The organism is Streptomyces roseus (assembly GCF_001044425.1).
Classification (GTDB): domain Bacteria; phylum Actinomycetota; class Actinomycetes; order Streptomycetales; family Streptomycetaceae; genus Streptomyces; species Streptomyces roseus.
This window is the reverse complement of sequence record NZ_LFML01000131.1, coordinates 29,350-84,072: the sequence shown is the minus strand read 5'-3', so window position 1 is coordinate 84,072 and position 54,723 is coordinate 29,350. Positions and strand designations below refer to the sequence as shown.

Annotated in this window: 54 protein-coding genes (1 of these 54 only partly in view); 27 read left to right on the top strand and 27 right to left on the bottom strand. The window is 73.1% G+C overall.

Translation table 11 applies throughout. The features are described from left to right. Positions 1 to 301 carry the 3' portion of an RrF2 family transcriptional regulator gene (locus ACS04_RS29820; RefSeq protein ID WP_048479923.1) on the top strand. Its footprint begins 206 nt before the window's first position, so the window shows 301 of its 507 coding nt (coding positions 207-507); the start codon falls outside the window, past its left edge; its stop codon occupies positions 299 to 301. Positions 302 to 671: 370 nt separating this feature from the next. After that, a complete protein-coding gene (locus tag ACS04_RS36860; RefSeq protein WP_245236604.1) occupies positions 672 to 821 on the top strand; it encodes a hypothetical protein in 150 nt (49 codons plus the stop codon). A 29-nt stretch (positions 822 to 850) separates the two neighbouring features. On the opposite strand, the gene ACS04_RS29815 is transcribed toward ACS04_RS36860, so the two are convergent. The 3 genes from ACS04_RS29815 to ACS04_RS29805 form a co-directional block, all read right to left on the bottom strand. Further along, entirely contained in the window at positions 851 to 1,501 is a 651-nt protein-coding gene (locus tag ACS04_RS29815; protein WP_048479922.1) for a class I SAM-dependent methyltransferase, read from the bottom strand. A gap of 113 nt (positions 1,502 to 1,614) precedes the next feature. Then, a complete protein-coding gene (locus tag ACS04_RS29810; protein ID WP_398022005.1) occupies positions 1,615 to 2,694 on the bottom strand; it encodes an alpha/beta hydrolase in 1,080 nt (359 codons plus the stop codon). An 88-nt stretch (positions 2,695 to 2,782) separates the two neighbouring features. Further along, positions 2,783 to 5,242, bottom strand: a complete 2,460-nt coding sequence (locus ACS04_RS29805) for a penicillin acylase family protein (protein WP_048479920.1) — start codon at positions 5,240 to 5,242, stop codon at positions 2,783 to 2,785. A 206-nt stretch (positions 5,243 to 5,448) separates the two neighbouring features. On the opposite strand from ACS04_RS29805, the gene ACS04_RS29800 reads away from it, so the two are divergent. Further along, a complete protein-coding gene (locus ACS04_RS29800) occupies positions 5,449 to 6,117 on the top strand; it encodes a cutinase family protein (protein WP_048479919.1) in 669 nt (222 codons plus the stop codon). Positions 6,118 to 6,132: 15 nt separating this feature from the next. On the opposite strand, the gene ACS04_RS29795 is transcribed toward ACS04_RS29800, so the two are convergent. The 3 genes from ACS04_RS29795 to ACS04_RS29785 form a co-directional block, all read right to left on the bottom strand. Continuing rightward, the gene (locus ACS04_RS29795) at positions 6,133 to 7,224 is read right to left on the bottom strand and encodes an AfsR/SARP family transcriptional regulator (RefSeq protein WP_048479918.1); all 1,092 of its coding nucleotides are present in this window, start codon (positions 7,222 to 7,224) and stop codon (positions 6,133 to 6,135) included. A 241-nt stretch (positions 7,225 to 7,465) separates the two neighbouring features. Beyond that, on the bottom strand, positions 7,466 to 9,007 hold the full coding sequence (locus tag ACS04_RS29790; RefSeq protein ID WP_245236603.1) for an adenosine deaminase family protein: 1,542 nt from the start codon (positions 9,005 to 9,007) through the stop codon (positions 7,466 to 7,468). Between the two features lie 174 nt (positions 9,008 to 9,181). Beyond that, on the bottom strand, positions 9,182 to 9,985 hold the full coding sequence (locus tag ACS04_RS29785; protein WP_048479916.1) for a class I SAM-dependent methyltransferase: 804 nt from the start codon (positions 9,983 to 9,985) through the stop codon (positions 9,182 to 9,184). A gap of 179 nt (positions 9,986 to 10,164) precedes the next feature. Here ACS04_RS29785 and ACS04_RS29780 point away from each other — a divergent pair, with 179 nt between their 5' ends. The 3 genes from ACS04_RS29780 to ACS04_RS29770 all read left to right on the top strand — a co-directional run bounded on the left by ACS04_RS29780 (position 10,165) and on the right by ACS04_RS29770 (position 13,072). Next, positions 10,165 to 11,055, top strand: coding sequence for an SDR family NAD(P)-dependent oxidoreductase (locus ACS04_RS29780; RefSeq protein WP_048479915.1), 891 nt, complete (start codon positions 10,165 to 10,167; stop codon positions 11,053 to 11,055). A gap of 168 nt (positions 11,056 to 11,223) precedes the next feature. Continuing rightward, positions 11,224 to 11,775: a superoxide dismutase family protein gene (locus ACS04_RS29775; RefSeq protein ID WP_245236602.1), complete on the top strand. Its 552-nt coding sequence runs from the start codon at positions 11,224 to 11,226 to the stop codon at positions 11,773 to 11,775. Between the two features lie 148 nt (positions 11,776 to 11,923). Continuing rightward, complete coding sequence (locus ACS04_RS29770) at positions 11,924 to 13,072, top strand: DUF7847 domain-containing protein (RefSeq protein ID WP_158977652.1); 1,149 nt, start codon at positions 11,924 to 11,926, stop codon at positions 13,070 to 13,072. Between the two features lie 40 nt (positions 13,073 to 13,112). Here the strand turns inward: ACS04_RS29770 and ACS04_RS29765 are convergent, their stop codons facing one another. From ACS04_RS29765 to ACS04_RS29740, 6 genes are all read right to left on the bottom strand, one after another. After that, a complete protein-coding gene (locus ACS04_RS29765) occupies positions 13,113 to 13,664 on the bottom strand; it encodes a GTP-binding protein (protein WP_048479913.1) in 552 nt (183 codons plus the stop codon). A 34-nt stretch (positions 13,665 to 13,698) separates the two neighbouring features. Beyond that, on the bottom strand, positions 13,699 to 14,124 hold the full coding sequence (locus tag ACS04_RS29760) for a DUF742 domain-containing protein (protein ID WP_078865508.1): 426 nt from the start codon (positions 14,122 to 14,124) through the stop codon (positions 13,699 to 13,701). Between the two features lie 14 nt (positions 14,125 to 14,138). Continuing rightward, positions 14,139 to 14,558 carry a roadblock/LC7 domain-containing protein gene (locus ACS04_RS29755; RefSeq protein ID WP_048479912.1) on the bottom strand — a complete coding sequence of 140 codons (420 nt, stop codon included), beginning with the start codon at positions 14,556 to 14,558 and terminating at the stop codon, positions 14,139 to 14,141. Beyond that, entirely contained in the window at positions 14,555 to 16,858 is a 2,304-nt protein-coding gene (locus tag ACS04_RS29750) for a sensor histidine kinase (RefSeq protein ID WP_245236601.1), read from the bottom strand. The genes ACS04_RS29755 and ACS04_RS29750 overlap by 4 nt, the downstream gene beginning before the upstream one ends. Positions 16,859 to 17,075: 217 nt before the next feature. Next, entirely contained in the window at positions 17,076 to 17,807 is a 732-nt protein-coding gene (locus ACS04_RS29745) for a VOC family protein (RefSeq protein ID WP_048479910.1), read from the bottom strand. A 181-nt stretch (positions 17,808 to 17,988) separates the two neighbouring features. After that, positions 17,989 to 18,666: a TetR/AcrR family transcriptional regulator gene (locus ACS04_RS29740; RefSeq protein WP_048479909.1), complete on the bottom strand. Its 678-nt coding sequence runs from the start codon at positions 18,664 to 18,666 to the stop codon at positions 17,989 to 17,991. Positions 18,667 to 18,780: 114 nt separating this feature from the next. Between ACS04_RS29740 and ACS04_RS29735 the strand changes: the two genes are divergently transcribed. Together ACS04_RS29735 and ACS04_RS29730 are read left to right on the top strand one after the other, a co-directional pair. Further along, a complete protein-coding gene (locus tag ACS04_RS29735; RefSeq protein WP_048479908.1) occupies positions 18,781 to 19,917 on the top strand; it encodes an FAD-dependent oxidoreductase in 1,137 nt (378 codons plus the stop codon). Positions 19,918 to 19,971: 54 nt separating this feature from the next. Further along, positions 19,972 to 24,747 carry a hypothetical protein gene (locus tag ACS04_RS29730; protein WP_048479907.1) on the top strand — a complete coding sequence of 1,592 codons (4,776 nt, stop codon included), beginning with the start codon at positions 19,972 to 19,974 and terminating at the stop codon, positions 24,745 to 24,747. A 6-nt stretch (positions 24,748 to 24,753) separates the two neighbouring features. Here the strand turns inward: ACS04_RS29730 and ACS04_RS29725 are convergent, their stop codons facing one another. Next, positions 24,754 to 25,314: a hypothetical protein gene (locus ACS04_RS29725; RefSeq protein WP_048479906.1), complete on the bottom strand. Its 561-nt coding sequence runs from the start codon at positions 25,312 to 25,314 to the stop codon at positions 24,754 to 24,756. Between the two features lie 179 nt (positions 25,315 to 25,493). On the opposite strand from ACS04_RS29725, the gene rpmG reads away from it, so the two are divergent. The 6 genes from rpmG to ACS04_RS29700 all read left to right on the top strand — a co-directional run bounded on the left by rpmG (position 25,494) and on the right by ACS04_RS29700 (position 29,139). Further along, positions 25,494 to 25,658: a 50S ribosomal protein L33 gene (rpmG, locus tag ACS04_RS35540; RefSeq protein ID WP_053081014.1), complete on the top strand. Its 165-nt coding sequence runs from the start codon at positions 25,494 to 25,496 to the stop codon at positions 25,656 to 25,658. A gap of 93 nt (positions 25,659 to 25,751) precedes the next feature. Next, positions 25,752 to 25,994, top strand: a complete 243-nt coding sequence (locus tag ACS04_RS29720; protein ID WP_048479905.1) for a type B 50S ribosomal protein L31 — start codon at positions 25,752 to 25,754, stop codon at positions 25,992 to 25,994. A gap of 199 nt (positions 25,995 to 26,193) precedes the next feature. After that, on the top strand, positions 26,194 to 26,799 hold the full coding sequence (locus ACS04_RS29715; RefSeq protein ID WP_048479904.1) for a GOLPH3/VPS74 family protein: 606 nt from the start codon (positions 26,194 to 26,196) through the stop codon (positions 26,797 to 26,799). 112 nt (positions 26,800 to 26,911) lie between these two features. Continuing rightward, positions 26,912 to 27,952, top strand: a complete 1,041-nt coding sequence (locus tag ACS04_RS29710) for a LysR family transcriptional regulator (protein WP_078865502.1) — start codon at positions 26,912 to 26,914, stop codon at positions 27,950 to 27,952. A gap of 17 nt (positions 27,953 to 27,969) precedes the next feature. Continuing rightward, positions 27,970 to 28,326 carry a hypothetical protein gene (locus ACS04_RS29705; RefSeq protein ID WP_053081013.1) on the top strand — a complete coding sequence of 119 codons (357 nt, stop codon included), beginning with the start codon at positions 27,970 to 27,972 and terminating at the stop codon, positions 28,324 to 28,326. Positions 28,327 to 28,335: 9 nt separating this feature from the next. Next, on the top strand, positions 28,336 to 29,139 hold the full coding sequence (locus ACS04_RS29700) for a crotonase/enoyl-CoA hydratase family protein (RefSeq protein WP_048479903.1): 804 nt from the start codon (positions 28,336 to 28,338) through the stop codon (positions 29,137 to 29,139). Positions 29,140 to 29,256: 117 nt separating this feature from the next. Here the strand turns inward: ACS04_RS29700 and ACS04_RS29695 are convergent, their stop codons facing one another. The 4 genes from ACS04_RS29695 to ACS04_RS29680 form a co-directional block, all read right to left on the bottom strand. After that, positions 29,257 to 30,681 carry an extracellular solute-binding protein gene (locus tag ACS04_RS29695; RefSeq protein WP_048479902.1) on the bottom strand — a complete coding sequence of 475 codons (1,425 nt, stop codon included), beginning with the start codon at positions 30,679 to 30,681 and terminating at the stop codon, positions 29,257 to 29,259. Beyond that, positions 30,678 to 33,344 (bottom strand): caspase family protein, encoded by a 2,667-nt coding sequence (locus ACS04_RS29690; RefSeq protein ID WP_048479901.1) that lies wholly within the window; start codon positions 33,342 to 33,344, stop codon positions 30,678 to 30,680. Before ACS04_RS29690 ends, ACS04_RS29695 begins: the two co-directional genes overlap by 4 nt. 4 nt (positions 33,345 to 33,348) lie before the next feature. Next, a complete protein-coding gene (locus ACS04_RS29685) occupies positions 33,349 to 33,693 on the bottom strand; it encodes a hypothetical protein (protein WP_048479900.1) in 345 nt (114 codons plus the stop codon). Positions 33,694 to 33,756: 63 nt separating this feature from the next. Continuing rightward, a complete protein-coding gene (locus ACS04_RS29680; protein ID WP_048479899.1) occupies positions 33,757 to 35,160 on the bottom strand; it encodes an amidohydrolase family protein in 1,404 nt (467 codons plus the stop codon). Between the two features lie 514 nt (positions 35,161 to 35,674). Here ACS04_RS29680 and ACS04_RS40155 point away from each other — a divergent pair. Both ACS04_RS40155 and ACS04_RS29670 read left to right on the top strand, forming a co-directional pair. Then, complete coding sequence (locus ACS04_RS40155) at positions 35,675 to 35,806, top strand: hypothetical protein (RefSeq protein ID WP_280921036.1); 132 nt, start codon at positions 35,675 to 35,677, stop codon at positions 35,804 to 35,806. A 67-nt stretch (positions 35,807 to 35,873) separates the two neighbouring features. Next, positions 35,874 to 37,055: an MAB_1171c family putative transporter gene (locus ACS04_RS29670; RefSeq protein WP_048479897.1), complete on the top strand. Its 1,182-nt coding sequence runs from the start codon at positions 35,874 to 35,876 to the stop codon at positions 37,053 to 37,055. Positions 37,056 to 37,109: 54 nt separating this feature from the next. On the opposite strand, the gene ACS04_RS29665 is transcribed toward ACS04_RS29670, so the two are convergent. Further along, entirely contained in the window at positions 37,110 to 38,204 is a 1,095-nt protein-coding gene (locus ACS04_RS29665) for a winged helix DNA-binding domain-containing protein (RefSeq protein ID WP_048479896.1), read from the bottom strand. An 86-nt stretch (positions 38,205 to 38,290) separates the two neighbouring features. Here ACS04_RS29665 and ACS04_RS29660 point away from each other — a divergent pair, with 86 nt between their 5' ends. Then, positions 38,291 to 39,373: a helix-turn-helix transcriptional regulator gene (locus tag ACS04_RS29660; RefSeq protein WP_048479958.1), complete on the top strand. Its 1,083-nt coding sequence runs from the start codon at positions 38,291 to 38,293 to the stop codon at positions 39,371 to 39,373. On the opposite strand, the gene ACS04_RS29655 is transcribed toward ACS04_RS29660, so the two are convergent. Continuing rightward, complete coding sequence (locus ACS04_RS29655) at positions 39,327 to 39,749, bottom strand: Fur family transcriptional regulator (protein ID WP_048479895.1); 423 nt, start codon at positions 39,747 to 39,749, stop codon at positions 39,327 to 39,329. The genes ACS04_RS29660 and ACS04_RS29655 overlap by 47 nt on opposite strands. A gap of 216 nt (positions 39,750 to 39,965) precedes the next feature. Here ACS04_RS29655 and katG point away from each other — a divergent pair, with 216 nt between their 5' ends. Continuing rightward, positions 39,966 to 42,197 carry a catalase/peroxidase HPI gene (gene katG / locus ACS04_RS29650; protein WP_048479894.1) on the top strand — a complete coding sequence of 744 codons (2,232 nt, stop codon included), beginning with the start codon at positions 39,966 to 39,968 and terminating at the stop codon, positions 42,195 to 42,197. A gap of 91 nt (positions 42,198 to 42,288) precedes the next feature. Here katG and ACS04_RS29645 read toward each other — a convergent pair whose 3' ends face one another. Continuing rightward, the gene (locus tag ACS04_RS29645; RefSeq protein WP_048479893.1) at positions 42,289 to 42,753 is read right to left on the bottom strand and encodes a DUF6194 family protein; all 465 of its coding nucleotides are present in this window, start codon (positions 42,751 to 42,753) and stop codon (positions 42,289 to 42,291) included. Between the two features lie 74 nt (positions 42,754 to 42,827). Between ACS04_RS29645 and ACS04_RS29640 the strand changes: the two genes are divergently transcribed. From ACS04_RS29640 to ACS04_RS35880, 3 genes are all read left to right on the top strand, one after another. Further along, positions 42,828 to 43,550 carry a MerR family transcriptional regulator gene (locus ACS04_RS29640; protein WP_107438739.1) on the top strand — a complete coding sequence of 241 codons (723 nt, stop codon included), beginning with the start codon at positions 42,828 to 42,830 and terminating at the stop codon, positions 43,548 to 43,550. Positions 43,551 to 43,725: 175 nt separating this feature from the next. Continuing rightward, a complete protein-coding gene (locus ACS04_RS29635) occupies positions 43,726 to 44,661 on the top strand; it encodes a DUF5996 family protein (protein ID WP_048479891.1) in 936 nt (311 codons plus the stop codon). A 246-nt stretch (positions 44,662 to 44,907) separates the two neighbouring features. Beyond that, entirely contained in the window at positions 44,908 to 46,554 is a 1,647-nt protein-coding gene (locus ACS04_RS35880) for a hypothetical protein (RefSeq protein ID WP_158977649.1), read from the top strand. Positions 46,555 to 46,597: 43 nt separating this feature from the next. Here the strand turns inward: ACS04_RS35880 and ACS04_RS38435 are convergent, their stop codons facing one another. Then, positions 46,598 to 46,744 carry a hypothetical protein gene (locus ACS04_RS38435; RefSeq protein ID WP_158977646.1) on the bottom strand — a complete coding sequence of 49 codons (147 nt, stop codon included), beginning with the start codon at positions 46,742 to 46,744 and terminating at the stop codon, positions 46,598 to 46,600. Between the two features lie 62 nt (positions 46,745 to 46,806). Between ACS04_RS38435 and ACS04_RS29625 the strand changes: the two genes are divergently transcribed. Both ACS04_RS29625 and ACS04_RS29620 read left to right on the top strand, forming a co-directional pair. Beyond that, positions 46,807 to 48,327, top strand: coding sequence for an APC family permease (locus ACS04_RS29625; protein ID WP_048479890.1), 1,521 nt, complete (start codon positions 46,807 to 46,809; stop codon positions 48,325 to 48,327). A 35-nt stretch (positions 48,328 to 48,362) separates the two neighbouring features. Continuing rightward, positions 48,363 to 48,791 carry a universal stress protein gene (locus ACS04_RS29620; protein WP_048479889.1) on the top strand — a complete coding sequence of 143 codons (429 nt, stop codon included), beginning with the start codon at positions 48,363 to 48,365 and terminating at the stop codon, positions 48,789 to 48,791. A gap of 9 nt (positions 48,792 to 48,800) precedes the next feature. Here ACS04_RS29620 and ACS04_RS29615 read toward each other — a convergent pair whose 3' ends face one another. The 4 genes from ACS04_RS29615 to ACS04_RS29600 all read right to left on the bottom strand — a co-directional run bounded on the left by ACS04_RS29615 (position 48,801) and on the right by ACS04_RS29600 (position 50,483). After that, a complete protein-coding gene (locus ACS04_RS29615; RefSeq protein ID WP_048479888.1) occupies positions 48,801 to 49,277 on the bottom strand; it encodes an SRPBCC family protein in 477 nt (158 codons plus the stop codon). A gap of 37 nt (positions 49,278 to 49,314) precedes the next feature. Then, entirely contained in the window at positions 49,315 to 49,608 is a 294-nt protein-coding gene (locus ACS04_RS29610) for a YciI family protein (RefSeq protein ID WP_048479887.1), read from the bottom strand. 72 nt (positions 49,609 to 49,680) lie between these two features. Further along, complete coding sequence (locus tag ACS04_RS29605; protein ID WP_048479886.1) at positions 49,681 to 49,947, bottom strand: hypothetical protein; 267 nt, start codon at positions 49,945 to 49,947, stop codon at positions 49,681 to 49,683. 155 nt (positions 49,948 to 50,102) lie between these two features. Continuing rightward, positions 50,103 to 50,483, bottom strand: coding sequence for a VOC family protein (locus tag ACS04_RS29600; protein ID WP_048479885.1), 381 nt, complete (start codon positions 50,481 to 50,483; stop codon positions 50,103 to 50,105). 358 nt (positions 50,484 to 50,841) lie between these two features. Between ACS04_RS29600 and ACS04_RS29595 the strand changes: the two genes are divergently transcribed. From ACS04_RS29595 to ACS04_RS29585, 3 genes are all read left to right on the top strand, one after another. Beyond that, entirely contained in the window at positions 50,842 to 51,408 is a 567-nt protein-coding gene (locus ACS04_RS29595; RefSeq protein WP_209441809.1) for a hypothetical protein, read from the top strand. Between the two features lie 77 nt (positions 51,409 to 51,485). Further along, positions 51,486 to 52,199, top strand: a complete 714-nt coding sequence (locus ACS04_RS29590; protein WP_245236600.1) for a MerR family transcriptional regulator — start codon at positions 51,486 to 51,488, stop codon at positions 52,197 to 52,199. A 79-nt stretch (positions 52,200 to 52,278) separates the two neighbouring features. Beyond that, entirely contained in the window at positions 52,279 to 52,632 is a 354-nt protein-coding gene (locus ACS04_RS29585; RefSeq protein ID WP_063839325.1) for a hypothetical protein, read from the top strand. On the opposite strand, the gene ACS04_RS29580 is transcribed toward ACS04_RS29585, so the two are convergent. Beyond that, complete coding sequence (locus tag ACS04_RS29580) at positions 52,629 to 53,447, bottom strand: hypothetical protein (RefSeq protein WP_158977643.1); 819 nt, start codon at positions 53,445 to 53,447, stop codon at positions 52,629 to 52,631. The genes ACS04_RS29585 and ACS04_RS29580 overlap by 4 nt on opposite strands. Positions 53,448 to 53,507: 60 nt before the next feature. Continuing rightward, entirely contained in the window at positions 53,508 to 53,984 is a 477-nt protein-coding gene (locus ACS04_RS29575; RefSeq protein ID WP_048479883.1) for a Rieske (2Fe-2S) protein, read from the bottom strand. Between the two features lie 150 nt (positions 53,985 to 54,134). Here ACS04_RS29575 and ACS04_RS29570 point away from each other — a divergent pair, with 150 nt between their 5' ends. Continuing rightward, entirely contained in the window at positions 54,135 to 54,674 is a 540-nt protein-coding gene (locus tag ACS04_RS29570) for a DoxX family protein (RefSeq protein WP_078865500.1), read from the top strand. Positions 54,675 to 54,723 lie beyond the last annotated feature (49 nt).

Here is a 54,723-nt window from a genome sequence, read left to right as displayed (position 1 = left end):
TTCCGACATCACCGTCCTGGATGTGGTGCAGGCCGTCGACGGGGCGGACCCGGCCTTCATCTGCACGGAGATCCGGCGCCGCGGCCCGTTCGGAGCACCGCCCGAAGCGTGTACGAAGGCCTGCGGGATCGCCCGCGTCATGCGTGCCGCCGAAGCCTCCTGGCGGGCATCGCTGCGCGGGGTCACCATCGCCGACCTGGTCGACTCGGTGGAGCGCGACGACGGCCCCGAGGCACTGCCGGCCATCGGAGCCTGGCTGAACCCGGCCTCCGGACCGGTGCGGACCGACGGCCGGGCGTAGGGGGCCCGGCGGAGGCGGCCGGGCCCGTACTCGCCGGAGGAACCGGGAGCCGGGCGGCACCGTCCAAGCCGCGAGCGACCACTCTTCGGGTGCCTGGCGCTGACGGTGGGGCGGGTCACCGTCGACGTACGGTGACCCGCCGGTCCGTCCCTTGTCCCCGGGGCGGGGTCGGCTGAGGAGCGGGGTGCAGGTAGAAGCTGAGCGTGGCGTGGCAGCGGACCGGGATGGCCACCGTCGTCTGCGCGAGGGAGTCGGTGTGGGAGGAGCCGCCGTCGACCGTGGTGACGGTCCAGGTGAAGGAGGCGCTTCCGCTCGCGCCAGAAAGGCCCGGCGACAGATCGTCGCGGACGCCTCGCTGGTGCTGTGCGACATGCCCGACCCGGTGGCCGGTACCCGCGCCACGACCGCCCTGTACATCGAGCACCCCACGCCGGCGGGCTGCCTGAGACTGGCCTTCCAGGCGGTGTGGGAGCGGGCCCGGACCGCGCCCGCGGCGGGTGGGGACCGAATCGACGGCTGACCGGGGCGTCCTGCGGTGCCCGGCCCGGCCTACCGGGCGGCCGGGGTGACGGCGACCCGGCGGGCCATCAAGTGGGCGTCGAGGAAGCCGCGCTCGGAGGCGGGGTCGTGGAGCAGCCGGGCGAAGGGGGCCAGCCCGGCCGCGGTCAGCAGCTCGGCGAGCCGGTCCGCCGGCCAGCTGTAGGCGGGCGCCACCTTGTGGTCGAAGCGGACCGGCTCCGATCCGTCGGTACCGAAGAACGAGACCAGGAACAGGCCTCCGGGGGCCAGGACCCTGGCCTGCTCGGCGAGGACCGCGGGCAGTTCCGCGGGCGGCGTGTGGATCATCGAGTAGTGGGCCAGTACGCCGTCGAGCGCGCGGTCCTCCATCGGCATGGACTCCATCCTCGCCTCGTCGAACCGCAGCGCCGGATGGGCCCGCCGGGCGTGGGCCACCATGGCCGGCGAGAGGTCGAGCCCGAAGGCGTCCAGCCCCAGACCGTGCAGCATGGCGGTCAGGTGGCCGGGACCGCATCCGACGTCGGCCGTTCGCCGGTTCCCCGTCTCGCGCACCAGCTCGGCGAAGGTCTCGACCATGGCCCGCGCGAAGGGCCGCGTCTCCAGCCGGTCGGCGAACATCGACGCGTAGAGCTCGACGACCCCGTCGTAGGCGGCCCTGGTCCGCTCCTGGTGTTCCACCACGGAGCAGACGCTAACACCCTTGTCGCCGGACCTCGTTCGGCAGACCGGTGGACCGCGCACCGGGCGCACCGGGCGGCCCGGGGCGCGGTGGCCCGGTGCGCGGTGGCCCCGGATCAGGCGGTGAAGGACCGCTCCAGCCTGGGGATCAGGTCGCGGAGGTCCTGTTCCCAGCAGCCCGCGTTGTGGCCGCCGTTGCACTGGGTGCCCCAGGCGGAGCCGTCGCCGTAGTCCACGAAGTAGTACGACATGCCCAGGGCGTCCATGCTGTCCTTCACGTGCTGGGACGCCGACTCCAGCCAGAACTCCAGGTCGGTGGCCGAGCCGCCCCCGTTGCCCACGTAGAGGGAGACGCCGACCCCGCCGGCCTTCAGTTTGTCCATGTGCTGCGACGGATCGACCTCGTTCCACCGCCAGTCGATGTTGAACACGGGATAGGGCGAGCCGAACAGGGCGTCACTGTCCACGCCGGGCTTGTACGGGGATTCGGCGCCGCCGCAGACACCGGAGAACGAACCGCAGATCGCACCCTGCGCGTCGATGAGGGAGGCGACGACGGCGAGCCGCAGGTCCATGGAGCGGGCCGACAGATCGATGTCCCCCGACAGGGAGGCGGTCTGGCCGAACAGGTCGGGCCGGACCTGGGCGTAGTGGAGCGCCCCGAAACCGCCCATGGAGACGCCCGCGACGGCCCGTGCCTTCTTCGTGGCGATCGTCCGCAGGTTCGCGTCGATGAACGGGATCACCTGCTTGAGGTGGAAGTTCTCCCAGTTCTGGGCACCGGCCTGCGTCTTCTGGTTGAGCCAGTTGGCGTACCAGCCACGGGCGCCGCCGTCCGGGATGACGGTGATCATCTGGTCGGAGGTGGTCAGCGCCGGGTAGTTCTGCTGGATCGGGTCGTCCGGCGAACCGTGCAGGAAGTACAGCACGGGATAGCGCCTGGCCGGCTCGTCGTAGTAGCCGCTCGGTAGGATGATCTTGATGTGGTGCTTGCCCGCGACCTCGGGTGTGGTCACGGTGATGTGGAAGTTGGTCGGACCGCCGGTCGCGGTGTCGACCTGGGTCAACCCGAACCCGTCCGCCAGCGGCGGGGGCGCGGTGCGCCCGGCGGCCTGCGCCGAACCCGCCGGCACGGCCGTGGCCACGATGGCGGCCATCAGGGCCACCACCATGCGCCACCGGCTCGATTTCCTCATCACAGCATCCTCCTTGGGACCTTGGTGTTAGTGGTTGTGCGTGCGTCGCGGCGTACCGACGTCCCGGATTCCCGGCACAGCAGCCGCCTCAGGACAGGACCTTGGTCTCCAGGGCCGGTGAGGCCGCGATCTGCTCCTCGGTGAACCGTTCCGTCACCCACTGACCGGCCGAGAACAGCCGCGTCTGGTCGACGTGGTGCGGCGAGTTCGGGTCGGCCGACTGCGAGTAGGCCAGCACCGAGGAGGTCTGGGGCGGTCCGTCGGCGGTGAACTTCACCTGCTGGACGAAGCTGGATCCGAAGGTGATGTCCAGCTTGCCGTCGACCAGGCCCGGGGTGACCACGTTCAGTACGCCCAGCTCACTGATCGAACCGTGGATCGGGATCTGCTCGCCGTTGCGGGTGATCTTCTGGACGTCCGACAGCGGCGCGTTCAGCGCCACGCCCGCCCTGCGCAGCGCGAGGACCGCCCGGCCGAACGCGTCGCGGACGGCGGAGTTCCCGGAGTCCAGCGAATTGGGCGTGTGCACCGGGTCCTTGGGGTCGAAGGGCACCCGCCAGGGGAGTTTCTCGATTGCCTGCCCGCCCAGCAGGAAGGCCCAGTAGTTCTCGAACAGCCACGATCCCCGGCTGTCCGCCGTGAAGTCGTGGCTGCGCCATGCGGCCAGGACCGGGCACGCCTCGCTCACGTTGACGAGGGTGCCGTCCACCAGAATGAGCCCGAAGGGGACGCCCCGGCACATCGCCACGGTGGCGTCCAGGGCCAAATCGGCCGCCCTGCTGTTGTCGGCGAACAGCAACTGCCGCATGTTCTCCGGTGTGAAACCCCGGCCCGGCAGACCGTCGGTGCCGTTGATCCGGTTCTGGGCGGTCAGGATGAGCTCCTGGGTGCGCAGGGACCGGGGAGCCGCCGTATCGCCCATCACCCTGGGGAAGGACAGCGGCTGCTCGGGGTTGGCCAGCCAGGCGCTGTCGTTGGCGTTGCCCACGAAGTCGCTGCGGATCAGGCGCGGTTGCTTGCGGGGATCCATCAGCCCCGGAGCGACCGCGTTCGGATCGGTGGGCCAGTCGCACGCGCTGCGCTTGCCGTCGAAGATGGAGACCGGCGGCACGTTCGGCAGCCGCAGCTCCTGGTTGAACAGCAGTCGGCCGGTCAGGGTCAGGCAGGACTGCGCGTGCTCGTCGCTGATGTTCGGCGTGGCCTGGATGTCCGCGTACAGGGCGTTGCCCTTGCGGTCGGAGGCGACCGTGTTGAAGAAGGGGACGCCTTCCGTGGTCTCCAGGGTGTCGACCACCTCGTGGACGTCCTTGGCCTGGTCGAGGTGGAACCAGGTGTTGAGCGCCCGCAGGTTGCCCATGTTCACGTCCCGTACCGCGTGGGCGCTGACCACCCAGGGCAGCGGGTTGCCCAGCACGGAGGTGACGATCGGCCCGTACCGGGTGGACCACAGGGTCCTGGTGACCTTGCCGAGGGTGCCGTCCGCGTTCCGTACGTCGACCGCGACCTGCTGCGAGGTCATCGGCTGCCAGACGCCGTCCACCAGGTAGTTGGTCGGGTTCAGCGGATCGACCTGTACGTCGAACAGCCCGAACGGGGCCACCGTGGCGATCGTGTGGCTCCAGGCGACGTCGTCGTTGTGGCCGATGTTCACCGCCGGGAACCCGAGCAGACTGGCCCCGGAGACGTTGATCCTCCCGGGGATCGTCAGCTGGCTCTGCCACATCCGGTTCTTGCCCTGCCACGGGAAGTGCGGGTTGGCCAGCAGCATGCCGGTGCCCCCGGACACGCCCCGCGAACCGACCGCGAGGGCGTTGCTGCCCATGCTCTGCCGGCGGCTGACCGCCATCGCGTCGCGGATCCTCTTCGCGGTCTCCTCGGGTGAGGGGGCCGGCGTCGCGGCGGCCGAAGCCCCCGCAGGCGCGGCGGTCACCTGGCCGTCGAGCAGCGGATCGGCGCTGCCCATGATGATCTCGGCGTGGGCGTGCCGGTAGACGTCCAGCTCCGTGATGGGCCGTACCCAGGACGCACCCCGGCAGGCCGGGTCGGTGATGTTGTCCGCGCCCGTCTCGGCCAGGTACCGGTTGTACCCCCGGACGTAGCCGCGGATGGCCTCTTTGACCTCCGGTTCCGGCCCGTTGGGGGCGGGCTGGTCGAGCAGCCGCTCCACCACCCGGTCGTCCTTGATGCGCTGGAAGTACAGGTCGCTGTTGAGGTTGCTGGTGGTGTTCTGCTTCTCGCCGGGACTCGCCTTGCCGTCGGGCCCCAGGTACCGGGACCTCTGGGCGTTGACCATCAGGTAGGTGTCGGCCAGCGTGCAGATGTTGTCCTTGGCCGCCGCGTACCCGTAGCCCGTCCCCAGCCCCTCCCAGTCGGAGGCGATGATGTGCGGGATCCCGTATTCCGTGTACCGGATCGTCGGCTTGTCCGGCGCCGCTACGGCAGCCGCCGACCTCGCGGGCGGCGGTCCGGCGGCCGCCATCGTACTCACCACCGCGACCACGGCCAGGGCCGCCACAGGCAGCCTCGCGACGAATCTCCTCCGGGCCATCGAGCCGTCCCTCCCCTGTGGTCCGGGCCCTTCACCCGAACGCGCCCACGCTAGGCAGGAGCGATGAAATCCCGATGGAACGGGTGCACCGCCGCGGGTTTCATCGGGATGTCATCGCCCGCTGCCACTGTCGTCCGGTGACCTCGGCCGACTGCGCCCCGCATCTCCGGGCGGACCGCGTGGGCCGACTACTTGGGAGGATCGATATGCGAGCCAGAAGGACCGCGGCGATGGCAGCCGGCTTTCTCCTGACCGTCGGGCTTTCGGCGGTACAGGGGGCCAACGCACAGGGGGCCTCGGCGAAGACGACGGCTGCGTGCGAGGGCACGTACACGATCGTCGTCGGAGGCACCGGCAGCTCGTGGAACAACGACGGCTTCTACGGGAACATCCAGCAGCACGTCGGATACCCCACCCAGATCCCCAACGGCGCGAGCGCCCGGGCGGGTGTGAACGAACTGAACCGGCTGGTCCGCGACCAGCGCGCGGCCTGTCCGTGGCAGCACGTCAAGATGGGCGGGTACTCCCTGGGTGCCGCGGTGGTGCACACGTGGGTCACCGAGAACTGGCAGACGTTCGACAACGTCAACGCCGTTCTGATCGCGGACCCCAAGAGGCAGGGCCCTCCCGGTGCCAACGGCGGGTCCGTGCCCTTCGGCGGCATCGTCGGCGCCCCGCTCGCCGGCGCCGACCGGTTCTTCGGGAACGTGCCCGTCAAGACCATCTGCCACTGGGACTACGTCTGCGACGAGTCGGCCGGCATCTGGACCTATCCGAACAACCACGTCCGGAACTACCCCGAAGACTTCAACATGGACCACCACAACGACAGCGCCAGCGAGCAGTGGTACAACGGCGCCTGGTACGCCTGGTAACCCCGCGGCGGGACTTCACCACCTGCCGGCGGCCGGGCTTCCGGCCGCGGGCGGGTGGTCCCCGCGCAGGATCTCCTCGTACGTCCCGCGCAGCATGCGGCCCGGCGGTACCCCCAGGTCCTCGGCCAGACGGCGGCGGGTGCGGTCGAAGACGGCCAGGGCCTCGGTCCGCCGGCCGCCGCGGCACAGGGCGCGCATCAGCATCACGGCCACCGTCTCGTTCAGCGGCTGCGCCGCGGCCAGGGCGAACAGCTCGGCGATCGCCTCGAAGTGCCGGCCCAGGCGCAGCTGCCACTGCGACTTCCGCTGTATGAGGGCGATCCTGCGCTCGGTGAGCCGCAGCCGCTCCGCCTCGGCGAGCGGCCCGGGGAGCTCTGCCAGCGGCTCGCCGCGGAACAGGTCCAGCGCCCGCGTGCACAGGCGGATCACCTCGGTCGCCTCGCCCGCCCGGTCGGCCCGCGCGACCTCGGCGAGCAGCCGCTCCATGTGCGCCACGTCCACGTCGAACGTGCCGGGGGCGAGCCGGTAGCCGCAGCGGTCGTGCTCGATCGGCGAGGCCGGGCCGTCCCCGGCGCGCAGGGCCTTGCGCAGCCGGTAGACGTACACCGGCACGACGTTGGTGTGGGGCGGTTCCATCCCCCATATGCCGTCGAGCAGTTCCTGTCGGCTGACCGTCCGCCCCGCGCCCAGCGCGAGGGCCGCCAGTACCGCTTGCTGGCGCAGATGGCCGAGGTTCAGGGGCCGCCCGTCCTGCCGGACCTGGAGCGGTCCGAGCAGGGAGATCCGCACCATGGGAACGGGTACGGGTACGGGTACGGGTCCGCTTACGCGTACGGCGGGCCGGGCGGTGGCGGTCGCCGCCGCCCGGCCCGCTTCCCGCGTACGGGGGCCGCTGCCGGGGACGACCAGGCCGCAGTCGAAGGCGTGGACGATGGCGGCGGCCCGGTCGCGCAGCCCCAGTTCGGCGAGGATGCGCCTGAGGTGTCGGGCCACCGCGTCCTCGGGGATGGCGAGGTCGGCGGCGATCTCGTCGTCCCGCAACCCGCAGCCGACCGCCTGGAGCACCCTGCGCTCCTGCTGCCTGAGCACGGTGGCGGTCGTCGGCATCGCTGCTCCCTGGGCCGGTCGTACGGGCGGTCGGGCGGGCGTCGGTCGGGCGGTCGGACCGCGGTCGACAACGTACCGGCGCCGGCCCGTGCCAGGGCATCCGGAACGTTCCGGAGTGACACGGAAGGGATGGAACGATCCGGGTGGGGAGTCCGGCCCGCGACCACCGCGGTCGGCATCGGCGACCGCGACGGCGACGGCGGGTGCTGGCACGCGGGCCGGACCCGGCAGGCTCCCGGGATCAGCGGGAGCCGGGGCGGGTGGCGACGGGGTAGGCGGCCTCGAAGCGGTGGAACGCCGCCTCCTGCCGCCACTCGACCTGTGCCTTCGGGCTGGTGGCGAGGAAGGCGGCGCACAGCCGGCCCGGCCGTTCGCCGCCCTGGCGCTCACCCGCGCACGCCCCGGACGTCCGGTAGCCGCGGCGCAGGTCACGGTCCCACAGGCTGCGGCCGGGCAGGAAGGAGTACTCCAGCGAGGCCCGGGCCAGGTCCCTCAGCTCGGGGTAGCCGAGCCCGTAGGTCTGCGCGGCCCAGCGGTACTCGTCGGTGATCCCGATCCGGGACACCCCCGGGTCGTCGGTGGCGAGGACCACCGGCACGCCGTGGCGGCGGTACGTCGCGAAAGGATGGGCGTCGCCCGAGACCCGCAGGATCTGCGCGTTGCTGTGGAAGGGGACCTCGACGGCGATCCGCCGGTCGGCCATGTAGCGCATGAGCGACTCCCAGCGGTCCTCGTGGAGTACGGAGACTCCGTGTCCGATGCGCTCGGCGCGGCCGGTCTGGGCGGCCTCCCTGATGTGGAAGGTGAGGTCCTCCGGCTTCACCAGACCGGGCACCAGCTCGCCCGCGTGCAGGGTGACGTGTGCCTTGGGGTACTGGGTCTTGAGGTAGTTCACCATCCGCATGTGCAGGCGGTAGTCGCGCAGGGCGACCTCACCGTCCTCCGGCTGGACCAGGTTGACGGCGACGAAGCGCGGGTCGCGCTCGGCCAGCCGCATGCCGAGCGCCAGCTGGGCGAAGACCCGCTCCGGGGTGCCGAGGCGGCCGGCCTGGGAGATCCAGCGGTACGGGAGGGAGCACGCGGCGTCGGGCCGCGGGGTGTCGCAGTGCGCGGCGGTGCGGAACTCGGCGTCGGTGGTGTCGGCGTCGGCGCGAGCCTGCCGGACGACCGCGTCCAGGCCGCCGTCGGCGAGCAGCTTGTCGTGCAGGGCGTCGAGGTCGGCGTCGTAGCCGACCCGGTCGGCGAGGGCACGGGCCGCCCCGGAAGCCGGGGTGATCATGGTCTCCAGGTAGAACTGGTTCTGCCGGGCGGCGGAGCCGGCGACTTCGGCGAGGATGCGGCCGGGGTGGCGCCAGGGCACCTCGCCGAACTTGTCGAAGGTGGCGAAGAAATGGTCGTGGCCGTTGCCGTCGGCCGGGAAGTCCTGCATGGACCAGGCCTGGACGACCTGCTTGCGGAAGGCCGCGTCGGTGACGGCGTCGGCGGCGGGGCGGGTTCCCGCTCCGCACGGCGGGGGCACCGCGGTGGTCGTGGCCGTGGTGATGCAGAGGCCGTCTTCGGCTGCGAGTCCGATCAGGAACTCGGTGGTGACGGCGCCCGAGAGGTGGTTGTGCAGGTCACCTCCCTTGGGGAGGTCGGCGAAGAAGTCCCGCGGCCGAGCGGGGCCGGGGGCGGGGGCCGCTGGGGCTGCTGGGGCTGCTGGGGCTGCTGAGGCGTCGTACGCGGCGGTGGGCAGGAGCAGGGCGAGCGCGGAGAACGCGCCGATCAAGTGGGAAGGGATCACGGGCACATGGTGGTCAGGCGAGCGGCCCTACGACACCATGCCGGGCCGGGTATGGCTCACCGTCACCCGTGAGGCCCCGCAGAGGATCGTTCCTCCTTCCCGGGCACCTCCTGGGTGATACGCGGACGCCTCCCCTGGTGCGAGCCGGAGGTCATCCCCTGGTGCTACGGGGACTCAGGAGCGCCGCGCGGTGACGAGCCAGGCGCGGGAGTCGAACCGGACCCCGTCGTCGCCCAGGTGCGCGGCGAGCGCCGCGCGCAGGTTCTCCAGGGCGCGCGTCGCGGCCGCCGGATCCAGCCGCTTCAGGACTTCGCTCGTGCACGTGAATCCCCGCACCCAGTCGAGGGCGGCCGCCACGTCCGGACCGTAGTGGACCTCCTCGTGCACGTCGGTGAACGAGATGTCCGTGAATCCCGCGCCCCGCAGGATCTCCCGAACGGCCCGCGGGTCGGCGAGCGAGAACGGGTCCGGTCCGCCGGGGGCGCCGGCCGCCGGCCCACCGGCCACGGCGAGGGACCGGCGGATCGTGACGTCCCACTCGTTGAGCTCGCCGGCCTGCCAGACCATCATCACCAGGCGTCCGTCCGGGCGCAGCGCCCGCCCGATGTTGGTGAACGCCGCGCCGGGGTCGTCGAAGAACATCGTGCCGAACCTGCTGATCACCAGGTCGAAACGCTCCTGCGGGAAGCGGTGTGCCTGGGCGTCCGCCTGCTCGAACTCGGCGTTGTCCAGCCCCTCGGCCCGGGCCCGTTCACGGGCGAGGGCGATGGCCGGCGCCGAGACGTCCACCCCGAGCGCGCTGCCCGCCCGGGCGGCGCGCGCGGCGTCGCGGGTGGTCCGCCCGGCGCCGCAGCCGATGTCGAGGACGTGGTCGTGGAGCCCGACGCCGGCCGCGCGGCGCAGCACCTCGTTGTGCCGCCGCAGTTCGGCGTCGTAGCCGCCGGCGGCGGGCGGGCGATCGCCCGGGGTGCCTCGCATCGCGGTCCCTTCCCTGCGGGCCGCCCGGAGCCGCCGGGCGCTGTCCGCTCCATTTCATCGCGGCCCTCGGCCGACTGCCGCGGACCCGGCACCCCACAAACGGATACATCATCCACATGTGTGTTACGGTCGCGCTAAGCGGATGAGGTATCCGAATACTTTCCGGGAGTTGTCACACCATGAAAAAGACTGCTGTCGTCACCGCCGCGACCGCGGGCATCGGCCTGGAGACGGCGCTGGGACTGGCCGCCGCCGGATACGCGGTCACCATGGTCGGACGCGACCCCGGCCGGGGCGCCCGCGCGCGCGAGCGTGTCAACGCGACCCGCCCGGCGCACCCGGCCCGGTTCCTGGCCGCCGATCTGGCCTCGCTCGACGCCGTACGCGCGCTCGCCGACCGGATCGCCACCGAGCACGCCGCCTCCGGGGAGCCACTGACCGTACTGGTCAACAACATCGGCGCGATGTTCGCCGACCGGCACGACCTGGGCGGCGTCGAGGCCTCCTTCGTCGTCAACCACCTCTCGCCCTACCTGCTGACCGAGCTGCTGCTGCCCACCCTCACGGCCGCCGCACCGAGCAGGGTCGTCAACGTCACCTCGGGCGCGGTCGGCGTCGCCAAGCGGGTCTTCGACTCCGTCGAACCGCCCGGCGGCTACTACGGCTTCCACTGGTACGGCCGCGCCAAGCTGGCCAACCTCGCCTACACGCTCGATCTGGCCGCCCGGCTGGACGGCACGGGCGTATCGGTCTTCGCCGCCGACCCCGGCGGCGCGGCCACCGACATGACCAACGGCACCATGGCCGATCCGAAGATCGTCTCCCCCGCGCTGCGCCTCATGTGGCCCCTGGTGCGCCGCACGTTCGCACGCTCGACCTCCGGCCCCGCCTCCGTGGCCGCCAAGCCCTCGGTCTTCGCCGCCACCGACGACTCGCTGAGCGGCCGGACGGGCCTCGTCATCGGCGCCCGCGTGACCCCGGTCGCCCCGCTGCGCGCCGCGACCGACCCCGGCATCGCGCAGGCCGTGCGCCGGCTCAGCGAACGACACGCACCGCTCACGACCGCCTGAGCCGCACGTCACGCGGCTGATCGGGGAAAAGCGGGCCGACACCCCCGACACGCCCGGCGCGGGGGCTCCGGGTGCGCCAACATGGTCACGGCGATCCGGCACCACGCAGGGCCGGAACGCGGGGGCGGTGCGAGCCCCCGGCGAGAACTCGCGCGAGAGGAGCGGAAGGTGTTCTTCCTCGTTTCGGCACTCACCACCTCCCTGGCCGCCGCCCTGCCCCTGGGCATGGTCGCGGGCCAGGACGTGACGATCGAGGATGTGTTCCGGGCGGCCCGGGGGCGGCCCGCACAGCAGGCGGTCACCTTCGACGCCGCGGCGGTTCCGATCGGCAGCGGGGTCACCGTCATCGAGCGGGTCGGTGACGGCACGCACGTCGAGCTGCGGTTGCGGGGCGTGGGGGCGAACCGTACCTTCGGCGCCCACGTGCACCAGAAGCCCTGCGCCGGCGAGCCGAGTGACTCCGGGTCGCACTACCAGAACGCCCACGATCCCCAGCAGCCTTCCACGAACCCGGCGTACGCCAACCCGCTCAACGAGGTGTGGCTCGACATCCGCACCGACGGGCACGGCGACGGCGGCGCGGCCGCCACGCAGGCATGGCGGTTCCGCCCCGGCCAGGCCCGCTCCGTGGTGATCCACGAGCACGCCACCCACACGGGGGCCGGCACCGCGGGCACGGCCGGGGCGCGGCTCGCCTGCGTCAACGTGCCGTTCGCGTAGGAACATCCGCTTTCCCGGGGCGCGGCCCGCGCGCGGCGCGTGCGCCGCCCCAGCCTCCGCCCGGCAGCGCAGCGACCGTGCTGTCATGGCCCTGACCAGCTGGGATATGTTGTCCGTCCTACTGGGGGACAACATACGGAGCACGGGCATGACGCACAACAGCTGGCCGGGAGCGCACGGGGGCGGATGGGGCGGCGCCCCGCAGTGGGGAGGCCGGCCGCCGGAGGCGCCTCAGCCCGGTGTGATACCCCTGCGTCCGCTGTCCCTCGGGGACATCATCACCGGCTCGTTCGCGACGATCCGGGGCCACTGGAAGACGCTCGCCGGTGTGGCGCTGGCCGTGCAGGCCGTCGTCCTGCCGGTCATGGCCCTCGTGGTGGGCATCGCCGTGGTCTCGGTCCGAAGCCACTTCGCTCCCGTCTTCCATCCGCCGTTCGGCGAGGATCCGGCGCCGGAGCACGTGGTGCCGCTGGTCGTCGCGGCCGTCGTGGTGTTCGCACTGCTCATGGCCGTCGGTGTGCTGGGCATGGCGGTCATCGCCGCGCTGTGTCCGGCGGTCCTCAAGGAAGCCGTGACGGGCCGCCCCACCACCTTCCGCGCGCTGTGGCGGGCCTCCGTCCGGCGGGCTCCGGCGGTGGCCGGCGCCATGTTCCTCAGCGGACTGATCGCCGCCTCCCCGGTGTTCGCCGTCCTCGCCGTGTGGCTGCCGCTCGTGTTCTCCGCCGGTCACGGGGAGAGTTCCCTCGCACTGCTCGGCATCCTGCCGCTGCTCATGCTGGCCGCCGCGCCGGCGGCCGTCTGGCTCGGCATCCGGTTCGGCCTGGCCCCGGCCGTGGTCGTCATGGAGGGCGCGGGTCCGGTCACCGCGCTGCGGCGCTCGACGGCCCTGGTCCGGGGCGAGTGGTGGCGGATCTTCGGCTACACCGTCGTCTCCGTCATGCTGGCGGGGGCAATCTCGTACGCGACCCAGATACCGTTCAACCTCGTCGGCTCTTTCGCGATGATGCCCGCCCTGAACGGGCTCCCCGAACATGGCGCGCTCTCGGCGGGGGCCGTCGCCTCCCTGGTGCTCGCCCTCGTCCTCCTGTTCCTCGGCGGGGCGGCCGGCCAGGTCTTCCAGATCGGGTTCAGCCACCTGGCGAGCGCCATGCTCTACGTGGACCAGCGGATCCGGCGCGAGGGGCTCGCCGAGGCGATCCTGACCGACCTCGCCGCCGCCCCCGCGCCGCCCGCGCCCACCGGCCCCGCCCCCGCCGCCACCGGGCCGCAGCGGCCGGAAGGCGACGGGCAGTCCTGATGCCGTCGGGAGGGGCCGCCCGGCCCCTCGGGGGTCCCCGTTACGCCGCGTCCGCCGAACCGATGAGCACGTCGAGGAGGGCCAGGAGCGCGTCGCGGGCATCGGCGCGGGCGCGGGCGTCGAGCAGGAGGACGGGCGTTGCCGGATCGCGCAGGTGCAGCGCGGCGGCGATCTCCTCGGCCGTGTAGGGCTGTTCGCCGTGGAAGCAGTTCGCGCCCACCACGAACGGCAGCCCGCGGCTCTCGAAGAAGTCGATCGCCGGGAAACTGCGGTCCAGGCGGCGCGTGTCGACGAGGACGAGCGCGCCGAGGGCTCCGGCCAGCAAGTCGTCCCACATGAACCAGAACCGCTCCTGGCCCGGCGTGCCGAACAGGTAGAGGACGACGCCCGCGTCGGCGAGGGTGAGCCGGCCGAAGTCCATGGCGACGGTGGTGACGGCCTTGGACTCGATGCCGTCGAGGTCGTCGACGCCCACTCCGGCCGCGGTCAGCCGTTCCTCGGTCCGCAGCGGTTCGATCTCGGAGATCGTCTCGACCAGGGTCGTCTTGCCGACGCCGAAGCCTCCCGCTATGAGGATCTTGACAGGCGCCACCTGTCCGGCGGCGGCTGCGGACGGGTCGTTTCCATCAAATGCGGGCAAGGTTGTCCCTGATTCTCATGAGCATGTGGACGTTGGTGGTCTCCGCCCCTTGCAGGGGCGGCCGGTAGTGGATCAGCTCCCGGTCCGCGAGTTCACCCAGCAGCAGCGTCATCGGGGTGAGCCGGATCCGCATCCGCGCCGCGATCTCGGCGACCGCCAGCCCGCCCGGCCGATCGCACATGGCGAGCACGGCCCGCCATTCGGTGGGCAGGCCGCCGCGGGCCTCCGCGCCGGCGGCCGCCGTGATCGTGGTGTCCATGGTGAGCACCGTCTGCGGCGCGGCGGTCCGGCCGTCCGTCAGCGCGTAAAGCCGGGTACGGCGGCCGCCGGCGCGCTGCGGCGCGTCCGGCTCCGACGCCTCGGGCCGTACGGGCCCGGGCGTCCGGGCCTCGCGTCTCTCGGCATCCGCCATCTCGGGCTCCGGCATTACGGCTTCGGCGCCTGGGGACGCTCGGGCGTGCCCAGCCATTCGCCGAGCGCCTGGGCGGTTCGCACCGCTTCCCCGCCCAGCTCGCCGAGCCTGGCCTTGCGGGAGGTGACGACGAGGAGCGTGCTGCCCTCACCGCACCCGACGACGCAGAGGTACCGGTCGTCCATCTCCACCAGCTGGCGGATCACGCGGCCGCCGTCGATCTCCCGGGATATCGCCTTCATCGTGGCGGCGATCCCGGAGGCCGCGGCCGCCATGCGTTCCGACTGGTCCCGGTCCAGCAGGTAGGCGGTGAGCGGGATCCCGTCGTTGGACAGGAGTACGGCTCCCTGGACGCCGGCGATCCGGCTGAGATGGTTGTCCAGGATGCTGAAGATCATCTCGCTGGAGGTCGCGGAGTTGGGGGTCGTCGTCATCGCTGATCCTGTTCCTGTCTGATCTCGGCTTCCACCTTCTGCGTCCCCTCTTCGTAGTCCGCCCAGGCGTCGGCGACCTCTTCGGGGGTGTCCGGACCGGGGCCCGGCTCCGGCTCCGGCGCTCGCGGCGCGCGCAGTTGGCTGGTCATGTGCGTCTGCGGGACGCGCTCCGGGAGGACCGGACGGCCGCCGCCTCCCCCGGTCGTGGGCCGGAGCGCGGGCGTGCGCTGCGCGAGTGCCGGCGCCGGCCGCTCGGGAGCTGCCACCCGGTCCGGGGCCGCCTCGGGTGCGGCCCGCCGTACGGGGGCGGCGACGGGCGCGGGCGCGGACTCCGGTACCGCGGCGGACTCGCGGGCGGAGGCCGCCGAAGTCACGGACGCCGCGGGGGTCACGGATGCCGCCGGAGCGGCCGTCCGCGCCAGCAGGTCGCCCGGCAGTACGACGACCGCCGAGGTCCCTCCGTACACCGAACGCCGCAGCGTGACCTTGGCCCCCAGCTGCTCGGCCAGGTGACCGACCACGAACAGGCCCAGCCGGTGCGCGTTCTCGGCGAGTTCGGAGTAGGGCGGGGCCGAGTGCAGGCGCCGGTTCATCTCCTCGTAGCCGGACTCGCCCACGCGCGGCCCGCGGTCCTCGATCTCCACCGACAGGCCGTCCGCGACCAGTTCGGCCCGGATGACCACCTTCGACCGCGGCGGGGAGAAGCGGGTGGCGTTGTCGAGCAGCTCCGCCAGCAGGTGGCTGATCTGGCTGATCACGCTGGGTTCCACGCTGGCCTCGTCCAGCGCGTACCGCTCGATCCGCCGGAAGTCCTCGACCTCCGCCGCCGCCTCGCGCAGCAGGTCGGCGACCCGCATCGGCTCGGTGTGCGGGTCGGGCACCTCGCCGCCGGACAGGATGAGCAGGTTCTCGACCTGCCGCCGCATGCCGACCGTGAGCTGGTCGGACCGCATCAACTCGGCGAGCAGCGCCTCGTCGTGCCCGAAGGCGTCCTGGATGTCCTCGGTGAGGCTCAGCTGGCGGCTGACCAGGTTCCCGGTGCGCGAGGCGATGCCGGAGGCGAACATGCCGAAGCCGTGCCGCTCGGCCGCGAGCCGGCGGTGCCCGTCCACGGACACCGCGACGACCCGGGCGAAGGCGTCGTTGATCTGCCCCACCTCGTCCTTGTCCCCGCGTACCTCCGGCAGGGCGGCGTCGTCGACGGGCTGGCCGCGGTGCAGCCGCGCCACGACGTCCGGCAGCGTGACCTCGGCGACGGCCACGGTGCGCTCGTGCAGCCGCCGCAGGCGGCGCAGGACCGAGCGGGTGGTGATCACGACGACGGCGACCACCAGGAGCAGCGCTCCGGCGCTGCCGCCGACCAGCCAGTAGACCTCGGCCTCCAGCTCGGCGGCCGCCTCGTCGGCGTGCGCCAGCAGGTCGCGCGAGCGCTGGTTGCCCAGCTCCGCCAGCTGCCCCGAGAAGACGGGGTACGCCGCCGACCAGTCGTTGACCTCGGCCGGCAGTTTCATCCCGGAATCGGTGATCTTGTGCTGGGCGATGACCGCCGTCTCGACGCGGAGCTTCGTCTTCCAGGCGGCCGAGGAGGTGATCCCCTCGTACGTCTGCTTCTCCGCGGGCGGCAGGTACGGGACCACCCAGGTGTCGTACAGGTGCCGGTGCGCGCCGGCGTCGCTCAGGAACTCGCCGAAGGCGGTGGGCGTCAGCTCGCGGGACGGTCCGGCCAGCGTGAGGATCGTGTCCTGGCGGGCCAGCATCTCGGACGCGGAGAGCATGGCGACGACCGGGCGGGTCTCCTGGAGGAGGCCGGCGTCCTCGGCGTGGGCGAAGGCCCCTTGGTAGAGGCCGGTGATCCCGTCGATGACGCCGTCGTAGTACGTCATCGTCTGCGCGGCGACGCCGCTGTGGGCGTCCGCGCGCGAGCGGAAGGCGCCCAGCTGGTCGAGGCGGTCCTTGACGTCCTGTATGTGTTCGGCGGTCTGCCCGGGGACCGGCGGGCTGTCGGATTGCGCCGACAGGCGTCGGAATTCGGCCACGGCCTTGTCGGTGGCCGCCCTGCGGTCGCGCAGGTCGCCGTCCCGGACCGGGGCGCCCGCCCACCGCGCCGCGGTCGTCTTCCGTTCGGCCTGGAGCTCGACCATGAGCCGGAACAGCGGCTCGCCGATCCGCTTGCTGGCCGCCAGGTCTCCGCGCAGGTGGTCGGCCTGTGTCAGCAGCCGTTCGGCGGTCACCGCCACCTGGGCGCCCATGGCCACGGTGGGCACGACCGCGAGCCAGATGAGCATCGTACGGAGGCGCACGGTGCGCCGCCTTCGGGCCTTCGACGGCCCTGGGGTGCCTTCGGGTATGGGAGACATCGGTCCTCGGTATGCGGCGGGGCAGGATCGCGCGAGCGAGTGGCGCCGATCATATCCAGCCACGAAGAACGCATACAGCCGCACCCGACGGAAGAGATGGCGCCAGAGCTCTCCACTCCGGGAGCAGATGTCACACCTTACGGGCCGTCAACCGGATCCGTCAGTCATTGTTCAGGTCTGAGGTGTTGTGCAGTTCGGCCTCGACCTGCTCGCGCTCGGCCTCGGTGAGCGCGATGCCCGCCAGTTCCGCGGTCCAGGCGGGGACGTCGTCGCCGTGCTCGCCCAGGGCGGCCGAGGTCGAGATGAGGACCGCCAGGGCCCGGGCCCGGTCCGCTGCCGGGGCGTCCTCGCCGAACTTGCGCAGCGCGGACTTCACGGCGCGGAACGCGGCGCGGTCGTCGTCCTTGAACTCGCGCAGGATGCGGGCGTTGTCGAGGGCCTTGGCCAGCCCCTGCAGCTGCTTCGAGCCGCCGTAGTCGAGTTCCATCGGTTCGTCGCGCCGGACGAAGACGATCGAGTTGCCGGACGGGTCGACCAGGCTGAAACGGCTCGCGCCGGGACGGTGGCGCGTGATCCGCGGCCTTCCGGTGGCGAGGACCTTGCCGTAGGTGCGGCGCATCGCCCCGACGAAGGCCGCGTGGTACGGGGCGACCGAGTCGACCATGACCAGGCAGGCGCCGCCGTCCTCGCGGGCGGGGTCCAGGCCCTGGGGCGCCTTGCCGAAGTGCAGTTCGAAGCCGCCCAGGCGCAGCGCCAGGTACGGGTAGGGCCGGGTCTGCTTGTATGTGTTCTCGAAGCCCAGCGCCTCGTAGAACTCCAGGGTGTCCTCCACGGACACGCACGGCAGCACCGGCACGGTGGTCTCGTTCGCCGGGGTCGTCGGTTCGGTCATGGGTGTGTACCCCCTCCGCTCGCGGCCTTCTGCGTCCGGCGGGCATTGTTGCCGCTTTCCGGGACTCGCGCACATGCGGAGCGGGGGCCGGCTGAGCCGACCGCCGGTATCCGGCCAAGGCCCGGTCGCCGCGTGGGCCGTGGTGTCCGGTGCCGTGCCGGCCGACGCGTCAGCCTCTTTGTCAGCCGGCGTGCGAGGCGGCGATCCCGGCGAGGACGAGGTCGATTCCCGCGAGGAATTCGGCCCGGTCGTCATGCTCTCTGAGTTGCTCCGCCACGTCGCGGGTGAACGGGTACGCGTCGGGATCGAGGTTGGCCCAGGCCGCCGAAACGCCGTCGAGGAACTCCGTCCGGTCCTGCTCAGACTCCTGCCCGTGGGCGTTGGCCGCGTTCTGTCCTGCGACCCCGAGGATGTAACTCAGCAGCGTGGAAGCGGCAGTGAACCGGGCGGGGCGGGGTACGCCGAGTGCCTGGACCTGGCGTCCGAGCCGTTCGAAGACCTGAAGCGTCGGCGACTGCCCCGGTGAGCGGGCGAGCTGACCGCCTATCCACGGGTGGGCGTCGATCGCGTCGAAGAGCCGGAGCGCCAAGTCCCTGATCACCTCTTGCGGGCTCGCCCCGCCGGCGCCGCCGAGCACGGTGCCGGTGACGACGACCTCGGTGGCGGCGCCGAGGAGCTCCTCCTTGCCGGAGACGTGCCAGTAGATGGCGCCCGGCCCGGTGGCGAGGCGTTCGGCCAGCACGCGGAACGTGAGTCCGCCCTCACCCACCGCGTCAAGGATCCCGATCGCCGCTTCGACGATCCGCTCCCGGGAGAGCGGCTCCTCCCGTCGCTCCGTACGACGCGCTTTGGTTGCCATGGCCCCATCCTGACACAAGCCTGGAACCCCGTTCCAGCTTGACATCCCTGGAACGCCGCTCCAGTCTGATTCTGGAACGGCATTCCAGAGAGTCGACGGGCAGGGAAAACCACCATGACCACTGACATCACGATCATCGGCGCCGGACTCGGCGGGCTGACCCTCGCCCGCGTCCTTCACGTCCACGGCATCCCGGCGACGATCTACGAGGCGGAGCCCTCGCCGACCGCCCGCGCACAGGGCGGCATGCTCGACATCCACGACCACAACGGGCAGCGAGCCCTGAAGGCCGCCGGACTGTTCGACGCGTTCCGCGGCATCGTCCACGAGGGCGGGGAAGCCATGCGCGTGCTCGACAAGAGCGGGGCCGTGCTCCGCGACGAACGGGACGACGGCACCGGCGGCCGTCCCGAGGTCCACCGCGGCGAGCTGCGCCGCATCCTGCTCGACTCGCTCCCCGCCGACACGATCCGGTGGGGACGCAAGGCCACAGCGGTGCGCCCCATCGGCGAAGGGCGGCACGAGGTGGCGTTCGCGGACGGGACCACCGTGACGACCGGCCTCCTGGTCGGCGCCGACGGGGCCTGGTCGCGCGTGCGGCCGCTGCTGTCCGACGCGAAGCCGGCGTACACCGGCATCTCGTTCGTCGAGACCCACCTGTTCGATGCCGACACCCGCCACCCGGCCGGGGCACGGGCGGTCGGCGGCGGCTCCCTCTTCGCGCTCGCCCCGGGAAAGGGGATCCTCGCCCACCGGGAGCCCGGCGGGGTCCTGCACACGTACGCCTCGTTCAACAAGCCGCGGGAGTGGCTCGCCGGCATCGACTTCGGCCGCCCAGGCGCGGCCGCGGCCCTGATCGCCGAGGAGTTCGGAGACTGGGCCCCGGAACTCACCTCGCTCATCACGGACGGCGAGACCGCTCCGGTGCCGCGCGCCATCAACGCCCTGCCCGTCGATCACCGGTGGGACCGCGTGCCCGGCGTCACCCTGCTCGGCGACGCCGCGCACCTCATGTCGCCGTTCGCGGGCGAGGGCGCGAACCTCGCCATGTACGACGGCGCCAAGCTGGGCAGCGCGGTGGCCGCGCACCCGGGCGACGTCGAGGCCGCGCTCACCGCGTACGAGGAAGCCCTCTTCCCGCGCAGTGCCGCTGCCGCAGCCGAGGCGGCCCGCAACCACGAGCTGTGCTTCGACGAGAACGCCCCGCACAGCCTCGTCGCCCTCTTCACCGCCTATGAGCAGGCCGGCTGAACGGGCAGCGGCGGGCGCGCGGAGCTGTCGGTGGTGCGTGCGACGATGCGAGACATGATCGTCTCGTTGGAAGCCCTGCTGCCGGCCGCCGGTGCCCACTCCTCCACCACGTACGCCGACTGGGTCGCCGCCCACGACCCGGGCGCGGCCGGGAGCGCGCGCGATCTGATCGAGGACATGCGCACGGAGCTCGGGCGGTCCCGGCACAAGCCCGGCCGGTTCGTGGACGCGATGACGGCGCGGGCGCGGCGGCTGCCGGCAGCGCATCTGCCGTGGTTCTGGGACACCGTGGGCCACCGGCTGATCGGCTTCGGGAGCCGGCCGGGCGGGCGGGCCTACGCTGCGGCGCGCGCGGCCGAGGCCCAGCACGCGCTCCCGGTGGAACCCGCGTACCGCAGGGCCAACGCGCTGCTGTTCGCGGCGGGCGGGGCCATGCCGGCCAAGGAGTTCGGGGCCCACCAGCGGTTCCTCGCCGAGACGCTGGAGCCCTCCGCCGCGCACACCGCCCTGGAGGCGTTCCTGACCGCGTGGGCGGGTTCGGCGGCGGACCTGCCGGCCGACCTGGTACGCCGGGTGCGGGCCTCCGCGAAGGCGGCCGGGCACGGGGACGAGGAAGTCGCGCGGCTGGTGGGCGCGATCCTGTCGGTCACGCGGAACAAGTCGGTGCCGGAGGCGCTCCTCGATGCCGCGGGTACGGCCCTGGCGGCCCATCCGCCGGCCGACGCGATCCTGGCGGGGCTGGTGGAGGTGTTCCCCGACGGGGTCACCGACGGCGGGGCCTGGCTGCGGACGCTCATCGGCGCGGGCGCGGCGCAGGCCATGGAGGCCGGGCGGGTGGTGCCCCACGGCGGGCTGCACCACTGGGTGGGGAACTACGTACGGATGTACCAGTACGCGGCGCAGCCCGGGGGCGGGGTGGCGCGGCAGCCGCTGCCGGCGGAATTCCTCGACCTGGTGGGCCGGTTGGGGCCGCGGCTGCGGACCGAGGGGGCCGCGGTGGCGGTCCACCACACGCGCTACCACCACGAGGGCTTCGACGCGGACGTACTGGACGCGTGCCTGGCGGCCGGGGTGGCGGTGGTCGACCCGGGGCCCGAGACGCGGATGCGGTTCTGGGGTGAGCACTCCCGGCGGGACCTGTCGGCGCTGGCCGCCGACGCGGTGTTCGGACCGCGGCTGGAGGGGACCGTGCACGCGGATCTGCTGTCGCGGTGGGGCCCCGCGCGCGGACGCCGGACGGGATCGGCGGTGACGCTGCTGCCGGGCAACGCGGGCATCGCCCAGGAGGTGGCCGTGCGGGTCGGCAAGCTGGTCGACACCGTGGCCGGCGGCGGCATGGCCGGGGCGGAGGAGGCCGTGGCCGAGCTCGCGACGGTCCTTGACCGGCCGACGGTGACGGCCCTCGACGGGATCGCCGAGGCGCTCGCCGGGGCGGGGGCGGCGGGCGCGCTGCACCGCTCGCTGGCGGCCGGTCTGCCCGAGGAACTGGCCTGGCCGGCCCTGGAGTCGGTGTACGCCGAGTTCGCGGCCGGCGCCGGCGGACAGGAAGCGGAAGGGGCGCTGCCGGGTGCGCCGGGGGTGGCCGGGGTGACCTCCACCTGGCCGGTGCTGACGGTGTTCGGGCGGGACCGGGCGGTCGCCGTCGGTCCGGAGGGGGTGCGCGGCTCCTGCGCGTACACGGTGCCCGACGACGCGACCATGTACGCGGTGCACTACGTGGGCGGCTCCTTCCTGGTGAGCTGGACGCTGAAGCCGAGCCCGTACCACTGCGACACCGCGGTGTGGGCGGAGCGGCCCGAGGAGCCGTTCACCCCGGACGAGGTGGGCGGTCTGGTGCCCTTCGGCGGCAGTCTGGACGGGGCGTACGGCTTCCAGTTCGAGACCGCCGACGGGGGCGGGCGCCACGGTGGCGGCCGGGTCCTGCGGCCGGGCGGGACCGGCGGCATCGACCGGGACGAGCTCCAGCTCGGCGACGGCTCGCGGATCTGGACCAACGCGGTCTTCGGGCGCAGGCCCTGGGCCGTGGTGGACCCGGTCACCGGGGAGCCGCAGGGCGCGCTCGCCCTGCCCGAGTTCCCGGGCCGCGCGGCGGGTGCCGATCCGGCCGCGGGGCCGTCCGAGGCCGGGATGGCACTGGCCTCGGAGGCCCTCCAGCTGGCGCCGCTGCCCTCCGGGTGGGAGGGATCGCCGCTGGGCAGCCGTGACGGGCTGGTCGGCACCCGGGTGCTGTACCGCACCCGGCACCGCCACAACGCGCCGGACCACTTCCTGGTGGAGAGCGTGGACGGGCGCAGCGCCCGCTTCGACGTCGACCGGCCGGGGCAGGAGCCGTGGGGCCTGTGGGCGCCCCCGGAGGGCGCGTCGGTGGCGCACGGGGTCCAGGACGTGGTCCTCGCCGAGGCGCAGACCCGTACGGGTGTGCGCGCCTACGCCGCCGACGGCGCCCTGCTGTGGGAGCTGGACGGGCACGCGTCGCCGCGGCATCCGAGGGTGGCGCCGGTGCGCCGGGCCACCGCGTCGCGCGGCGTGGCCCTGCCGCCCGCCTTCTGGTACCTGTTGCGCACCCGGGACGTGGCCGGGTCGCGGGCGCTGAGGGGGGTCGGCCGGCAGGCGGCGGACGCGTTGCTGCAGGCCGCCCGCTCCGGTGTGCGGGCCCTGCGGGCCGCCGTGGCCCGGGAGTTGCCGGAGGTCACCGACCCGGTGCTGGTCGACGCCGTGGTGGCGGTGGCCGGGCGGGCCGCGCGGGTGGAAGGGCGCAGGCTCGCCCTGCACAGGCGGGTGACCCTGCTCGCGCAGGCGCCGCCGGCCCCGCCGCGCCGGTCCGCGCCGGACACGGAGTTGATGCCCGCGCTGTTCGGCCTGGTCTCGCGGGGCGCGGACGACCCGTGGCGGCGCAGCTCGGATGCGAGCCTGCCCGCGACGCTGACGGCTCTGGCTGCGGACGGGGCGTGCCTGGCGGGGGCCGTCGAGGAGGAGGTGCGGCGGCTTTCGCCGCCGGCGCCGCCGCGGGACTGGTCGCAGCTGGTGGGCGCGATCGATGCCGCCGCCTGGCGGGCGGTGGTGGAACCGACGCCGGACGGGGAGCGGACCGCGCTGCTGGCGCTGCTGGACACCTGGGCCGACCAGCCGTTCGCCCGCGCGGGCGGCCGGTGGTGGGTGGGCCGCGCGTCCGCCGAGGCCCTGGACGGGCTGCGCGGGGACGGTACCGCCGTGGCGTCCTGGCCGGTACGGCCCGGCGGCTCGGAACACTGGTTCGTGGCGCCCGCGACGGAGGGGGACGGGGACCCGGTGCCGGTGGCGGCAGCGCAGGCGCGGCCCGTCCGGGTGGAGCGGGACGACACCGCCCGGCTGCGGGCCCTGGTCGCGGCGGTCGAGGAGCACGGGCCGGTCCCGGTGCCGGAGTCGGCGGCCGCGCGCTTCGCCGAACTGACGGGCGTGCGCCGGGCGGTGGCCCGCCTCGTGGTGGCCGGTCTGGTCGGCCGGTCCGACCGTGACGAGGACCGCGCCCTGGCCCGCAGTGCCCCGTACAGGGCGACGCCGATGACGGCCGACGCGTACGACCGGCTGCGTGCCGGGCTCGGCGGCGGGGGCCGCCGCGCGGTCCTGGCGGCGGCCCTGCCCGAGGATCCGGCCGAGCTGTGGCGGCCGGGCGGGATCGAGGCGGCCGTGGAGCGCATGGCCGCGGTCTGGCGGGAGCACCTCGGGACGCTGCCCGCCCTGGACGACGGCGCTGCGGATGCGCTGGAGGCCGACCTTGGGCTCTCCGAGGTGTGGGCCCGGCGCCTCGCGGGCGGGTACGCGGCGGCCGCGGACGCGACGGTGGAGGCGGCCGGCTGGGAACTGACGGCTTCCGCGTACGGGTCGGGCGTGCAGGTACGGGCGGTGGCGCCGGCCGGGTCCGAGCTGCCGCACCGCACTCCGGTGGGGCTCCCGTACTGGCAGGTCGCGGACGCGCTGGTCTGGGCGTGGACGGACCGGCCCGTGGGGGATCCGGCGGTGGCCGGCGCCATGGACCTCTACGAGCGGCTGCGGGCGGAGCTCGACCGTCCGGACTTGCTGGTGGCGCTGGCCGGGGCCCGGGTCGAGGACACCCCGGAGCGGATGGCCGAGCGGTTCGGCCCCGGGCGGCTGCCGGTGGCGGCGGACCGCCGCAAGGGAGCGGAGCCGGTCGCGGTGACCGCGTACGACGCGGGGCCGCTGGTGGTGTGCGTACCGGGCGGCACTTCCTTCCTGCGGCCGGCCGCGGTGGCCGACCCTCAGGTGTGGCGGCGGGTGCGGGAGGTCGCCGGCCTGGCCGGGGCGCTGGACCGGGTGGCGCCGCTGCTGGCCGGCGGCGGCCTGGAGCGGATGATGCGCCGGGCCCGATCGGGCGCGGTGCCGGCCGGTGCGTACGAGGCGGACCCGCGGCAGTCCGTCCCGGAGCTGCTGGCGCGGGTGGCGGAGCGGCTCGGGACCGGCGGTGACGCGGCGGCCCTGTACCTCCAGCTGGCCACGCTGGCCGCGCCCACCGACCGGAACGTACGGCGCTGGAACGGCTGGTCGGCCAAGCGGCACGCCGCCGCCCGTTCGGAGCTGCTGGGCACGGGCCGGGTGGTGGAGGCGAAGCGGGCCCGGGCGGGCCGGACCCTGTTCCTGCCCGGCGAGTGGACCGAGCTCAAGGCCCCCCACCTGCCCCTGGAAACGGCGAAGCTGGCCGCGCACGCGGTGCGGCCGCTGCCGCGCAACCAGATGCTCGGCCCGTTCGGCCGGATCCTGCCGACGGCACCGCTGCACGAGATGTTCGCCGCGGCCTGGGAGCGCGAGTCCGGCGAAGCGGCCCCCGCCACGTGACGGAGCCTAGACGGGGCAGGGCTTGTACTCGAGGCTGAGCTCGCGGTCGACCGCGTAGCTCGTCCGCATCGACGCGTCGATGACCTGCTGCCAGGTGCCGTACTTGGCGTACAGCTGGTCCGCGGTGGGGCCGAGCGGGTTGCCGTACTTGGCGACGTTGCGCACTTCGAGGATGCGGACCTCCTCCGGGGTCATGCCGGCGCGGGTGATCGCCTTGGCCTGGTTGCGCATGTCGACCAGCTCCCTCGCGATCTCCTCGTCGGTGGCACCGGCCTCCCGCATGTCGGCCGCGGTCCGGTGCATGTCCTCGAGGAGGTCGTGGTACTGGATCCGGGTCCTCTGGGCCTCGACCTTCTCGTCCATGGGGAGCACGCGGATCCGGCAGACGACGGGGTCGGTGCTGGGGCAGGGGTCGTCGTCGGAGACGGGCGCGGCGAGGGGTGCGCTGATGATCGAACCGCACGCATCCGCCGCGGCGGCCGAGGCGGAGGCGAGGGTGGCCGACAGCGCGAGGGCGGCCACGAACGGAACCAGAGCGCGACGCAGTGAGGAAGATCGAAGTGACATGCCGCCATCCTCGGCATTCGCGTCCCGCCTTCCCCGCACCCACACCGGTGATCACTCGGACGGGTAAGGGCCCCGCGCCTTCCGTGGGACGGGAATGCATCGTTCACGGCTCCTGTTACAGGAGTCAGCTGGCATGCGCGAGTCAAACATCGCGCGAGTGCCGCCGAGAGGAGCACCCCGTGGCACGCAACACCACGCGCCCCGTCGTCCGGCTGAAGTCGACGGCCGGGACGGGCACCACCTACACGACCCGCAAGAACACCCGGAACAACCCCGACCGGCTCGTCCTGCGCAAGTACGACGCCCTGGCCGGGAGGCACGTCGCTTTCCGAGAGGAACGCTGAGGCGCACCGGGCACCGCCCGGACCACGGCGCGCGGATCCGTAGCCGACCCACGCGCACTGACATGAGGCACGAGGCATGAGGAAGGACACCGCATGAAGCCCCGCATCCACCCCGAATCCCGTTCCGTCGTCTTCCGCGACCGTGCGGCCGGCACCGCGTTCCTGACCCGGTCGACCGCCCACGCGCCCGGCACCATCGAGTGGGAGGACGGCAAGACCTACCCGCTGGTCGATGTCGAGATCTCGTCCGCGAGCCACCCGTTCTACACGGGGACCGCGCGGATCGTGGACTCCGAGGGCCGGGTGGAGCGTTTCCACCGGCGCTACGACCGCTGAGCTGACGCGGACGCGCTCCACGGGCCCGCCTGGGCTGAGTGCCAGGGCTGACCCGAGAACAGCGCGGCGGGCGCCGGCCCGCGACACGGCGGCCTTCCGTCAACCGGGAGCGATACCCTCGCTGTTCGGACGGCCCCGGATGCCGGGCGGGCCGCCGGGTGGGACACCCCACTGCCGATGACTGCGAGGGGAGCCGTTCATGACCACGGCGAAAGACCTGTTCATCATCGCCATGGATCCGCAGCCGGACCGTTCCGTGGGGCAGGGCGACCTGTCGCTCGCGCTCGCCGGAGCGGAGCTGATCGATCTCATCGGCGCGCAGGTCGTCACCTTGGACGGTGACAGCATCGTTCCGGGTGGGCCGGCGGCGCCGGACGACCGCCAGTTGGGCGAGGCCTCGGAGGCGCTCACCCGGCAGGTGCCGTACGAGCGGGTCGAGGACTGGCTGTGGCGCCGGGGCCGCGATCTCGCCTCCGCGTACCAGAGCGCCCTCGAAGCCGAGGGCCAGCTGACGCGGGGACGCAGCGGCCGCTCCATCTTCGGGTCCGAACGCCTGGAACTGGTGGACTCCCCCGCCCGCCGCCAGGCCCGGCACCGCTGGGAGGCGGACGAGCCCGTGCTCGCCGCCCTCGCGGCGGTCGTGGGCGTGCAGAGCGCGCCGTCCGAGGAGGAGCCGGAACTCGACGACGAGGCGGTCACGACGGTCCTGGCCATCGTCAACGACGCCGTGATGGAGCTGGAGGCCGTACGCCAGCGGCGGTCCATCGAGAAGGCCGCGTTCGCCAACGTCTGGCGCGCCCCGTGACGACCGGGCACGCGTAACGTACGCGGACGGCGGGAGGAGAGGGCTGCCCGCGGGCGCAAAGAGATCGGCCATATCGTTGCTCCCGGCACAAAATCGCAGGTCAGGAGCACCGATGGATCTCAATCTGCTGCGCGCCCTGGACGCCCTGCTCCAGGAGAACAGCGTGACCCGGGCCGCCGAGCGGCTCGGTACCTCACCCGCGGCAGCCAGCCGCACCCTCGCCCGGCTGCGCCGTGCCGTCGGCGACCCCCTACTGGTCCGTGCGGGCCAGCAGCTGGTCCCCACCCCCCGGGCCCTGGAGCTCCGGGAGGAGGTGGGCGCGCTGCTCCGCGGCTGCGACAGCGTGCTGCGCCCGGGTGCCGGCTTCGACGCCGTGCACCTGCGGCGCGGCTTCACCGTGCAGAGCACCGACCTGCTCCTGGCCGGACTGGCCGGCCCCCTGACCGAGCGGATCCACGCCGAGGCCCCGCACGTGGACGTGGTCTTCCTGCCGGAGGCGATGGAGGGCGGCCCCGCGCTGCGGCAGGGCGTGATCGACGTCGAGCTGGGCGTCCTCGGTCGGCTCGACCCGGAAATCCGCACCCAGGCGCTCACCCGGGGCCGGCTCGTCGGCGTCGCCCGCACCGGCCATCCCCTCTTCAAGGGGCGGATCGACGCGCGGCGCTTCGCCGCCGCCGACCACATCGGCATCTCCCGGACCGGCAAATGCCACGGCCCGATCGACACCGCCCTCGCGGAGCTCGGACTCCGGCGGCGGACGGCGGTGGTCGTCCCCAGCCACACCAGCGCGATGATCCTCGCCCGGGACAGCGACCTCATCGCCCTCACGCTGGCCGACTGGCTCCCCGGCACCACCGCCGCGCTGGGACTGCGTACCTTCCCCATCCCCTTGGACCTGGAACCCCTCGACCTCGCCATGGCTTGGCACCCCCGCAACTCCGCCGACCCGGGGCACCGCTGGTTCCGCGAGCACGTGGCGGCCGCCGTACGGGAGCCCGCGGGCGACGCGGCAGGTGGCGGAGACGGCGGGACCGACGCCCGCTCCGGCACGGTCTCCAGCGCCGCCTCCGACGCCCGCTCCGGCGCGGGCTCCGGCCCGGGCGGGAGAGGAAATGCAGCAGATCGCCGGACCGGCTCCCGGACGGGGGCGTGAGCTTTTAGGCTGGTCACATGCGCCACACGCTTACCAGCCTCGCCAGTGCCTACGAGCTGGAGCACGTCAAGCGTGCCCCGGCCGGCGGCCGCGACTTCATGGCCCGGGCCGCCGCCTACCAGGAGCGCCTGGCCCAGCGCCCCGACCTGCGCCACTGGTCCCTCATCGACGACGCCGACCCCGGCGACGACGGGCCCACCCGCGTGCTCGACGGCGACCTGGACGCGTGGACACGGCTGGGTGACGGCCCGAACCGGGGCGCCTGGCGGATGGCGCGGTTCAACCGCCCCGGACAGGAGGAACAGCCCGGCGGCGCGCTGACCTGGCGGGAGCTCGCGTACCACTACGGGCCCCTCACCGAGGACGACAGCTGAGGACGCGGCATGGCGGATGAGCGGACCCCGGTGCGGGTCGAGCGCGACGGCCCGGTGTTCACGGTGATCCTGAGCCGCCCGGAGGTCCGCAACGCCGTGGACGGTCCGACGGCGGCGCAGCTCGCCGAGGCCTTCCGGCGGTTCGAGGCCGACGAGGAGGCGGCCGTCGCCGTGCTCTGGGGCGAGGGCGGGACCTTCTGCTCCGGTGCCGACCTCAAGGCGATCGGCACCGAGCGCGGCAATCAGGTGCTCGCCTCGGGGGACGGGCCCATGGGACCGACCCGGATGCGGCTGGGCAAGCCGGTGATCGCGGCCGTCGCCGGGCACGCCGTGGCCGGGGGCCTGGAGCTGGCGCTCTGGTGCGATCTGCGGGTGGCGGAGGAGGACGCGGTCTTCGGCGTGTTCTGCCGGCGCTGGGGCGTGCCGCTGATCGACGGCGGTACGGTGCGGCTGCCCCGGCTGATCGGCGAGAGCCGGGCCATGGACCTGATCCTGACGGGCCGTCCGGTCGGCGCCGCCGAGGCGCACGGGATGGGGCTCGCGAACCGGGTGGTGGGAGCGGGGCGGTCCCGCGAGGCGGCGGAGGAACTGGCGCGCGAGATCGCCGCGTTCCCCCAGCTGTGCATGCGCCACGACCGGTTGTCCGTCCTGGAGCAGCACGGACTGGAGGAGTCGCAGGCACTGGCCGGGGAGTACCGCCATGGCCTGGTCCCGCTGACCGAGGGAGAAACGGCGACCGGTGCGGCCCGCTTCACCTCGGGGGCGGGCCGGCACGGCGCGTTCGGGTCCCGCCAGGCAGGGTTCGGACGCTGATCGCGATCTTGCCCTGTACACGGCCCGCCGGCAGGGGGCGTATCGCGTCCGGGACTTCGGCGAACGACCTCCGCCTGCTCGGGGGTGAGCAGGCAGCGTCTTGGCACGCCGACCGGGTCAGTGTGAGGGAAGGGCCCGTTTCAGCTGCCTGTCGAGGTCCGCGGCCAGTTGGGCGTCGGAGGGCGGGGTGCCGCCCTGGAGCCGGGCCAGCTGGCCGGCGAACGTCTGGCTGAAGGCTCCGTAGAGCGGGGTGCGCGGTCGCTGGACCGCGTTCTCCAGGGCGGGCAGCAGGGTGCCGCGCGCGTAGGCGGGGCGGCCGTTCCCGTCCCGCGGCATCCGGTCGGTGCGCTCTCCCGTCGGGGAGGCGGCGGCCTGGCCGGCCGGCTTCGCCGTGGTGCAGGTCAGGGCGCCGTCCTCGTACGCGGAGACGCGGGTGGCCGCGAACCCCGCGTCGAGCAGGCAGCGTTCGCTCTCCTTGCCGGTGAGGAACGCGACGAGCTGCAGCGCGGCGGCCGTCCGCTGAGAGCCCCTGGCCACGGCCAGGTTCTGACCGCCGAGCACCGCTTTGCCGGGCAGGGGCGCCACGCCGAGCTGCTCCGCGGACAGGGACTGGTGGAGCGTGCGGTACGCGTACGGCCAGTGGCGCAGGAAGGCGGTGCGGCCGGCGGCGAAGTCGGTCAGCGTGTCCGCCTCGTCGGAGTGGACGGCGTCCGGCAGCGTGTACGCCGCCTGGGTGCGGTTGCGCAGCTCGTCCAGTCCCGCTTGAAGCTCGGCCACGGAACCGGCGTAGCGGCCTTCCTTGTCGGTGAGGCTGAATCCGTCCGCGGCGGAGGCGAAGGCCTCGACGCCGTTGACGGTGAGGCCTTCGTACGAGGCGTCGAGCTGCGAGGTCCAGCCCTTCGCGTAGGCCGCGGGCAGCCTGTTGCGGGCGGCGTCGAGCACGCCGATCAGCTGCTGGACGACGGGCCAGCCGGCATCCTTGCCCAGGTCCGGTCTGGTCACTCCGGCGCTCGTCAGGTAGTCGCGGCGGTAGAAGAGCAGCCCCACGTCGCTGTTGAAGGGGGCGGCGTACAGTTTCCCTCCCCAACGTGCCGTCTCGGCGACGGATTTGATGACGTCCTCGTCCACCAGCCGGTCCGGCAGCGGCTGGACGAGTCCCGCCGCCGCGAACTCCGGCACCCAGGTGACGTCGAGGTTGACCACGTCGTACTCCGCGCTGCCGGACTGCAGCGCGCCGAGGAGCTGGCTGCGCTGCTGGTCGGCAGAGCCGGGGAGTTCGACGAGGCGCGCCCGGTAGGCGACGCCCTTGGCCTCCTGCTGCCGGTTCCACTCGGTGATGAGCTGCTGGCGGATGCCTCCCCTGCCGGTCACGTCCCGGCCGCTGGCCAGCACGATCTCGCCCGGGACCTCGGCAGCGCCCGAGGCGGCCGGCTGCCCGCCGCCGGCGTCCTCGGCTCCGCCGGTGTCGCATCCCGCGACGAGGAGCAGGGAGAGGAGCGCGGCCGACGCCGCGCGTCGTACGCGTCCGGGGCGGCGGCTCATCCCTCGTCCCCCGTTCCGGTCCTGGCGACCTCGTCGCGCAGCCGGGCGACGAGGTCGCCCTTGGTGTCCAGGCAGCGGCCGCCGCTCGCCTCCGAGATGGCGGCATCCGGTTTGCCCTTGTCGCACCCGCCGCTGTCCAGGGAGGCCATGACCACCGGTATCCTCCCGGCCCGCACGGAGGCGAGCAGATCACCGAGCCGACCGTCCTCGGTCAGCCGGTTGTCGTCCTCGTCGTCCGTGACGTAGACGATCAGCTGCGGCCGGTGGTCGTCCGTGCCGCGCTGCGCCATGAACCCCAGTGCCGCGACCAGTGCCCGGTAGGGGTCGGCTTCCAGGTCCTTGACCTGCGCCGAGGCGGGGATCGCACGCTGTGCCTCCTGGCGGTCGTGCTTGCCGAAGGACAGCACTTCGGCGTACGGGCGGGAGCCGCCCGGCTCGCCGGCCACGCCCCAGACGCCGTACACGTCCTGGCCCCCGAGCCCGGCGAGGGACTGGGCGATGATGCCTGGTGCGCCGCCGGGTCCCTCCCACAGGCCGCCCATGGATCCGGAGGAGTCGAGCAGGAAGAGCACCCGGCCGGGCCCGTTGGCTTCCCGGTAGCGCTTGAGCGCGTCGGTCATCGCGGTCGGGAGGGCGGGACCGGGGAGCACCCCGGGATCGGCGAGCGCGCCGAAGTCGCTGGCGGCGAGGGGCCGGTGGCCCCCCGATCCGGCGCGGAAGCCGTCCTGCCCGAACACGGCGAGACCGCCGGGGGCTGCGGGCCCGGACGTCTTCGCGCCCCCCTTGCCGGTCAGCCAGGTGCGGAACCCCTCCACGGCCCTGTCCCGCACCTCCCCGTCCCGGTCGGCGCCCTTCCAGCGCACCCGTACGAACGTCGGGCTCAGGCCCGGGACGTCGACGGGGTACTCGGCCATCCGGCCGGTCCGCGTCGCACTGTCGCAGCCCACGGCGGTCTTCAGCAGGAACTCCGGGACCAGCGCGGAGGTGCGGTCGTCGACCGCGTCGTCGTCCGGCAGGGTGCACAGCAGCTCCGCGCCGGTGCGCGCCGGCGGTCCCGGCTGGGCCACACCGCGCTCGGCCGAGGCCGGGTCCCGCTCCCCCGCGCCGCCGTACAGCCCGATCGTGGCGAGGAGGCCCGCGTCGGTGTTCTCCGGATCCGTGCGCCGCACCTCGGCCCTCGCCTCGCGCTTCCTGACCGCTTCCGTCAGGGCCGCGAGACTGCCGACCCGTTCGGCGGCCGGCTCCGCCGCCAGGTCCTGCGGTACGGCGAGCACCACCGGCGAGTACGCGAACGGCTCCGGATCGGCCTCCAAGGAGACGTACGTCCGCTCGGGGGACGTCAGCCGGGCCCGGTCGGCGCTCGCGAACGAGGCCGGGATCCAGATGTCCGGCTGGGGGCCGATGTCGCGCTGCGGGTTGGTGTCCTCGCCCGTCGGCCGCTGCCACGGATCGGACTGCCGGCTGAACGCGGTGACGGTGGCCGCGGCGCCGGCGCTGTAGACGGTGATGCCGCTGCGCCTGCAACCGTCGCCCGTCCCGTTCGCCTTCGACGTCAGGTACGCCTCCGCCGCCTTGCGGAGGGTGGGTTCGAGATCGGGGTCGGTGAGCAGCCGCAGTTCGAGCGGCGGCGTGCAGGGGGCGCCGTCCCCGCCGTGGAGGACGGCCAAGCCGGTGGCGACGAGGCCGGCGATCACCGCGGGCACGCCGATGACGGCCGCGAGCCTGCGGCGGCCGGTGAGGGGGACGAGCCCGCCGGGCCCGCCCGGTCTTCGGAGCAGGGCCCGTAACCCGGCGCGCGCCCGCCCCGGCTTCGGGACGTGCCGCCGGGCACCGGCCCCGTGAGGCTGTGCGAAGGGCGTCGGCGGGGCCGGCGGCGCAGGCGGGGACGGGGGTGTGCCGGGCGGGCGGACGGGCGGGGCGGCGAGGAGCACGTCGGTCCCCGAGGTGGCCGAGCGGCTTTGGGGTTCCCACGGCTCCGGGGGCTCGCGCAGCGTCGTGTGGTGGGCGGACATGTGGGCCCTGAGCCGGTCGGCCAGCTCGTCGAAGCCGATCTCGCCGTTCCTCAGGAGGCGTACGAGGTGCGCGGTGAACGGCGTGGGCGTGTCGCCGTCGCCCGCGTCGATGCGGTTGTTGGCCTGGACGCTCATCAGCAGCGAGGTCCGCTGCCGCTGGGCGGTGCCGAGCGTGTCCCACGCCGCCGACGCGTTTCCCGCGTAACAGCAGTCGAGGATGACGACCACCCGCTCCGCCCTCGCGCGGGACAGCACGGTGAGGACGCTCTTCCAGGGCACGGCGCCGCGGAACACGGACTCCGTGCCGGGGACGATCGTCGCCCGCCGCATCAGCAGCCACAGCTCGTCGCCCGTACTCGGCACGGCTCCGTGGCCGGAGAAGTACAGCAGGAGCAGCCCTTCGGCCGCGTCGACGGCGGCGTCCAGGTGCCGGTCGAACTCGTCCACGGTGCGCGGGCGGGCGACGGTGATCCCGTCCTCGGCGAAGACGCCCCCGGCACGGAGCGCCTGTCGCAGACCGTCGAGGTTGTGTTCCACCGCCGGGAGGTCGCCCGGTACGCCGAAGGGGTGCTCAGGCCGGGTGAAGTCGTAATCGCCGACCCCGACGAGCAGCGCCCGGTTCGCCCTCCCGCGCGGGTCGAAGCGCGCCACGGGGCTATCTCCCGTCGCCGGCCGGCTCGACGTCGACCTCTGGGGGTTCACCCCGTTCCACGGACCGGCGGTTCTCGCGCCACGCGCGGACCCCGCTCTTCACCTGCTCGAACACCTCGTCGAACAGTTTGGGGGCGGCCGCCCCGATCAGCACCAGCACGATGTCCATGCCGGCCCCCATCGGGCTACCGGGCCCGTCCTGCGTCCCCGCGCGTTCCTGGATCTCCAGCGCGCCGCTGGTGCGGAGCGCTTCGAGTTTCCGCTCCCGTTCGAGCCACGCCTTCAGCGCTCCGATGTCGCTCTCGCTCGCCCCCTGCGTGAGGCGCACGCGGATCGCGGTATTCGCCATAGCCTCCCCCTCAGCCACAACTCGACATGATGGCACGCGGGTCGGAGCGAGGGCAGCCGTTGGTCACGAACGGGTGCCCGGGTGCGACGCGTTCAGTACGTGGTCGCGCGAGGCCCGCACCTCGCGACGCAGCGCCGCCAGGTCGACGTCGAGGACCTGCCCGTTCCATTTGCGGGGTTCGCCGTTGATCAGGACCGCGCTGATGTTGCGCGCGTCGGCTCCCAGGACGACGGTGCCGATCGGGTCGTTGAGCGGCATGTTGTTGAGGTCCTCGGCCCGGATGACGAGCAGGTCGGCCTTCTTGCCCGGGCTGAGTGATCCGGTGACGCCGGCGAGGCCGTTGGTACGGGCGCCCTGGAGGGTCGCGAAGTCGAGGACGTCGTGCGTGGTGATCCGGGAGGGTTCCCGGCCGGTGCCGTAGGCGGCGTTGACCGCGCGCATCCGCTGGATGGCGTGGAGGGTCCGCATCTGCGTGAACATGTCCCCGGCCAGGGCGACTTCCACGTCGATGCTGAGGCCGGGGCGGATGCCGGCGGCGAGGGCCTCGTCGACCGCGGGGATCGCGCTCTCCAGACCGATCTGGGCGTCCGAGGTGGGGGCGAGCGCCACGGTGGCGCCGGTCTCCCCCATCGCCCTCCAGGCCTCGGGGGTCAGTCCGGTGGCGTGGATGAGCGTGACCTCGGGGCCGAGGATCGCGTCCTCGGCCCAGCGCAGGACCGCCTCGGAGGAGGCCGTGCCGAAGACCGCGTCGACGCTCACGCCGATGCCCAGGTCCCGGGCGAGGCGGGCGGGCTCGGGGCCGTACGCGAGGGCGGGGCCCGCGATCTCGTCGGTGGCCAGGGTGGCCAGACGCAGGGTCAGTAGTTGGTCGTCGCTGCCGAAGTAGGTTTCCTTCAGGCGGGTCAGGTCGCCCGGCCACTGCCGGTCCCACGCGCCGAAGTGCGGGCCCATGGAGGCGTGGACGCCGCGGATTCCGGTGTCGAGGAGGGCCCGGATCGCGGCGTCGGAGTGCTCGCGGGTGCGGGAGTTGTGGGAGAAGTCGAGCATCGTGGTGATCCCGCTGTCGATCGCGCTGAGGGCGGCCAGCCGGGTGCCGACGTACATGTCCTCGGGCCGGTAGACGGTGGCGTGGCCGGCCAGGGTGGACATGACGTAGCCGCCCAGGTCGTCGACGTCCGGCATGATCCGGCGCAGCTGGGCCTGCCAGGCGTGCCGGTGGGTGTCGACGAAGCCGGGGGTGAGGATTGTGCCGGCGGCGTCGACGACGACGGCGTCGTCGGCGTGGAGGCGGTGGCCGACGGCGGTGATCGTGTCGCCCTCGACGAGGAGGTCGCCGTCGTCGATGACGCCGAGGTCCGGGTCCATGGTGACGATGGTCGCGCCGGTGAACAGGATGCGCCGCCGGTCGGCGGGCAGGGTCCGGATCCGGGCGAGGAGGGCGTCGCCGGTGGTGTCGTGGAGGGGCATGGCAGGTCTTCTTTCCGTACGCCGCGGCGGTGGTCGCCGCTGCCGAGCCACCAGCCTCATCGCGGTCCCGAAACGGAACCAGGCCGCCGCCGTCCCGGGTGCCCCGCACCCACCCACGCCCGATGTGCGTACTGTTTCAGGACATCCGCCATCACCCGCCCAACAGTGCAGAGTTGACGGCTCGCAGGGGCTGTGACCGGGTGCGACGGGCGAGTTCCGCACCTCCGCGCGCGCGGGCCGGCGAGGGGGCCGGGAGCCTGTTTTCGGTCGTCCGGACCCGGCCGCTAGGGTGAGTTGATCAATCGTTTCAAGAAAGGCCACGCGGCTCCCAGTGTCCGAATCACGCCCTCACACCCTGTTCTCCTGCGGCACTCCGAGGGACGAGCGGGTCCAGACCGGTCTCGTCGGCCGAGCCGTACGCATGTCCCCGGCGTCACTGGCCGGCCGCACCACCAGGCCGTGTCCCTCGGATCGGGGCGGATCGACCCGGTCCCACCCGGGCACCGACCCCGCCGTGACGTCCCCCGGCGGTCCCGACGTACGCCTGGTCCCGGAGCGCGAGCGGGGCTCGTCCGTCGAGGGCCCGGTGACGTACCTGAGAGGGCACGAGGCGCTGTACCGGCACCTCGGCGCCCCCGGCTGCTGAGCAGCCCGGCCATGCACGAGAACCACCGGTACCGACACGAACACCAGCACGGACTACAGGGCACGGCGTGAACGACTCGAACGGACTGGGCTTCTACCTGCCCGGAGCCCTGCTGCTGCTGGCGGCATGCCTCAAACTCCCCGCCCTCTGGCGCAACCCCCGCGACGAACTCCTGCGCTCGGTCCTGGCCCTGCTCTTCCTGGCCACCGCCGTGTTCGCCGCGACGGCGATCCCCACCCTCGTCGCGGTCAACAGGCTCACGGGCGTCCCGAACGCCGCCGCGCCGCTCGTCTTCTCGCTGATCACGGCCTTTTCGGGGGCCAACATCGTGCTCATCTTCCGCTGGAGCAGCGGCCCGCAGGACGCGGAGCACACCCGCCGCCGGGCGCGCCTGTGCAACATCGTCACCCTCGCGGTGATCGTGGCCGTCAACGTGCTCTTCGCGCTCGGCGAGGCTCCCGTCGAGCGCCTGCGCGATCTCGACACGTACTACGCGTGCACGCCGTACATCCGGGAGATGATCCTCCTCTACCTCGCGGCGCACACGACGGCGGCGGTCACCATGACCTTCCTGTGCCGGCGCTGGGCGCGCGAGGTCCGCGGTGCGCTGCGCGCCGGGCTGGGGCTGATCGCCTTCGGGTACGTGCTGAACCTCCTCTACGACATCGCGAAGTTCAGCGCGATCGGGGCCCGTTGGACGGGCGGTGACTGGGACGTCCTCAGCACGGAGGTCGCGCCGGCCCTCGCCTCCGTGTCCGCGCTCCTGGTCGCGACCGGGTTCGTCCTCCCGCTCGTCTCCCAGCACGTCATGAGCCGCTGGGGCATGTGGCGCCGGTACGCCCAGCTCCGCCCGTTGTCCCGGGAGCTGCGCGGGGCCACGCGGCGCAGCATCGCCCTGGGCGGTGGGCCTTGGACCCCCATCGAGATCCGGTTGACGCAGCGGGAGTCGGACATCCACGACGGCATCCTCACGGTCAGCCCGTACCTGCGCTCCGGCGTACGGGAGAGGGTGCTGCGGGAGGAGCTGGAGGCGGGCCGTCCGGCCGACGAGGCCGCGGCGGTGGCCGACGCCGTCGCGCTGGCCACGGCGATCGTCCTCTGGGACCGGGCGCGGGACACGCCGGGGGAAAGCGGTCCGGAGGCCGGGAGCCCGGTGCTGACCTCACCGAACAGCCCGGCGGGGCTGGTCCGGATGTCGCGGGCGCTGGCCAAGTCGCCCACCGTCCGCTCCTTCCGGCAGACCGTCTGACCGTCCGGCCGTCCGGCCGTCCGGCCGTCCGGCCGTCTGGCCGTCTGATGGGCGTCAGGTGCGGGCGATGCGCACGCCGCCGCTGTCGTGATCGGAGAGGAACGACGCCAGTCGGCTTCCCTCTTCGGCGACGGCGTTACGGTCCGCGGCGCGGAGGCCGCGCAGCGGGGTGACCGTCACGGTGGCGTCCGTGACGTTCCAGGTCGCGGCGACCCGGCCGTCGACCAGGACCACGCGCTCACCGGCCACTGACAGCCCCCGGTGGGCGTCGTCGATGATCCGGCTGCGGTCGTCGTAGCCGAGGATCGCGTTGTCGAACGCCGGCAGGAACCGCACGGGGGCGGGTGTGCCGGGGTCGGGGCGCGGCGCCCCGGGAAGGTCCAGCAGTTCCCGGCCCCGCTCGTCCCGGAACGACACGAGCTCCTCGCGTACTGCGGCCACCGCGGCCGGCAGCCCGGCCAGGCCGCACCAGGCCCGCAGGTCGGCCGAGGCCGCCGGGCCGAACGCGGCCAGGTAGCGCCGTACGAGTGCCTGGCCGACGGGGTCGGAGCCGTCCGGCCAGGGCGGGTCGATCTCGCGGCCCAGCCAGGAGGAGAGCAGGACGTTGCGGACGCCCGCATTCGTCCGCCAGAGTCCGCGCGGCGGCGCCTGCACGACCGGCACGAGTGCGGCGATGAGCATCTCCCCCAGTGCTCGCGGCCCCGGCGCGGGCCAGCGCGGTGCGAGCGCGCGGGCGAGCTCGGCCATCGAGCGGGGTTCGCCGTCGGCCATGAGGGCCCGTCCGGCCGCGGCGAGTTCGTCGAGGTCCACGGCGTCGAGCTCGCGCCGGTAGACGCCGAGGACCCGCTTGCGCAGCATGTCCCCGTGCCGGGCCCGCCAGGCCAGGACGTCCTCGGCGGTGACGAGGTGGACGGTGCGGCGCATGAGGTGGGTCCGCACCACGTGCCGCCGGACCAGCAGGTCCGACAGGGCCGCCGGGTCGAAGCCGGCCACCCGCGACCAGAGCCCGACGAACGGTTCCTGCGGCTCCTGCGCCTGCAGGCCGCCGAGGTGTGCGACGGCGTCGAGGACCGGTACGTCGGCGCGATCGAGCAGCAGCTGCCGGGCGAGCGTGGCACGGCCCAGCGCCCGGGCGTCGAGAACCGTCATGGGCGTTCCTTCCGGTGGTTCGGCAGGACGACGGTTTCAGGAGACGCGGTCAGGATCTGTCCTCTTCCGGGGGCAGCATGGTGGACATGCCCAAGACCTCTGCGCGACTGCTCTCCCTGCTCTCCCTGCTCCAGACGCGCCGGGACTGGCCCGGCCAGGTGCTGGCGGAGCGGCTGGAGGTCAGTGCGCGAACGGTCCGCCGTGACGTGGACCGTCTCCGCGAGCTCGGCTACCCCATCGCGGCCGCGAAGGGGCCCGACGGGGGGTACCGGCTCGGGGCCGGTAAGGAGCTCCCGCCGCTGCTGTTCGACGACGGGCAGGCGGTGGCCCTCGCCGTCGCGCTCCAGGTCGCCGCCTCCACCGGTGCCGGCATCGAGGAGGACGCGGCCCGGGCGCTGGCCACCGTCCGGCAGGTGCTGCCCGCGCGGCTGCGCCACCGCGTCGACATGCTCCGGTTCACGGCGGTCGAACGGCCCGCCGTCCGGCCCGAGCCGCCGGTCGACGGCACGGTGCTCATGGCGGTCAGCGCCGCCGTCCGCGCGTGCGAGGTACTGCGCTTCGACTACGCCCCCGCTGCGCGGTCCGCGGCTTCGAAGGGCGGTCCGGCCGCCACAGTTCCCGCGCGCCGGGTGGAGCCGCACCATCTGGTCACGTGGTGCGGCCGGTGGTACCTCGTCGCCTGGGACCTCGACCGCGAGGACTGGCGTACGTTCCGCGCCGACCGGATGGCGCCCCGCACGCCCACCGGACCCCGCTTCGCGCCGCGCGAGGTGCCGGGGGGCGAGGTGGCCGCCTTCGTGACCCGCAGGTTCGAGGGCTTCGACGAGTCCGGCGGACGGCCCTGCCGCGGCGAGGTCGTCCTCGGCCTGCCGGCGTCCGCGGTGTCCCCGTACACCCGTGACGGGCTGGTCGAGGAACTCGGCCCGGACCGCTGCCGACTGGTCCTGGGCTCCTGGTCGTGGACCGGGCTGGCCGCGGCCGTCGGCCGGTTCGACGCGGACATCGAGGTCGTCGGGCCGCCCGAGCTCAAGGAGGCCTTCGCCCGCCTCGCCCACCGCTACGCCGGCGCCGCGGCGCCGCGCCTGCCGGTCGGGGCGGGGCCGTCCGCCCCGTCCCCAGAGGTCAGGCGTCCTGGCCCGCGCACGCCGGGCACAGGCCGCGGTAGGTGACCTCGACCTTCGAGACCGTGAAGCCGAACCGTTCCTCCGCCGCCAGCCCCGTCATCAGGTCGCCCGTCGGGTGCACGTCGCGGATGGTGCCGCAGCGGGAGCACACCAGGTGGTGGTGCGGGTGGCGGGCGTTGGGGTCGTAGCGCTTGGCGCGTCCGTCCGTCGACAGCTCGACGACCTCACCGAGCGTGACCAGCTCCCCCAGGGCGTTGTAGACCGTGGCCCGGGAGATCTCGGGCAGCCGCTCCACCGCTCGGGCGTGCACCTCGTCTGCCGTCAGGTGCACGTGTTCCCCGTCGAGCACCTCCGCGACGACGCGCCGCTGGGAGGTCAGCCGCCAGCCGCGCTCTCTCAATCGCCCCAGCAGGTCACTCATATCGGTTCACCCCATCAGGTCAGGCGGGATACCCGGCGTTCGGGAAAGTGTCCGGATCCCTATCAGATATGCAACTGGTGCTCTTCTTGACTTGGATTGCGTCCATCGTAGGATCGGTTCGGTCGGCAGCCAACCCTCACCGCAGCCACGCCCGTTCGACGCCTCCACCGCCCCCTTTCCTGAGCAGCGTGATCCGCCCGGTTTGGAAGGATTCCCATGTCTGAGAACCATGATGCAATCGTCGTAGACGCGAAGACGGAGGCCGGCGGCGGTTGTCCCGTCGCCCACGACCGCGCCGCGCACCCGACCCAGGGCGGCGGCAACCGCCAGTGGTGGCCCGAGCGGCTCAACCTCAAGATCCTCGCGAAGAACCCCGCCGTGGCCAACCCCATGGGCGAGGAGTTCGACTACGCCGAGGCGTTCAAGACCCTCGACCTCGCCGCGGTGAAGCAGGACATAGCCGAGGTGCTGAAGACCTCGCAGGACTGGTGGCCGGCCGACTTCGGCCACTACGGCCCGTTCATGATCCGTATGGCCTGGCACAGCGCCGGCACGTACCGGATCAGCGACGGCCGCGGCGGCGCCGGTGCCGGACAGCAGCGCTTCGCCCCCCTCAACAGCTGGCCGGACAACGGGAACCTGGACAAGGCCCGCCGGCTGCTGTGGCCCGTCAAGAAGAAGTACGGCCGGAGCATCTCGTGGGCCGACCTCATGATCCTCACCGGAAACGTCGCCCTGGAGTCGATGGGCTTCGAGACGTTCGGCTTCGCCGGCGGCCGTGCGGACGTCTGGGAGCCCGACGAGGACGTCTACTGGGGCCCCGAGACCACCTGGCTCGGCGACGAGCGCTACACGGGCGACCGTGAGCTGGAGAACCCGCTCGGCGCGGTCCAGATGGGCCTCATCTACGTCAACCCCGAGGGCCCGAACGGCACCCCCGACCCGCTCGCCGCGGCCCGCGACATCCGCGAGACGTTCCGCCGGATGGCGATGAACGACGAGGAGACCGTCGCCCTGATCGCCGGCGGCCACACCTTCGGCAAGACCCACGGCGCGGGCCCGGCGGACCACGTCGGCGCCGACCCCGAGGCGGCCCCGCTGGAGTCGCAGGGTCTCGGCTGGAGCAACAGCTTCGGCACCGGCAAGGGTGCCGACGCGATCACCAGCGGCCTGGAGGGCATCTGGACCGACACTCCGACCGCCTGGGACAACAGCTTCTTCGAGATCCTCTTCGGGTACGAGTGGGAGCTGTTCAAGAGCCCCGCCGGCGCGAACCAGTGGCGTCCGAAGGAGGGTGCCGGAGCGGGCACCGTCCCCGACGCCCACGACGCGTCGAAGACCCACGCGCCGACCATGCTGACGACCGACCTCGCGCTGCGGGTGGACCCGGCCTACGAGCAGATCTCGCGGCGCTTCCTGGAGAACCCCGCCGAGTTCGCGGACGCCTTCGCCCGCGCCTGGTTCAAGCTGACCCACCGCGACATGGGCCCGGTCGTGCGCTACCTCGGCCCGGAGGTCCCGTCCGAGACGCTGCTGTGGCAGGACCCGCTGCCCGCCGTGACGCACGCGCTCGTCGACGCCGAAGACATCGCCGCGCTGAAGAGCCGGATCCTCGCCTCGGACCTGTCGGTCTCCGAACTCGTCTCCGTCGCGTGGGCCTCGGCCTCCTCCTTCCGCGGCAGTGACAAGCGCGGCGGCGCCAACGGCGCGCGCATCCGCCTCCAGCCGCAGGCCGGCTGGGAGGTCAACAACCCCGACCAGCTGGCGACGGTGCTCCGTACCCTGGAAGGCATCCGGGAGTCCTTCAACGCGGCGCAGAGCGGTGGCAAGCAGATCTCCATCGCCGACCTGATCGTCCTCGCCGGCGGCGCGGCCGTCGAACAGGCCGCCAGGAACGCCGGCTTCGACGTCGAGGTCCCCTTCACGCCGGGCCGCGCGGACGCCACGCAGGAGCAGACGGACGTGGAGTCGTTCGCCGCGCTGGAGCCGGTCGCGGACGGCTTCCGCAACTACCTCGGCAAGGGCAACCGGCTGCCGGCCGAGTACCTGCTGGTCGACCGAGCCAACCTGCTGACGCTGAGCGCCCCCGAGATGACCGTCCTCGTCGGCGGGCTCCGTGTGCTGGGCGCGAACCACCAGCAGTCCTCGCACGGCGTGTTCACCTCGACCCCCGAGTCGCTGACGAACGACTTCTTCGCGAACCTGCTCGACCTGGGCACGACGTGGAAGGCCACGTCCCAGGACGCGAACGCCTTCGAGGGCCGCGACACCGCCACGGGCGAGGTGAAGTGGACCGGGACCCGCGCCGACCTCGTCTTCGGGTCGAATTCCGAGCTCCGTGCGCTGGCGGAGGTCTACGCCAGCGATGACGCGAAGGAGAAGTTCGTGAAGGACTTCGTCGCCGCGTGGGTCAAGGTCATGGAACTGGACCGGTTCGACCTCGTCTGACCGCCCCGACCCCGGCGTCCGGGTCGGTCCGCAGCCGTCTCCTCGGCTGTCCGGACCGGCCCGGACGTCTTTCGCGCGGCTACCGGCCCGGCTACCGGCCCCGGCGCCGCTCGTGGCGCGCACCGGCCAAGCGGTGGGCGTGGCGCAGCAGTTCGCGCAGGGCTTCGTCCGTGCGCGGGCCCGGATCCACCACGGCGAGCCAGCCGGCGCGGGCGTATGCGGGGTGGGCCATGACCTCGTCGGCGGCGCCGGGATCCCCGTCCCCCGCCGGGTCCTGCGGTGTCCGTCCCGTCCAGCGGACGAACTCCTCCCTGCCGGCCGCGACGTTGACGCGGAACGCGTCCGGCCGGTCGAGCCTCGACGACACCTCGCCGGGATAGTCCTTGGTCACGATGGTCGCGAAGGGCCGGGCGGCGCTCGGCAGCGTGCCGTCCGGCGCGTGGTGGAAGAACACGTCTCCCCAGCTGATCTCGGGTGATCCGTCGCCGGGTCCCGCCCTGAGGGTCAGGACCCCGTCGAGGCCGCCCACGAACTCGATGATGTCGTCGATGGTCATGTCCGCAAGCGTTTCATTGAAGTGCTTGTGGAGACTTGTGGCCGCAAGTCACCGGAGCGAGAAGGAGGAGACCGGTGCCAACCCTCGAATCGCCGCCGATGCGCACGGCCGACGTCGCGCGGCGGGCCGGGTACTCGGTCCAGCAGATCCGCAACCTCGAACGCGATGGCGTGCTGCCTGCGGCGACGCGCACCTCCTCGGGCTACCGGGTCTACGGAGAGGTCCACCTGAACTCGGCGCTGGCCTACCGGGCCCTCGCGGCCGGTACGGGTCCGGTGGAGGCCAAGGAGATCGTCCGGGCCGCGCACGAGAGCCCCGCCGGGCTGCTCGCCCGGCTCGACGCGGCGCACGCCCGGCTCGACCGGGAGCGTACGGAGCTGACGCTCGCCAAGGAGGCGGCCGCGGCGATCTCGGCCGAGCCGATCGCGCAGGTGCGCCCGGCGGACGCGATGGGCGTCGGGGAGCTCGCCGCGGCGCTCGGCGTCCGCGCCTCGACCCTGCGGCACTGGGACGCGGAGGGGCTCGTGGTGCCCGACCGGCGGGACGGACGCGGCACCCGGCGCTACTCACCGGCCCAGGTCCGCGATGCCCGCATCGTCCACCAGCTGCGCGGCGCCGGGTACCGGATCGAGCCACTGCGCACCCTGATGCCCGAGCTGCGCGGCGGTCGCCGGTGGGACACCGTCCAAACGGCGCTGGCGGCCCGGGAGGCGGGCATCGCGGCGCGCTCGCGGGCCCTGCTGGAGGCCTCCGCCGCGCTCCTGCTCCTCCTCGGCCCGACCGAGGCCGGCGCCTGAGGGCGCGGCCCGGGGGGCAGGGGCCTGAGATCCGGGAGCCGAAGCCCGAGGCCCGAGCGCATGGCTGACGCTTCGGCCGCCTTCCGCAGGTCGCGCACGGGTCGGGGCCGGAGGGGGTCAAGATGTCGGTGTCCGAGCCGCGAGGCGTAGCGCAAAACGAGCTGGGGGCTGCCCGGTGGACCTGTTCCCGGAAATTCCGCTGTCGCAGTGGCGGGACTCCAAGGAGACACTGCACCGGTTCACGCAGATCGTCGGCAAGATCCGGCTGGCGAACAGCGTGCGGCGCAACCATTGGTGGAACGTCCCGTTCCATCTCACGGGACGGGGCATCACGACGCGCCCGATGGGCGGGGCCGGCGGCAATCCGGTCTTCACAGTCGACTTCGATTTCGTCGACCACCGGCTGACCGCGTCCGCCCTCGACGGCTCGACCACGTCCTTCCCGCTCCTCGGCCACTCCGTGGCCTCGTTCTACCGCGAGACGCTCGCCGCCCTGGGCCGGATCGGGGTGACGGTGACCCTCCCGCACCCGCACCCCTACACGCTGCCCGACGCACACCGGCCATTCGCCGAGGACACCGAACACGCCTCCTACGACCCCTTCTGGGTCAACCGGCACTGGCAGGTGCTCAGCCAGGTCAACCTGGTGCTGGAGGAGTTCGCTTCCGGGTTCTGCGGGAAGATCAGCCCGGTGCACCTGTTCTGGCACTCGTACGACCTCGCGGTCACCCGGTTCTCCGACCGCTCCGTCGAGCTGGGGGCGGACGTCGACCCGGTGACCCGGGAGGCCTACTCGCGCGAGGTCATCAGCTGCGGCTTCTGGTTCGGCGACGAGGACCTTCCCCGCCCGGCCTTCTACGCGTACGCCGCGCCGGAGCCGACCGGCCTCTTCGGGCGGCCGCTGCGGCCGGCGGCCGCGCTCTGGACCGAGCGGGGCGGGAGCCGTCTGGCCACGCTGGACTACGACGAGGTGCGCGGCGGCCCGGATCCCCGGGCGGCCGTACTCGACTTCTACGCGTCCCTGTACGAGTCCGCCGCTCCCCTGGACGGCTGGGACGTGGCCCGCCTCGCCTCTCCCGGCGGCATCACCGACCCCCTCGCGCGGGGGTGACGCGGGGGCGCGCCCGCCCCGCGGGCGCGCCGACCTCGGCGTTGTCTCCTTGCTTTTCCGGGCCATCGCGGCGAGCATCACAACGCGCTCTTCCGGCTGCGGGGGCGGGCGGCGATCGAGGGGGAACCCCACTCGGCCGACGCCCCGCGGCTGTGTACTCTGAGCACGCTTTCGAACTTGTTCAAGCGTTTACCGACAATGGGGGGGCCGGTGCGCAATCGCCGACTCGTAATGTCCGCTGCCGTCGTGGCAGCCAGTGTGGGTCTCATACCGGGGGTCGCCCACGCAGGTCCGGCCACGCCGGGCACCGCGGGCCCGCACGGGGTGTCCGCACCCGACGTGGACCTGAACAAGGTCGCGGCGTCGAACTTCACCACCGTCGCGAGCCCTGCCGAGCGTACGGTCCACACCTCGTCCGCCGCCAAGGGCAACGGCAAGGCCGGTGCCACCCCGCAGTCCGAGAGCGGCGCCGCCGCGGAGCCGACGGTCTCCCTGACGGCCAAGGGCACCAGCGCACGCGGAATCAGCCTGGCCCTCGGCGTCATGAGCGAGCCGGGCACGGCACTCTCCGTCAACGTCGCCTGGGGCGACGGCACCAGCGTCACCTTCGGTGCCAACGGGCCGACCGACTCGACCCAGACGCACTCCTACGCGGAGATCGGCTCGTACACGATCAAGGTCACCCTGTCGGACGGCACGGGCGAGCGGGGCACCAACGAGCTGGCCGTCGTGACGCCCGGTTCCGACTTCACCCCGTACGCGCCCACCCGCCTCCTGGACACCCGTGACGGCACGGGCACGGCCAAGGGCAAGGTCGCCCCGTACGCCACCGCCCGGGTCAAGATCGCCGGCAACGGCTCGATCCCCGTCGGCGTCACGGCCGTGGTGCTTAACGTCACCGCCACCAACACCACCAGCGGCGGCCACGTCACGGCCTACCCCGAGGGCAGCGAGCGCCCGGCCACGTCGAACGTCAACTTCACGGCCGGCCAGACCGTCCCGAACCTGGTGATCGTCCCGGTCAACAAGAACGGCTACGTCGACCTGTACAACGGCGGCTGGGAGCCGGTCGACCTCATCGCGGACGTCACCGGCTACTTCACCCGCACCTCCTCCAGCGGCTACACCGCGCTGAACCCCTCCCGGTTCCTCGACACCCGCGAGGGCCTCGGCGGCCCCCGGGGCCAGGTCGCCGGGCAGGGCACCATCGGCGTCCGGATGACCGGCAACGGCGGCGTCCCGTACGGCGCCACGGCCGTCGCGCTCAACGTGACCGTCACCAACCCGCGCGAGGACGGCCACCTGACCGTCTACCCGAGCGGCGGGGCGGCCCCGAGCACGTCCAACCTGAACTTCCGCGGTGGCCAGACCGTCGCCAACTCGGTCATCGTGCCGGTCGGCGCCGACGGCTCGATCAAGATCCGCAACGGCGCCTGGAAGGGCGCCGACGTCATCGTCGACGTGGTGGGCTACTACAGCACGGACAGCCAGGGCGCCTACCTGCCGTTCCTGCCGGAGCGGCTGCTCGACACCCGCGACCCGGCGGACTGGCCGTACGGCCAGCTGGAGGGCCAGGGCTACATCTACATGCCGCTGTCCAGCACGCGCCCGCAGAACACGGCGTACGTGCTGAACACGACGGTCACCAACACCCGCGGCGACGGGTACCTGACCGTGTCGCCGGACCCGAACTCGAAGAGCGCCTACGACAACGACTGGGCGATCTGGCCGACCCCGCCCAACTCCTCCAACCTGAACTGGAAGCGGGGCGAGACCGTCCCGAACCTGGTCCAGGCGGGTATGGGCAACAACGGCATCGTCGACTTCTGGAACCGCGGCTGGGACAACATCGACCTGGTCGTCGACATCTTCGGCGTCTACCAGACGAACTGATCCACCGACCGGCACGCCCCACAGCTGCCCCGGGAAAGCCCTCTCAGCAGGCGCCTTCCCGGGGCAGCCGCATGTCCGCCCCGGACCTCGCGGTACGGCGCGCCACGAGGTGGCGGCTCAGCGGAGCGCCGGCGGGCAGCGCCGGCAGCGCGCACACGCCCCACCAGCCCACCCGGCCGTAGACGTTCACGCCGAGCCCCCGGACAGACCACGCGCCTCGCGCGCCACCGCCGGGTGCCTGACGATGCGTACATGGCCCAGGACAGTGCCGGCTCCGCGACGGGTGCGGAGATCCCCGACGCGGAGCTGAAACACGACGCGATCGGCTTCCTCGACGCGCTCGTCATCGGCCTGAACTCCACCTCGCCCGCCTACTCGCTGGCCGCCGCCATCGGGCCGATCGTGGCGCTGGCGGGGATCTACGCTCCCGGCGTGATGCTGGCGTCGTTCGTCCCGATGCTGCTGATCGCCGCCGCGTTCTACTACCTCAACAAGGTCGACCAGGACTGCGGGACGACGTTCTCGTGGGTGACGCGGGCCATGGGCCCGTGGGCCGGCTGGCTCGGCGGCTGGGCGATCACGATGACCGGTGTCCTGGTCATCGGCTCGCTGGCCGACGTCGCCGTGAACTTCGGCCTGCTGGCCGTGGGCCTCGACGACTGGGCCGCCCATACGGTGATCCGGCAGACGCTCACCGTCGTGGTGATCCTCGCCATGACCGCCATCTGCGTCATCGGCACCGAGCTGTCGGCCCACCTCCAGGACGTGCTCATCCTCGCCCAGGTCGTCTTCTTGCTGCTCTTCGCGGTGGTCGCGCTCTACCGCGTCTACGCGGGAACCAGCACCCTCGATTCCGTCGAGCCGTCGCTCTCCTGGCTCAACCCCTTCGGAGCCGGCGGCAACGCCCTCACCGCAGGCCTGCTGCTCGGGGTGTTCATCTACTGGGGGTGGGAGTCCGCGGTGAACCTCACGGAGGAGATGAAGGACTCCGCCACGGCGCCCGGCAAGGCCGGCATCTGGTCGACCGTGGTGCTGCTGGTGACGTACCTGGCCGTGGGGTTCGCCGTCGTCGCGTACGCCGGAACCGAGTTCCTCGCCGTGCACGCGGACGACGAGGAGGCCGTCTTCGCCGTCCTCGCGCACGAGGTGATGGGCGGCTGGGACTGGACGGTGCTCCTCGCCGTCTGCACGTCCGCCCTCGCCTCCACGCAGACCACGATCATCCCGGCCTCCCGTACCGCCCTGTCCATGGCCCGTCGCCACGCGCTGCCGCACGCCTTCGCGCACATCCAGCCGCGGTTCCTGACCCCGGACGTCAGCACGTGGTGGGTGGCCGGCATCGCCATCGCCTGGTACCTCGTCGTCAACCAGATCAGCGAGAACGCCCTCCTGGACTCGGTGACCGCGCTCTCCCTGCTCATCGCCTTCTACTACGCGCTGACGGGTGTGGCCTGCGCCGTGTACTACCGCCGCCACCTGCTGGAGAACCTGCACAACTTCCTGCTCATCGGAGTCGGGCCGCTGGTCGGGGCGGGGCTGCTGGGCTGGCTGCTGGTGGAGTCGATCGGCGACATGTCGAACCCGGAGAACTCCTACAGCGGGGTCTCCTGGTTCGGGCTCGGACCGCCGCTGGTGATCGGGATCGGGATCGCCGTGGCCGGCGTGCTGATCATGTGCTTCTGGCGGCTGCGGGACGGCAGGTTCTGGCGGGAGCGGCGCAGCGTGGTGGACCCGGCGCTCGTCCACGGCTCCACGTCCCAGCCGTCCCGGTAGCCGGCGACCGTACGGGTTTCCCGAAGGAGTCCTTGATGTCCGTGGTGCTGGGGTACGACGAATCGCCCGGCGCGGAGCGCGCCCTGCACGTGGCGCTCGAAGTCGCCGCCGCGTTCGGCGAGCCGCTCGTCCTCGTCTACGGCGCCGCCGCGCCCGGGGCCGCCGGTGAGGAGTACCGGGCGCACCGGGAGGCGGTCCGCCAGGCGGGGCGCAGCGCACTGGCCCGGGCCGTCGAGGCCGCCGACGAGGCCGGTGTCCCGTCGACGGTCGAGGTGGTCGACGAGAAACCGGCCCAGGCCCTGCTCGACGCGGCGGAACGCCACCGCGCGCGGGTCATCATCGTGGGCAGCTGGGGCGACAGCCCCATCCGCGGCGCCCTGCTGGGCTCGACCCCGCACAAGCTGCTGCACCTGTCGCCGGTGCCGGTGCTGTGCGTGCCTACGGCGGGCGAGCCCGGGACGTAGCGGCGCGGATCAGGTGGTCGGGAGGGGCTCGCCGGTCTCCAGCAGGGTCTTGAGGCTGGAGAGGATCGGCGGCCAGCCCTGGCTGCACATGCCGTGCAGGATGCTCTCGGCGTCGAACTCGTGGGTGACGGTCAGCTTCACGATCTCGCCCTCCGGCTCGATGTCGAAGGCGACCGCCGACCGGCGTTCGGCCGCGATCCGGGTGCGGACCTCCTCACCGATGCCGACGGCCCGGGCCCACTCCTCGGTGAACGTGTGCCAGGTGTACGACAGCCGCCGGAAGGGGTCGCCGACGAGGACGACCTGTTCGGGGTGGGCCATGGTGGCTCCGCCCTGTTTCCAGACGAGGGGGGAGCCCTTGGCCCAGTCGCTCTCGAAGGAGACGCCCCAGTACCGGTCGGTGAGGGCCGGCTCGGTCAGGGCCTGCCAGAGCCGCTCGGGGGTCGTGCGGATGTAGGTCGTATAGAGGAACGTCGTGCCGTCCATGGGGGGTTGCTCCAGAACTCTCTTCGGGCGCCTCGGCTCACTCGTACACGGTGAGGGCCTCCAGGCCGGGTACGACGAGGTGCGGGGTGAACTCGGTCACGGTGTGGTCGGCGACGCCGCCCACGACGTACGGATCCGTGGCGAGCAGGCGGCCGAGGTCCTCGACGGGCATCTGCGGGGCGAGGTACACACCACCGGTCAGCGCCTTCTGACGGCCCGCCACCAGGAGCGTGCGGCGCGCGATCTGCTGCTTGAGCCAGTCGCCGTGGGCCGGCCGCAAGGGTTCCACGTCTTCGAGGGGTGCCGTGTAGGTCACGGTGACTATGAACATGCCCCGGACCGTACTGGATGATCAAGGACGGCCACGAGCTTTTTCACCCGGTCGGGTGGTGCCCGGCGGGGCTCACGCCGCCGCTTTGAGCAGGCCCGCGTCCATCAGACGCTCGGCCCAGGCGTTCATCGCCGTACGGACCTTGGCCTCGTCGGTCTGCCAGGCGTCGGCGAGGGAGGACGCGGCCAGGTCCAGGAACCCGTCGTTGACCCGCAGGGCCACCCACATGGCCGAGCCGACGGGGCTGCAGCGGAACTCGCCGCGCTCTGCCGTTCGTACCTTCATCCGACCGTCCGCCAGAGCCGTTCCGGTCACGCCGTCCGCTGCCACGATCCGCATGTCGTCTCCTCGTTCGAGTCCGCCTCAAGTGCTTCAAGCATCGCGGCCCTGCGAGGACTCGACCATGGGGCTAGCCACCCCCTGCGCGCTGCGGCCACCCACCGTGGGGCGGTCGGGTGGTCCGGCCCGGGCCCCGGCGGCCCCGGGGGGGCCGGCTACATGCCGTTCGGCTGGAGGACGGAAATGATGTTGCCGGCCGGGTCCTCGAACCAGGCGATCGCGGGGCCGGGCGCCGCGCGGGCGATCCCTTTCGCGTCCTGTTCGAACCCCTCGTACCGCTCGAAGGCCACGCCGCGTGCGGACAGTTCGTCGACGGCGCGGTCGATGTCCTCCACCGGGAAGTTCAGCACCGTGAAGGTGGCGGCCCGGTGGTTCTCCTTCGGGTACAGCAGCACGTCGGTGTCCCCCGCCAGGTGCAGGGTCAACAGGCCGTTCTCCTCGGAGACCCGCAGTCCGAGCGTCTCACCGTAGAACCCCCTGGCCGCCTCGATGTCGTCCACCGAGTAGCCGCTGAATCCCTTGCTGTCACCCAGCATTATGGCTGTCCTCCGTTCGCCGCAGCACGTCCGGCACCGCACCTGGGCCCAGTGTCCCCCCACACACCCCCGTCCGCCCGACAACCGCCCACGCTCCCTGCGGCCGCAGCGACCAGCCAGTGGTGTCCCCCGTCGAGGGTGGAGAAAGAAGCGACGGCGGGCCGGGCGGTGCGGCGAATGCGGCGCCCCGCACCCCAACCCACCGGCGGCTGCAGGGCGCAGGCCGCGACTCCGCGCGAACGATCCCGATCCCCTCCCACCGGCCGTTTCCACCTGACGAAACGATTCTTGACGGGCTCGAAATCTTAGGTAAGGCTTACCTGTCTTATCTGATTCTTATCTGCCAGGAGCCGTCACCATGGCCACCCTTCCAGCCCCCAGCCCCACGCCCGGCGCGCTCAGACCGGTCCGGGTGTACGACTCGTGGTGGACGGTGGCTGCCGCCTCGCTCGCGGCGGTGACGGCCCTCGCCGGCGGCCTCTGGTTCTCCGCCCACGTCCGCACCGACCCCGTCCTGCACGAGGTCGCGCTCTTCGTGCACCTGGCCTCCCTGGCCCTCGGGTTCGGGGCCGTCCTGGCCGCCGACTGGTACGGCACCCTCTGGCTCACCGGGCGCGCCCCGCTCTCCGAGGCCCTGAACGTCACCTCCCGCCTCCACGTACCCATCTGGGCCGGCCTCGCCGGCCTGGTCGTGAGCGGCCTGATGCTCCACCCCGACCTGTCCTCGCCCCTCACCCAGGCGAAGATCGCACTGGTGGCCACGCTCACGGTCAACGGCCTCCAGGCCGGCCTGCTCAGCCGCCGCCTGTCCGCCCCCGGCGCCCCCGGACCCGCCGCCCTGGCCTGGGCCGGAGCCACGGCCCTGATCTCTCAGCTGTGCTGGTGGGGCTCGGTCGTGGTGGGGTTCATCAACACCCGCACCTGAAGCGACCGCACATCCGGGCCCACCGGCCGACCTGCCGACTTGACCTTCGAGTCAGGTCGAAGGTCTACGGTCGGGGCATGACGAGCCACCGCATCTCGCAGCCGGCCGAGCGCTCCGGCGTACCGGCCACGACGCTGCGCTACTACGAGGACGCCGGTCTGGTGCCCGCGGACCGCACCTCGTCCGGGTATCGGGTGTACGGCGAGGACGCGGTGGAACGTCTGGCCTTCGTCTCCTCGGCCAAGCTCCTGGGGCTGTCCCTGGCAGAGATCCGCGAACTCCTCGGCGTACGCGAGGAGGGGGTGCGTTCCTCGGTGCGGGCGCGGATGCTGCCGCTGATCTCGGGCCGGATCGCGGAGACCGACGGCCGGATCGCGGAGACCGACGGCCGGATCGCCGAACTGCGCGCGTTCTCCGCCCACCTGGCCGGCGTCCACGCCGACTTGTCCGGACCGGCTCCGGCCGGGCCGTGCGGGCCGGACTGCGGCTGCACCACCACCGGCCCGGTGCCGGCGGCCGGGCCCGTGCCCGTCGAGCTGTCGCCGACCCGCCTCACACCCGAGGCCGAGCCGTGGCGGGAGGTCCCGGTGGCCTGCGCCCTGGGCCACGCCGAGCTGGGCGAGCGCACGGCACATGGCGGCAACTGGCCGCCAAGGCCACGGGCCGCGAGGAGATCGACGGCGGCCTGCGGCTGTCCTTCCCGGCGGGCGCCGAGCTGGCCGGTGAGCTCGCGGCACTGGCCGCGGCGGAGCAGGTCTGCTGCGCGTTCCTCGACTTCACGCTGCACCTGACCCCGACCGCTCTCCAGCTCGACGTGCGAGCCCCGGAGTCCGCCGCCGGGATGCCGGCCGACCTCTTCGGAGGACCCGCATGAGCGCCCCCTCTCCCCGTCCGTCCCGGCCCTGGGGCACGCTCGGCGCCGGCGCGGCCGCGGTCGCCGCCTGCGCGGCGTGCTGCGCGGGCCCGCTCGTGGCCGTCCTCGGCGGCATCGGCATCACGTCCTCGATCGCCGCGCTCTGGATGCCCGCCCTGGTGGTCTTGGCCGTGGCCGCCGGACTGGGCGTCCTGGTCGTACTGCACCGACGCCGGACATCTGCCTGCCGCACGGCCCCGGCGCCGACCGACCTCGGCATGCCCGCCATGGGCCCACCCCCGGAAACGGACTCCGGCCGAGCGGCCCGGGACCGCCACCACGATCCGAAAGACACCGTCTCCACCGTCTAGGGTGCCCGGTCGCCGTCGCGCGCCCGGTCCGCGGCCGCCGCTCTGGCGCGTCGTGCCCCGGTCCGCGCGGTCCGGGCCTCGCGCAGCTGCCTCTCCAGCTCGGCGACGCGCTCGTCGGCTTCGGCCAGCGCCTGCTCGGCCGCGCGCAGCTCCGCCGCCCGGGCCGCGGCCTCGGCCTCGGCGCGCGCCCGCTCGGCCCGGGCGCGCCGCTGTTCCACCTCGCGGGACGGCTTCGGCTCCGGCTCCGGCGTCGGCTCCGGCTCCGTCCGCTGTTGCTCCTGCTTCTGCTTCGCCGGACGTTCCGTCGGCGGCCGTACGGGGGCCGTCTCGGGGAGGCCCGTGAAACCGACCGGCGGCTCCAGCCCGGTGGAAAGCCGTCCACCGGACCACTGCGCGGCAGCCTCGGAATCGGCGAGGGCGGCATGGAGGGTCTGCTCCACCTCGTGAACGACGTCCTCGCCGACCGCCCGTCCCTCCTCCTCGGCCAGCTGGCGGGCGGTACGGGCCAGGGCGGCGACCACGACGTGCCGCTGATGGGACAGGGCTTTCAGCCTCCCGCCGTCCAGCGACCGCTGCGCCCGGCGCAGCGCTTCGCCCAGCTCGAGGAAGGCGGCGACCTCCTCCGGGCGCCGCCGCACCAGCAGGTTCGAGGCGTACGCCGCCCGCGTCGGGCGGCGCAGTGCGGCGATGGCCTTGGCCGCACCGGCCTGTCCGGCCTTGCGGGCCCGCGCGGCCTGCTCGTTCCGGACCTCGGTGAACCGCTCCGGAACCAGCCCGTACAGCTCGTCGGCCACCGCATCCACATCAACGTCCACGCCCTCCACCATGCCGCCCGGGCCGCCGCCGGGCGCGGTGAGCCCGGCGGCGGGACGGGCCTAGGCGAGGGTGATCTTGTCCCCCTCGACGGCTATCTTCGCCGCCGCGAGCGGGCGCGTCGCCGGCCCTCCGGCGACCGTGCCGTCCGAGATCTTGAACAGGCTCTGGTGGCACGGGCAGACGATGTTCCCGTCCTTCACCGTCGCCACCGAGCAGCCCTGATGGGTGCAGGTCGCCGAGAAGGCCTTGAACTGCCCCGCCATCGGCTGGGTGACCACCACCTTCTGGTCCTTGAACACCTTCCCGCCGCCGACCGGGATCTCCGCCGTCTGCGCGAGCGCCTGGCCCCCGCCCGCGCCACCGCCGGCCGCGGCGCCCGCCGAGGGTTCGCCCTGTGCGCTGCCGGGGGCGTTGCCCGGTGCGCCGTCGGCTGCCGCCTCGGCGCCGCCGTCGCTGCCGCAACCGCTCAGGACCGTGCCCGCCAGCGTGGCGGCGCCCGCCGCGAGAACCGTGCGCCGACGCGTGGTGTCACCCATGGCCGTATCTCCTTCTCGTACCGGAAGCGGACCGGAGCATCCTTTGTCACCCCAGCCTCAGCAGGAACACGCGGGGGCGCAGCCGGTGGTTCACCGCATCCGGAACCGAATTCGGCCGAACCGCCACGGGGGTTCCCGCGTGTGCAGGGTGTGACTACGACATCCTCCGACCTGCGCGCGCGGGCGGCCGAGTACGCACTCCTGCCGCTGCGCCTCTTCCTCGGCTTCACCTTCGTCTACGCCGGGCTGGACAAGCTGACCGACGCGGCGTTCCTGTCCGCCACCGGGGACGGCTCGATCGGACAGCAGATGGAGGCCGTACGGGACTCCGCCGCGCTCCCGGGTCTGATCGAGCTCTCCTCGCAGAACCCGGTGGCCTTCGGCATCGCCATGGCCCTCGGGGAACTGGCCGTCGGACTGGGCGCCCTGACCGGGCTGCTGACCCGGGTGGCCGCTGTCGGCGGTGCGCTGATCTCGCTGAGCCTGTGGCTGACCGTCAGCTGGCCGACCACCCCGTACTACTACGGCAACGACCTCGTGTACCTGGTGGCCTGGATCCCGCTCATCCTGGCGGGCGCACCCGCCCTCTCCCTGGACGCGCTGCTGCACCGCCGCCTCGGCAGGCGCTCGTCAAGGTCGAGGCGGGCGCGGTCCGGCCGCCCGAACCCGGCCCCGGCGGCCTCGTCCTGAGCCGCCCTCACACGCCGGCGCCGCCATCGGCATCCGCGCCGGCCCCGCC

Excerpts from the sequence above, each read along its gene's own strand:
- ACS04_RS29785 (WP_048479916.1), bottom strand. The coding sequence starts at position 9,985 with ATGCGAGGCACCCCGGGCGATCGCCCGCCCGCCGCCGGCGGCTACGAC.
- ACS04_RS29600 (WP_048479885.1), bottom strand. The coding sequence starts at position 50,483 with ATGCTGGGTGACAGCAAGGGATTCAGCGGCTACTCGGTGGACGACATC.
- ACS04_RS29575 (WP_048479883.1), bottom strand. The coding sequence starts at position 53,984 with ATGGGTGACACCACGCGTCGGCGCACGGTTCTCGCGGCGGGCGCCGCC.
- ACS04_RS29610 (WP_048479887.1), bottom strand. The coding sequence starts at position 49,608 with ATGTTCATAGTCACCGTGACCTACACGGCACCCCTCGAAGACGTGGAA.
- ACS04_RS29800 (WP_048479919.1), top strand. The coding sequence starts at position 5,449 with ATGCGAGCCAGAAGGACCGCGGCGATGGCAGCCGGCTTTCTCCTGACC.
- ACS04_RS29710 (WP_078865502.1), top strand. The coding sequence starts at position 26,912 with ATGGATCTCAATCTGCTGCGCGCCCTGGACGCCCTGCTCCAGGAGAAC.
- ACS04_RS29615 (WP_048479888.1), bottom strand. The coding sequence starts at position 49,277 with ATGGACGGCACGACGTTCCTCTATACGACCTACATCCGCACGACCCCC.
- ACS04_RS29795 (WP_048479918.1), bottom strand. The coding sequence starts at position 7,224 with ATGCCGACGACCGCCACCGTGCTCAGGCAGCAGGAGCGCAGGGTGCTC.
- ACS04_RS29625 (WP_048479890.1), top strand. The coding sequence starts at position 46,807 with ATGGCCCAGGACAGTGCCGGCTCCGCGACGGGTGCGGAGATCCCCGAC.
- ACS04_RS29810 (WP_398022005.1), bottom strand. The coding sequence starts at position 2,694 with ATGAGGAAATCGAGCCGGTGGCGCATGGTGGTGGCCCTGATGGCCGCC.
- ACS04_RS29735 (WP_048479908.1), top strand. The coding sequence starts at position 18,781 with ATGACCACTGACATCACGATCATCGGCGCCGGACTCGGCGGGCTGACC.
- ACS04_RS29715 (WP_048479904.1), top strand. The coding sequence starts at position 26,194 with ATGACCACGGCGAAAGACCTGTTCATCATCGCCATGGATCCGCAGCCG.
- ACS04_RS29700 (WP_048479903.1), top strand. The coding sequence starts at position 28,336 with ATGGCGGATGAGCGGACCCCGGTGCGGGTCGAGCGCGACGGCCCGGTG.
- ACS04_RS29740 (WP_048479909.1), bottom strand. The coding sequence starts at position 18,666 with ATGGCAACCAAAGCGCGTCGTACGGAGCGACGGGAGGAGCCGCTCTCC.
- ACS04_RS29590 (WP_245236600.1), top strand. The coding sequence starts at position 51,486 with ATGACGAGCCACCGCATCTCGCAGCCGGCCGAGCGCTCCGGCGTACCG.
- ACS04_RS29680 (WP_048479899.1), bottom strand. The coding sequence starts at position 35,160 with ATGCCCCTCCACGACACCACCGGCGACGCCCTCCTCGCCCGGATCCGG.
- ACS04_RS29685 (WP_048479900.1), bottom strand. The coding sequence starts at position 33,693 with ATGGCGAATACCGCGATCCGCGTGCGCCTCACGCAGGGGGCGAGCGAG.
- ACS04_RS29660 (WP_048479958.1), top strand. The coding sequence starts at position 38,291 with ATGCCCAAGACCTCTGCGCGACTGCTCTCCCTGCTCTCCCTGCTCCAG.
- ACS04_RS29655 (WP_048479895.1), bottom strand. The coding sequence starts at position 39,749 with ATGAGTGACCTGCTGGGGCGATTGAGAGAGCGCGGCTGGCGGCTGACC.
- ACS04_RS29720 (WP_048479905.1), top strand. The coding sequence starts at position 25,752 with ATGAAGCCCCGCATCCACCCCGAATCCCGTTCCGTCGTCTTCCGCGAC.
- ACS04_RS29595 (WP_209441809.1), top strand. The coding sequence starts at position 50,842 with ATGGCCACCCTTCCAGCCCCCAGCCCCACGCCCGGCGCGCTCAGACCG.
- ACS04_RS29645 (WP_048479893.1), bottom strand. The coding sequence starts at position 42,753 with ATGACCATCGACGACATCATCGAGTTCGTGGGCGGCCTCGACGGGGTC.
- ACS04_RS29695 (WP_048479902.1), bottom strand. The coding sequence starts at position 30,681 with ATGAGCCGCCGCCCCGGACGCGTACGACGCGCGGCGTCGGCCGCGCTC.
- ACS04_RS29755 (WP_048479912.1), bottom strand. The coding sequence starts at position 14,558 with ATGACGACGACCCCCAACTCCGCGACCTCCAGCGAGATGATCTTCAGC.
- ACS04_RS29730 (WP_048479907.1), top strand. The coding sequence starts at position 19,972 with ATGATCGTCTCGTTGGAAGCCCTGCTGCCGGCCGCCGGTGCCCACTCC.
- ACS04_RS29620 (WP_048479889.1), top strand. The coding sequence starts at position 48,363 with ATGTCCGTGGTGCTGGGGTACGACGAATCGCCCGGCGCGGAGCGCGCC.
- ACS04_RS29780 (WP_048479915.1), top strand. The coding sequence starts at position 10,165 with ATGAAAAAGACTGCTGTCGTCACCGCCGCGACCGCGGGCATCGGCCTG.
- ACS04_RS29665 (WP_048479896.1), bottom strand. The coding sequence starts at position 38,204 with ATGACGGTTCTCGACGCCCGGGCGCTGGGCCGTGCCACGCTCGCCCGG.
- ACS04_RS29705 (WP_053081013.1), top strand. The coding sequence starts at position 27,970 with ATGCGCCACACGCTTACCAGCCTCGCCAGTGCCTACGAGCTGGAGCAC.
- ACS04_RS29760 (WP_078865508.1), bottom strand. The coding sequence starts at position 14,124 with ATGGCGGATGCCGAGAGACGCGAGGCCCGGACGCCCGGGCCCGTACGG.
- ACS04_RS29725 (WP_048479906.1), bottom strand. The coding sequence starts at position 25,314 with ATGTCACTTCGATCTTCCTCACTGCGTCGCGCTCTGGTTCCGTTCGTG.
- ACS04_RS29585 (WP_063839325.1), top strand. The coding sequence starts at position 52,279 with ATGAGCGCCCCCTCTCCCCGTCCGTCCCGGCCCTGGGGCACGCTCGGC.
- ACS04_RS29745 (WP_048479910.1), bottom strand. The coding sequence starts at position 17,807 with ATGACCGAACCGACGACCCCGGCGAACGAGACCACCGTGCCGGTGCTG.
- ACS04_RS29770 (WP_158977652.1), top strand. The coding sequence starts at position 11,924 with ATGACGCACAACAGCTGGCCGGGAGCGCACGGGGGCGGATGGGGCGGC.
- ACS04_RS29605 (WP_048479886.1), bottom strand. The coding sequence starts at position 49,947 with ATGCGGATCGTGGCAGCGGACGGCGTGACCGGAACGGCTCTGGCGGAC.
- ACS04_RS29805 (WP_048479920.1), bottom strand. The coding sequence starts at position 5,242 with ATGGCCCGGAGGAGATTCGTCGCGAGGCTGCCTGTGGCGGCCCTGGCC.
- ACS04_RS36860 (WP_245236604.1), top strand. The coding sequence starts at position 672 with ATGCCCGACCCGGTGGCCGGTACCCGCGCCACGACCGCCCTGTACATC.
- katG (WP_048479894.1), top strand. The coding sequence starts at position 39,966 with ATGTCTGAGAACCATGATGCAATCGTCGTAGACGCGAAGACGGAGGCC.